The following is a 57,671-nucleotide window of genomic DNA, read 5'->3' as shown; positions in this document are numbered from 1 at the left end:
TATCCTACTAACTTAGTAGAAGAGTTAATATCTTATCACCATTTAAATGGTGGTTTGTCAAGATTTCATAAAATAAAATATTTTTATAATGAATGTTTAAAACAAGAAATAAGTGATGAAAAAATAGAAGCTTATGCTTCTATTTTTTCAAAGATTATGAAGCAAGAACTAATTAATAAAAAATATTTAATATCACAAACAGTTGATTTTATAGAGAGATACCATAAAAAATTGATTTTTCATATTGTTTCTGGCTCAGAACAAAAAGAGTTGAGATTTTTGTGCGAACAATTAGGTATTAGTAAATATTTTGAATCAATTGAAGGTTCACCTACTCATAAGAATGATTTAGTAAAGAATATAATTTTGACTAAAAATTATGATAAAAATGAAGCTATTTTAATTGGTGATAGTATTAATGATTATAATGCTGCATCTGTAAATAAAATTGGATTTTTTGGTTTTAATAATGAAGAGTTGAAATCTAAAGATAAATATTTAGAAAATTTTGAACAATTGGAGAAAATACTGTGCGATTAAAGTTATATAATAAAAATGTCAATTGGTTTAATCTTTATATATATTTTTATTTATTTGTTACACCGTGGCATTTTTCTAAGTCTCAGCTTTCTGTTTTAACAACAATTTTATTAATTTGGTCTATTGTAAAATATAAAGATATTTATTTAGAAAAATTGAAAAAAGTAGGAAGTTTTTTACCTATGGTTTTTTTATTGATTTTTATTGTTTATTCTTATGTAAGTACTTTATGGAGTGAACCAATTTCGCAAGGTTTGGAGCATGTAAATACATTTTATAAATACTATTTTCTTATAATTCCTGCTATTTTAATATCTATGAATAAAGAAGAATCAGTAATAGGTATAAAAGTTTTAGTTTTAAGTTTTGGGTGTTATGCATTATATTCTATTTTGATTTATCTAGGTTTTTTTAATAGTAGCGAATATGGATTTCAACCTGAAAATCCCACTGGTCATTTAAGATATCTTATTGCAACTCAATATATGTTGATAGCTTTTTTCTTAGGAAGCTTTTTTGTTTATTTTTCACATATTAAAAAAGAAAAGATACTATTTTTAATAATTGCAATATTATCTTTTTTTGCACTTTTTATAAACAATAGTAGAACATCTCAACTTGCTTTTTTTATCATTCTTTTAATATTAACAGTTTTAATTTTAAGAAAATATATTTTTAACTTTAAAGCAATTGTTTTATTTCTTATAATATCTTTTTCAAGTATCTATTTTTTATATAAAAATGATAAATTTGATAGATTTGTTATTGCTTATAATGAAACAAAAAAAGTATTAGAAAATAATACTTATAGTGGTAGTGTGGGATTGAGAATTTATTTTAATAAAGTAGGTTTTGAGATTTTTAAAGATAATTTATTTTTTGGAACAGGTCCTAAAGATAATAGAATCCTACTTCAAGAAAAACAAAAATTAGATACTAATTATAATGCAAGAATAATTAATCATTTTCATAGTGAACATATGGATACTTTAACAGCATATGGTTTAATAGGATATAGTCTATTGTTTTTAAGTATAGTGATTTTAATTTATAATTTACGAAAAATCCCATTATATTATTATATGAGTTTAACTGTTTTTTTATCATTGTTTTTTAATTCCTTTGCAAATAAAACATTGTCTGTTAAACCTTTAAATTATGTTTATATAATATTTTTCTTACTTTTTGTTATTATTGCATTTAACGAAAAAAATAAAAAAGAGAGTGAATTGAGTTGAAAATAACAGCAAATATAATAACACTTAATGAAGAAAAAAATATAAAAGAAGTTATAAAATCAGTACAAACAGTATGTGATGAAGTTTTGGTTATTGATTCTTTAAGTAGTGATAAAACATGTGAAATAGCAGAGAGTTTAGGTGCAAAAGTTATAAAGCAAGAGTATTTAGGTGATGGTCCACAAAAGGCATTTGGAGCTCCATTTGCAAAGAATGATTGGGTTTTAAGTATAGATGCAGATGAAAGATTAGATTTAAATGCAATAAAAGAGATTAAGAAACTTGATTTAGAAAATACTACTTTTGATGCTTTTTCTTTTGCAAGAAAAACTTATGTAGGAGATAACTTTATAAAGCTTTGGTATCCAGATAGAGTTACAAGATTATATAATAGACGAAAATGTGCTTACTCAACTGCAAAAGGTCATGCAAAAGTTGAGACAGAAAATATTTGTGATTTAGAAGCTGATATGTTACATTATTCATATGAAGATTATATTCATATGATAAGAACAACTGAAAAGTTTATTAAAAGAGGTGCAGTTTTAGCATATGAAGATGGCAAGCGTGCAAATGTTTTTGATCCTTTTATTCATGGAGTTGGAGCACTTTTTAAAACATTGATTTTAAAAGGTGGCGCGTTTCATGGTATTAATGGTTGGAATGTTGCTATTGTATCTGCTTTTAGTTCTTATATGAAATATGCAATTATGTTAGAAATGCAAAAAAATGAAAAATAAGAATATCTTAGAAGTTTGTTTATCTCCTGACTTAGGAGGCTTGGAACTTTATATGAGTAATTGTTCAAAGTATTTATCAAAAGAGTTTAATGTATATAATGCAATTTCAAAAAATTCAAAGCTTGAAAACTATTTTAAAAATGAAAAAAATATTTTCATATTAAAAAGGAAAAATAGTTTTTCTTTTTTTTTAGCTTTCAAATTAGCAAAAGTCATTGATGAAAAAAGAATTGATATTGTTCATCTTCATTGGACAAAAGATATTCCAATTGTAGTATTTTCAAAAAAATTATCAAAAAGAAAACCAAAAATTATACAAACAAGACATATGACAATGACAAGATTTAAAAGTGATTTTTATCATAAGTTTTTGTATAAAAATATTGATACAATTATTTGTGTAACAAAAGCCTTACAAGAGCAAGTTAATAAATTTATTCCTAAAAATATTAGACCTAAAACAGAAGTTATATATCTTGGTGCTAAAACATCTGAAAAGTTAAAAGAGAATGAAATACTAAAGTTTAAAAATAGTTTGAAAGTAAATGACTCTTTTATGCTAGGACTTATTGGAAGAATAAATGAGTTTAAAGGACAATATTTACTTATTGAAGCTATTAACTTGCTAAAAGAAAAAGAGTTAGATATCAAAGCTTATATCATAGGACATGCTATGAGTGAAGAGTATTTAGAAAAGCTAAAACAAAAAGTTATAAAATATGAGTTAGAAGAGCAAGTTTTATTTGTAGGTTTTACAAATGAACCTTCAAAATTCATGCAAGCTTGTGATGTAGTTTTAATGACTTCTAAAAATGAAACTTTTGGATTAGTTACAATTGAAGCTATGCGAAATGGTACAGCTGTTATTGCTTCAAATTCTGGTGGAGTTTTAGAAATAATTGATGATGAAAAAACTGGATTTCTATTTGAAAATCAAAATTATGAAGATTTGGCTTTAAAGATAGAAAAATTATATAAAGATGATATTTTAAGACAAAAACTAGCTTGCGCAGGACAAAAAAAAGCAAAAATACAATTTGATTATGATAAGCAGTTTGAAAAAGTAATTGAATTGTTTGGTAGATTTTAAAGTATCATATTTTATAAATCAAATTTTTGATAAAATAAGAAAAATAGAGTTTAGGAAAATTTATTGAATTTAATAAAATTAGATGAAAGTTTGTATTTAGGAAAGGGAAGAGAACGTAAATGTTATATTCATCCTCATGACTTTCAAAAAGTGATTAAAATTGTATATAGAAAAGACCAAGGGCTAAATCAAAATGAAATGGAATATAGTTATATTCAATATTTAAAGAAAAATAAAAAAGAATTTTCTCATATTACAAATTGTTATGGTTTAGTGAATACAAATATTGGAAAAGGTTTTGTTTTTGATAGAGTATTAGATTTTGATAATACACAATCAAAATCATTTAAGGAATTAGTCTTAAACTCTTTTTTCAGTAAAGATGAAGAACTAAAATTAATAGAAGATTTAAAACAGTATATTTTTAAAAATAATATAATTTTTGTAGATATTGCTTTAAGTAATATTTTATGCAAAAAAATTGATGAAAATAGTTATAAACTAATACTTACTGATGGAATTGGTGGGAAAAGATATGGCTTAAAATCAAAACTATATCAGTATTCAAAAGTTTTTACAAAATATAAAGTTATAAAACAATGGAAAAAGTTTTTAAAAAGATATGAAAAAGTTTCTTCTATGAAAAAATTAAATAAGTAGGTAATATTGAGTTTTAAATATGAAATAAATGATAGATTTAAAAATATAAAAGAGTTTTTATTAAATATAAAAGAGTTTTTTGAAGAAAACTCAAATACTATTCATAAAGCTAGAAATGAATTAAAAGTTATTGAGTATAAAGGTATAAAAACAGTTGTTAAAGGTTTTAAAATACCTAATATAATAAATCAAGTAGTCTATGCTTACTTTAGAGATTCAAAAGCAAAAAAGTCATATGAAAATGCAGTGAGACTAAGAAATTTAGGTTTAAATACTCCAGAACCAATTGGCTATATAGAGTTTTATAAAAGCTTCTTATTTAAAGAGAGTTTTTTTATAGCAAAAAAATATGAGTATGATTTTACTATTAGAGAACCATTAAGAAACAAACAACTTAAAAATAGAGAAGAAATTATAAAAAAATTTGTTGAATTTACTTTTAATTTACATGAAAATAGTGTTTATCATAAAGACTTTTCAGCTGGGAATACACTAGTATCTATCAATGATAACAGTTATGAATTTTCAGTTGTAGATATAAATAGAATGGAGTTTAAAACAGTTGATTTAAATACTGGACTTGATAATTTTGCAAAACTTTGGTTAGATGAAGATGATATAATTTTAATAGCTACAACATATGCAAATTTAGCAAATGCAGATAAAAATGAAGCTATAAAACTACTAAAAATATCAGATAGAAAATTAAAAGAGTTTGTAGAGTTTAAAAGAAAAATCAGAGGTAAGAAATAGTGAATTTACTTATTACTAGACATGATAAAATTGGTGATTTTGTTGTGACTTTACCTTTATTTAAAGCTATAAAAGAGCAATATCCAAATACAAAATTAACAGCACTAGTTGGTAAAATTAATTTTGATTTTGCAAAAAAGATTCCTTTCATTGATGATGTAATTTTATTTGATAAAGAAAATTTAGACACTACTTTAAAACAAATAAAAGAGAAAAGATTTGATGCAAGTATTTCTTGTTTTATTGATACTACTTTGGGAAAACTTCTTTTTAAAAGCGCTATTAAAATAAGAGTTGCCCCTGCAACAAAAATAGCTCAAATTTTTTTTAATAAAAGAATAAAACAACGAAGAAGTAAAGTAGAAAAAACGGAATGGCAATATAATTTAGATTTAGCAAAATTACTTTTTCCTAATATAAAATTAGATTTTACAAAACCTTTATTAAGTTTTGATGTAAAAAAAGAGAATAGAGTGGTTTTTCATCCTGGCTTTGGTGGAAGTAGCGATGGAAATTTATCTTTAGACGATTATATCTCTCTAGCAAAAAAGGTAAGTCAAACTTCAAAAAAAGCAGTTTTTACTTTTGGACCAGATGATGCTATGTCAAAAGATTACATCTGTTCTAAAGTTGATTTTGAAGTAGAAATCTTTGATTCAAAGATGACGTTGTTTGAGTTTACTAAATATATAGCTTCTTCATATATTTTCATTAGTACTTCAACAGGACCTATGCATTTAGCTGGAGCTACAAATACTAAAACAATTTCTTTTTTTGGAGATTCATTATTTGCTAGTTCTAAAAGATGGGCAACAATAAGTGAAGAAAAAAATCAAAATAATTTTATGTTATCAAGTGATTATTCAAAAGAAGAGTATAAGAAAATAGAAAATTGTTTAATGGAACTTTTAAATGAATAAAAAAGTAGTTTTAAGTAGTAAATACTTTTTAGCAAAAGGTGGAGAAAGAGATTGTTATATTCATCCAAATGATGAAAATAAAGTTATTAAAGTTGTTCATAGAAATGAAAAACATAATGAGCAAAATAAATTAGAATATAAATATTATAAATATTTAAAAAAGAGTGATAAACCTCAAACTCATTTAACTGAATGTTTTGGGTTTATAGATACAAACTTAGGTCTAGGATTAGTTTATGAAAGGCTTAAAGATTATAATAATAAGTCTTCAAAATCTTTTAAAAATTATTTAGAAGAAAAGTTCTTTACTAAAGAGGAAGAAGAAAATTTAGTTTATGAATTAAAAGAATATCTATTTAAAAATGATATTTTATTTATCGATGTAGATTTAAGTAATGTTTTTTGTCAAGAAATTTTCCAAAATGTTTATAAACTTATAATTATAGATGGGTTAGGTGCCAGAAGACTAAATTGGAGATTTTATGTCTATCTTTATTCAAAAGTTTATACTAGATATAAAATAAGTAAACAATGGAAAAAATTCTATAATAATTATTTAAAATATAGTACTTATTTATAAGAGGAATAAAATTTGAGTTTTGTAAATTTAAAAAAAGATTATTACTTAGGTAAAGGTAGAGAAAGAGCTTGTTATTTGCATCCTTTTGATGATTCAAAAGTAATTAAGATTGTGTATAAGCCATTTGAAAATTTAAATCAAAATAAGTTAGAGTATGATTATTTAAATTTTTTAACTAAAAGGAGTGTTTCTTTTTCTCATTTGTCAAAATGTTATGGAAAAATTAAAACTAATTTGGGTGAAGGCTATATATTTCAAAGAATAAAAGATTATAATGGCAAAACATCTTTATCTTTCAAAAATGTAGTTATGAATGGACTTTTAACAAAGCAACAAGAGATGGAATTACTAAAAGAATTAAAAGAATATTTACTTAAAAATAACATTATTTTTATTGATGTTGCTTTAAGTAATATTTTTTGCCAAGAATTTTCACAAAATAATTTTAAATTGATTCTGACAGATGGAATTGGAGGCAAAAGAACAGGTATAAAATCAAAGCTTTATTTATATTCAAAATTATATACTAGATATAAAGTAAAAAAACAACTTAAAAAGCTAGAGTTAAGATACAAAAAAGTAATAGCTCAAGGTATTGACGCAAAAACAAGGCTAAGAAAAGATGAATAGCCAGCAATTCTTTTGGGATAAATACTCAGATCAGCCAAGTGTTATAAAAGATAAAGCTTATAAAAAATCTATGAGAAAAAAGTATATTTTTGATTATGTAAAAATGCTTTTTTCTTCACTTTTAATCTTACCTTTTGCAATTTTACTTATGAAACTATTTAAAGGAAAGAATAACTTTTCAAATAAAGAGTTTATTGGTCTTGGAGTAAACTTAGATAAAGATGATGGGGAAAATACACAGCAAAAACTTATTGAAGAGCTTAGTATTAAAAATCTTATTATTAGAGTACCTCTTTGGGATATAAAAAATATTGATTCTTATGTAACTTTTGCTAAAAGTTTTAATGAAAAATCTTCTAAAAATATTTTAATAAATATCATGCAAGATAGAGCTCATATAGAAAATTATGAACTTTTAAAAAAAGATTTAGATATTGTTTTTTCAAACTTTAACTCTTTTGTAAGTGAGTATCAAATAGGTACAACTATAAATAGAGCAAAATGGGGATTTTTTGCAGTAAAAGAGTATCTTGAATTTTTTAAAATAGCTCAAGATTTAAGAGATGAAAAATATAAAGATTTAAAGTTAATAGGTCCAAGTACAATAGATTTTGAGTATTATTATAATGCAAGGGCTATGTTTAATTTTTATAATATAAGATATGATAAGATAAGTACTCTTTTATATGTAGATAGAAGAGGATCTCCTTGTAATACTCAGTATGTTTTTTTTGATACAAAAAATAAAATTGATTTACTTTACTCTTTGTGTAAACTTTCACCTAAATCAAATGATAAGATTTATATTACAGAAGTAAATTGGCCTTTATCAAACACTGCTCCATATGCTCCAACAAGTGAAAAAGAGTGTGTTAGTAATGAAAAGTACTCAAAGTACATGCTTAAGTACTTAAGCATTGCAAAGAAAAGTAAAAAGATACAAAAAGTTTTTTGGCACCAACTAATAGCTCCTGGTTATGGTTTAGTTGATAATAGAGATGGTAAAATAGTGAAATTACCACAATTTTATGCATTAAAAGAAGTTTTAAATGAAAGATGAAATGAAGATTGAAAAAATATTTATAGAAATTCCAACTTGGCTTGGTGATGCAATTATGACAACGCCTGCTATTGAAAATATTATAAAAACATATCCAAAGGCAAAGATAATTCTTCTTGGCTCATATGTTTCAACACAAGCTTTGGGTAATTTTAAAAATATAGAAAAAGTAATTGTCGATAACACAAAAAAAGAGGGTAATCGATATATTAATCTTTATTCTTTAGCTAAAAAAATAGGAAAAGTTGATTTGGCTCTTTCTTTTAGAAGAAGTTTTTCTTCAAAGTTTATGATGTTTTTTATTGATTCACAAAAAAAATATAATTACAAAAGGCTTCAAAAAGAGCAAATTCATCAAGTACTAAGATACAATGATTTTGTAAATCATGAATTGAATTTACAAAATAAAGCAGGTGATTTAAAATTGTATTTCAAACCATTTTCTTATGGTAAAGCAACCCTTGGAATAAATCCAGGAGCTACTTATGGAAGTGCAAAAAGATGGTATCCAAATGAGTTTGCAAAAGTAGCAATTGCCATGTCAAAAACCCATGATATTGTAATCTTTGGAGGTCCCAGTGAAACAGATATTGCAAAAGATATAGAAGATGAACTTATAGCAAATAAAGTTTCAAATTATCAAAACTTAGCAGGAAAAACTACAATTCCTGAACTTATAGAAAAGATAGCAGGTCTTGATATTTTTATTACAAATGATTCAGGACCTATGCATGTAGCAGCTGCATATAAAGTAAAAACAGCAGCTATTTTTGGGCCAACAAGATTTAAAGAAACAAATCAATGGAATAATCCAAGTGAAAATGTTATAACAAAAAATTTAGAGTGTGCTCCATGTATGAAAAGAGTTTGTCCTTTAAAACATCATAACTGCATGAAACTTATTACAGCAAATGATGTTTTAAGGGTAGTTGATAATTAATTAACTAAAATTATTATCAATAATTTGACAAATAGTGTGTCCAAAAAGAATGTGCATTTCTTGAATTCTTGGAGTGTCATTTGATGGAACTACTAAGTTTACATCACAAATTTCATTCATAGCTCCTCCATCTTTTCCTGTTAGTCCGATAGTTTTACAACCAAGCTCTTTGGCTAGGTTTAATGCATTTATTACATTTTTACTATTACCACTTGTGCTAAGTCCGATAATCAAGTCTCCTTTTGAAGCTAAAGCTTCAACTTGTCTATCAAAAACCCTATCATATCCATAATCATTTCCAATAGCAGTTAAAGCACTTGTATCTGTTGTAAGAGCAATTCCTGGAAGTCCTTTTCTTTCAGTTTTATATCTTCCTGTAAGCTCAGCTGCAATATGTTGCGCATCAGCAGCGCTTCCTCCATTGCCACAAAGAAGAATTTTATTCCCATTTTTTAAAGTTTCAACTGCAATTTGTGATGCAGTTTCTAATTTATCTTGCATAGTTTTAATTGTATTATTTATTGTTTCAAGGTGAGCTTGAAACTCATCTGCTATCACTTGTTTCATTATGTTTAATATCCTTTAAATTAGTTAAACATATTTTATCATAAGAATATTTTAAAGTAATTAAATGGTATTTTATAGTCATTTTAATTAATTTGGTTAAAATTATGTATTTTAATATTAAACTTGGAAAAATTATATGAAAAACATAACAATAGATTTTAAAGTAAAAACGAAAATTATAAATAGACTTTTGGAAAAAGAGAATATAAAAAAAGTAAAGAAAAGAACCTTTTTAGATAAATTAACTTTTGCAAAAAAAGAGTTTGCAGATGTATATTTCCATACTGGCAGTATTAAAAAAGAGGATATTGAAAAAATTGAAAATGCAAAAAAGATTATTGTAAACTCAAATAAGCAAAAAAGTGAATTAATAAAACAACAAGTAGATAAAAGTAAAATTGAAATTATTTATCCAAGTATTGATGCTGAGTATAAAAAACCAAAAGAAGTAAAAAAACAATTTTGTGAAGAGTTCAATTTGGATACAAATACTATGTTTGTTTTTTTTACTGCACAAAACTTTAAAAATTCTGGTTCAAAAGAGTTTATTAATATTGTAAATAACTTAAATTTTAAAAACTTAAAAGCAATAGTAGCAGGAGATAAAAAAGAAATTTCAGGATTGAGATTTCAGTTATCAAAAGAAGGTTTAGATGAAAAGATCTTATTTTTTACAGATTATAATGATTTAAATAGACTATTTTTAGTAGCAGATATTTTTGTATTACCAACACATACAAAAGCTTTTGCAAAAAATATTTTAAGAGCAATGTTTTTTAAATGTGCAGTTTTTGTTCCCTCAACTTGCGCTTCAAGTGAAATTGTTGATGTATTTGCTACTATGATGATGCCAAGTGATGGTAGTACTGCATTTAAAATTGATGCACTATTAGGAAGAAAAGAAGATTTAAAGCATATAAAAAAGCAAAATAGAATTACTGCACAAGAGTTTACAATAGATAAAAATTTAGAAAAAATAGAATTAATTTTACAAAGTGTATAAACAAGATATCATTTTAACTAAATGTTAAGAATATTAAGATACAATACGCGAATATTTTTCACTAAAATAAATAAGGAAATCAATATGGCAAGAAGATGTTTAATCTCAGGAAAAGGCGTTATGGTTGGAAACAACGTAAGTCACGCTAAAAACAGAACTAGAAGAAGATTTTTACCAAACTTAAGAACTGTAAGAGTAACACTAGAAGATGGTACTACTAAAAAAATCAGAATTTCTGCTAAAGAGTTAAGAACTCTTAAAAAACACTCATAAGAAGGCGCTTAGAAAAGTGCTTTCATGAGCTTCTTAAAAAGAATTAAAAAAGCACTAGGCTGGGAAATTAGGTCTAATAAACCTGAATATGACTTAAACCCGCTTATATACTCACAATTAAGACCATTTAGACTACCATTAATACTTATTCAGATTATTTTAATGACTGGTGCATTAGGATATGTATATATTGAAGATTATCCTATTATGAAAGCAATCTTTCAATCTGCATATACTTTTACTACAACTGGATTTGGTGCTTTAAATGAAGCAAATTTCAGTAATCAAGGTATAATTTTTACAGTAACTTTGATGTTATCAGGTTTTGCAGTACTTACATTTTCTGTGGGTATTTTAATCAATACTATATCAAATGGTACACTTTTTAAACTTCTTAAGGAAAGAAAAATGTTATATAAAATTGCAAGGCTTAGAAGACATTTTGTTATATTTTATCATAATGAATATACTGCACAACTAGCAAGACAATTTAGAGAAAATCATGTTCCCTTTGTGGTAGTTGACCCAAGAGATGATATAGAAGAGATTGCAAAAGAGTATGGGTATCCTTATATAGTAAATGAAGAACCTTATAAAGAGGTTGCATTTTTCAAATCTCATTTAAGTTCAGCTAAGGGTGCTATTTCATTGTCAAAAAATATATCTGATAATATTACACTTATAGCTTCAGTTAGATTATATGAAAAAGAGCTTGGTCGAAGTCCTTTTTTAATTATTTCAAATGCAGAAACACAAAATGATAAAGTAAGACTTAAAAAGCTTGGTGCAGATAAAGTTGTAGCTCCTCCATCACTTATGGCAAAAAGAGTAAGTGCAATGGCAATAAGACCAGATATGGAAAATGTACTTGAAGAGTTTTTATACAAAAAAGACACTCCTATTGATATGGAAGAAGCATTTGTAGGAGAAGAGTCTTGGGCTGTTGATAAACAAATACAAGATTTACATTTAAGAGATAGAATGAAGGTCTCAATTATTGGTATTACAGAAGCAACTGGAAAATTTATTCAAATGCCAAAAGGAAATACTGTTATTAGAGCAAACTGCAAACTTTTACTTGTAGGAAGCCATAGAGGTATTTCAAAATCAAAAAGAATACTTTCTTATTCTCAAAAACCAAAGGATATATAAAATGTTTACTATTTTGCCTATAAAAGGTATGATTGATCAAATAGATGGATTTTATTGTGATGGAATAAGTGCAGGGCTTAAAGCAAATAATGCACTTGATTTAGGTTTTATATATAGTGATACATTATGTGATGTTGAAGCTGTTTTTACAGAAAACAGATTTCAAGCAGCTCCACTTAAACATTACTTGATGTATAAAAAAGATTTTCAAACAAATTTTGTATTAATCAATTCTAAAAATGCGAATGCAATGACAGGAAAAAAAGGAATTGAAGATATTAATTCAATTTTTTCATCACTAAATCATGAATTTACAAATCCTATCATGAGCAGTACTGGTGTAATTGGAAATCCTTTGCCTATTCAAAAGATAGTAGAAGGTGCAAAATCTTTTGATTTGAAAACAAAAAATGCACAAAACTTATCAAAAGCTATTATGACAACTGATTCTTATGCAAAAACTACTATGTATGAAGTTAAGCTTGAAGATGGAAGTAGTTTTAAAATTGGAGCAGTTTCAAAAGGTGCTGGGATGATAAATCCAAATTTAGCAACTATGCTTTGTTTTATTTGTACAGATGCCAATGTTCCTAAAGAAGATATGAAAGAAGCACTTAAAGTAAATAGTGAAACTACTTTTAATGCTATTTCAGTTGATGGTGATACTTCTACAAATGATACGGTTTTACTTTTAACAAATAAAAAATCTAATGCATATAATAAAGAAGCATTCTTTGAAGTTTTAAGATTAGTAATGCATGATATGGCAATGCTAATGGTAGCAGATGGTGAGGGTGCAAAAAAAGCTGTTGCTTTTGAAGTTAAAAATGCTGCAACTTATGAAGATGCACAAAAAGCAGCAAAAGCCTTATCAAACTCTCTTTTAGTAAAAACAGCACTATTTGGTGAAGATCCAAACTTTGGAAGAATTGCTTCTACTATAGGTGCAAGTAAGATTGCGTGTGATGAAGAAAAGCTTGTTGTTTCATATAATAATGTAATTGTATATAATAAGGGTGAACTTATATTTAATGATGAAATTGAACAAGAAGCCTTTAAAGTACTTCAAAATGATAAATTTAAGATTGTTTGTGATATTGGATTAGGAAAAGAGAGCTTTACTGCATATGGTTGTGATTTAGGTTACAAGTATGTTGAAATAAATGCTGATTACAGAACTTAAGAAGCAATTTAGCTTCTTAATTACACACTTTATATAAAAAATCATTTTATAATAAATATACAAGCTACATAATCTATTCTAAGAATTTAATTGTTATAATTATACTAACTCAACTAAAAGGATTAAATATGTTTCACGAACACAGAGATGTAATTACAAAGTTAAAGCAGGAAAATGCTCATTTTCATAAGCTTTTTGATAAACACAATGAGTTAGATGAAGAGATAATTGAGTTAGAAAAAAATTTTGGCGATCAGCTAGAAATTGATAAAAAGAAAAAAGAAAAACTGAAATTAAAAGATGAAGTTTTCAATCTAATTATGGAATATGAAAAATCATAATAAATATAAATTTAAGTAAAAAGAGATTAATTTTTTTAATCTCTTTTTTTATTTCTTGCTTAAATTACTATATTAACTAATACTAAGCCCCATTTAGCTAAAATAATAACAAATATAAAAAATAAAGGCGTTTTTTTATGGAAAACCTTTTCGAAGATCAAGATATAATAGATATTAATATAGAAGATAGTGTAAAAGCTTCTTATTTAGATTACTCAATGAGTGTAATTATTGGACGGGCACTTCCTGATGCAAAAGATGGATTAAAGCCAGTACATAGAAGAATTTTGTATGCAATGCATGATCTAAACATGACTGCAAGATCTCCTTATAAAAAATCTGCAAGGATTGTAGGGGATGTTATTGGTAAATATCACCCTCATGGTGATAGTTCAGTTTATGATGCATTGGTAAGACTGGCACAAAATTTTTCAATGAGAGCACCTCTTGTTGATGGACAAGGTAACTTTGGTTCGGTTGATGGTGATAATGCAGCTGCTATGAGATATACAGAAGCAAGAATGACTAAAATTTCAGAAGAGATTTTAAAAGATCTTGATAAAGATACTGTAAATTTTGTTCAAAATTACGATGACACTTTAAAAGAACCTGCTGTATTACCTACAAGGGTTCCTACCTTATTATTAAATGGTAGTGAAGGTATTGCTGTTGGTATGGCAACAAAAATTCCACCTCATAACTTAAAAGAGTTACTTGAAGCTGTTCTTTATACTATTGATAATCAAGAAGCAACTGCTGAAGATTTAATGCAGTTTATTCAAGGTCCAGATTTTCCAACAGGTGGTACTATTTTTGGAAGACGTGGAATTATTGATGCGTATAAAACAGGTCGAGGAAGAGTTAAGATAAGAGCTAAGCATCATATTGAAACTAAAGGTAAAAAAGAGGTTATTGTACTTGATGAACTTCCTTACCAAGTAAATAAATCTAGACTTATTGAACAAATTGCTATTTTAGCAAAAGAAAAAAATGTAGAAGGTATTTCAGAAGTTAGAGATGAATCTGATAGAGAAGGTATTAGAGTTGTAATTGAACTTAAAAAAGATGCAATGAGTGAAATTGTATTAAATAATCTTTATAAATCAACTCCAATGGAGACTACTTTTGGGATTATTTTACTTGCAGTTCATAATAAAGAACCAAAAGTATTTAATCTTCCAGAACTTTTAAGACTATTCTTATCACATAGAAAAACAGTTATTATTAGAAGAACTATTTTTGATTTAGAAAAAGCAAAAGCAAGAGCTCATATTTTAGAGGGTTTAAAAATTGCAGTTGATAATATTGATGAAGTTGTAAAAATTATTAGATCATCATCAAATGATGCAGATGCTAAAGAGAAACTTCAAGAAAGATTTGAGTTATCACTTATTCAATCACAAGCTATTTTAGATATGAGACTTGGAAGATTAACAGGTCTTCAAAGAGATAAACTTGAAGCTGAATATCAAGAGCTATTAAGATTAATTGCTGAACTTGAAGCCATATTAAAATCAGAAGAAAAATTAAATGAAATTATTAAAGAAGAAATTCAAGAAATAAAAGAGAAATATTCAGATGAAAGAAGAACTGAAATTGAAGACTCATATGATGAGATTGATATTGAAGACTTGATTCCAAATGAGCCAATGGTTGTTACTATTACTCACAATGGATATGTAAAAAGAGTTCCAATTAAATCATATGAAAAACAAAGAAGAGGTGGTAAAGGTAAAGTTGCAGTTACTACACATGATGATGACTTTATTGAAAGATTCTTTGTGACAAATACTCATGATACATTGATGTTTATTACAAATATGGGTCAGTTATACTGGTTAAAAGTATATAAAATCCCAGAAGGAAGTAGAACAGCAAAAGGAAAAGCAGTTGTTAACTTAATCAACTTAAGAGCAGATGAGAAGATCATGGCTATTATTCCAACTACTGATTTTGATGAGAGCAAATCATTGGCATTCTTTACAAGAAATGGTATTGTAAAAAGAACATCTTTAGCTGAATTTAGTAATATAAGAAGCAATGGTGTAAGAGCAATTGTTCTTGATGATGCGGATGAGGTAGTAACTGCTAAAATTACTATTCCAGGCTCGCAATACTTTATGATATTTACAAGTTTAGGTCAATGTATTAGATTTGAAATAGATAAAACAAGAGAACAAGGAAGAAGCACAAGAGGTGTAAGAGGTATTAAGTTTAAACTTGATTCTGACTTTGTTGTTGATGCTGATGTAATTATAAGTGAAGAACAAGAGCTATTAACTGTATCTGAAAAAGGTATTGGAAAAAGAACAACAGTAGATGAATATAGACTTACAAATAGAGCTGGTTCTGGTGTTATTTCTATGAAATTACATCAAAAAACTGGAAATGTAATTGGTTCTGTTTTAGTTGATGAAACACAAGATTTAATGGCTTTAACATCTATTGGTAAGATGATTAGAGTAGATATGAATACTATTAGAAAAGCAGGAAGAAATACTTCTGGAGTAATTATTGTTAACGTTGATAAAGGGGATAAAGTAGTTTCAATTGCTAAGTGCCCTAAAGAAGAAGACGATGAACTTGATATTGAATCTGCAACTGATTTAGCAGGTATTATTGAAGATACGAATTTAGTTGATAATGATGATTCAAATAATCAAAATAGTTAATTAGATTAAGTCTATATACAATAAATGAAGAGGAAGAAATATGAGAAAATTTAATGTTGCTGTTGTAGGAGCAACTGGTGCTGTTGGAGAAGAGCTTTTAAGAGTAATGGATGCATATGATTTTCCAATTAATAATATAATTCCATTAGCAAGTGCTAAAAGTGCTGGATCTACAGTTGAGTATAAAAACAAAGAATATACAGTTTTAGAACTTACTGAAACTGCATTTGAAGAAAATGATGTAGAAATTGCTTTTTTTAGTGCAGGTGGAAGTATCTCTGCAAAGTTTGCAAAATTTGCAGTTGAAGCAGGTGCTGTTGTTATTGATAATACAAGTCATTTTAGAATGGAGCCAAATATTCCATTGGTAGTTCCAGAAGTTAATCCAGATGATATTTCAAAATGGAAAGAAACAGGAATTATTGCAAATCCAAATTGTTCAACTATTCAAATGGTATTATCTTTAAAACCACTTGATGAATTATATGGAATTAAAAGAGTGGATGTATCAACTTACCAAGCGGTAAGTGGTGCAGGAAAAGCTGGTATGGAAGAGCTTGTAAAACAGATGCAAGCATTTTTTGCTTTTAAATTAGATGAAACTAAAAAAGAGGCTTTTGCTCATCAAATAGCACTTAATGTAATTCCACAAATTGACGTAGCTCAATCAAATGGATTTACAAAAGAAGAGATGAAAATGATCAATGAGACTCAAAAGATTTTACATAAACAAATGCAAATTGCAGCTACTTGTGTAAGAGTTCCTGTATTAAGAAGTCATAGTGAGTCAATTACTGTTACATTTGATGATGATGTTGAAGTTGATATTGATAAAGTAAAAGAAGTTTTAGGTAATTTTGATAATGTAGATGTTATTGATGATTTAGAAAATAATCAATATCCAATGCCAATTATTTCAACAGATACAGATACAACATTTGTAGGAAGAATCAGAAAAGATGCTTATGCAGATAATATTATTCATTATTTTAATGTTGCAGATCAAGTAAGAGTTGGAGCTGCAACTAACTCAGTTAGAATAGCATTGAAGTGGATTGAAATGGAGAATGATATCTAATGATAGAGAAGCTTTTTGAAAAAGCTATGTGGCAGACAAGATTTTTAGTAATCTTGGCTGTTGTATTTGGACTACTTGGAGCTATAGTTTTATTTGTAGTTGCAAGTTTAGATATTTGGAATGTTACTAAATATACATTTGATACAATCATAACAAATGCACATCCAAAGAATTTTCATGAAGATATAGTAAGTGGTATTATTGGTGCAGTTGATTTGTATTTAATTGCAGTTGTTATGTTGATTTTTTCTTTTGGAGTTTATGAACTATTTATCTCTCCAATTGATCATATTGAATCAGCAAAAGAAGACTCAAAAATACTGTCAATAACATCATTAGATCAATTAAAAGATAAAATTGCAAAAGTTATAATTATGGTTTTAGTTGTAAACTTTTTTCAAAGGGTATTACATACTAATTATACTTCTGCTTTAGAGATGTTATATTTTGCGCTAGCAGTTACAGCCTTAGCTGTAGGATTGTATTTCTTAGGGAAGATAGGAAAAAAATAAATAAAAGGTTATATAAATGTCAAAAATTTTTGTAGATGCTTGTTTTGGTAAGGAAACTCCTTATACTCCTGTATGGATGATGAGACAAGCCGGAAGATACTTACCTGAGTATATGAAAGTAAGAGCAGAAGCTGGAAGTTTTTTAAATCTTTGTCATGACCCTAAAAAGGCATGTGAAGTTACTATTCAACCTCTTGATATCGTAGGAGTTGATGCAGCAATTTTATTTAGTGATATTTTAGTTATTCCACATGAGATGGGAATGGATTTAGAGTTTATTAAAGGTGAGGGACCAGTATTTCATAAACCTTTAAAAGATGAAGCTGATGTTGATGCTTTATTAGGTGGTGAAGAAGCAGCAAATAAATTAACATATGTTTATGACACATTAAAATTATTAAAAGAAGAACTACCAGAAGATAAAGCACTTATTGGATTTACTGGTGCTCCTTGGACTCTTGCTACTTATATGATTGAGGGAAAAGGAACTAAAACATATAACTTATGTAAAAAACTAATTTATACTAATCCTGAACTTATGCATAAACTTCTTGCAAAAGTTACACAAGTAGTTAAGTATTATATGGAAAAACAAATACTTGCAGGTGCAGATGTTGTTCAGATTTTTGATTCATGGGCAGCGGCATTGGAAAAACAAGCATATTTTGAATTTTCATGGAAATATATGGTTGAAATTGCTGAATATTTAAAAGAGAAATATCCACATATTCCTGTTATTATGTTCCCTAAAGGTATTGGACAATACTTAGATGATATTTATGGAAACTTTGATGTATTTGGTGTTGATTGGTCAACTCCAATGGCATTAGCAAAAGAAAAACTTGGTGATAAATATGTTCTTCAAGGTAATATGGAACCATGTAGATTATACTCAAAAGAAAAAACAACAGCTTGTGTTGAAAAAATTCAAGAAGTAATGGGTGGAAAAAGACATATTTTTAATCTAGGTCATGGAATATTACCAGATGTACCTGTAGAAAATGCAAAACATTTTGTAAGTGAGTGTCACAGAGTTTCAAAAAAGGCGTAAAACGTTAAGAAAAAGTAAACTATTTTACTTTTTTAGTTTGTAGCGATTATTATAAAAGAGAGGCTTTTTAAGCTTCTCTTTTTTTATTTAAAGGAATAAAATGTCATATTCAAACTCTATAATATTTGGTCCAATTCCATCAAGAAGATTTGGAATTTCTTTAGGGATTGATTTATCACCTAGCACAAAACAATGTAATTTTGATTGTTTATATTGTGAATTAGAACCTGCAAAAACGATGGATTCTATGAGTGATTATCCAAGTGTTAGTGAAGTTATAAAAGAAGTTAAAAAAAGTTTTGAAAATCATCCTAAAATTGATGTTATAACACTAACAGCAAATGGAGAACCTACTTTATACCCATTTCTTGATGAATTAATAGATGAATTAAATAAGATAAAAAAAGATGCAAAAACATTGATTTTATCAAATGGAAGTACTATTTATAAACAAGAGATTTTTGATGCACTCTTAAAACTTGATACTGTTAAATTATCACTTGATTGTGTAAGTGAAAAATGTTTTAAAAAACTTGATAGAGTTCATAATAATATTGAAATTGAAAAAATCATTCCTTCAATGATAGAGTTTTCAAATAAATTTAATAATAATTTTGTTTTAGAAATACTTTTTGTTAAAGATTTAAATGATAAAAAAGAAGAGATTGAGCTACTTTATGAGGCTATTCAAAGAATTAACCCTAAACGAGTTGATATTGGTACAATTGATAGACCACCTGCTTATAAGGTTAAACCTGTAAGCTTTGAAGTTTTAGAAAGTGTTGCAAATACTTTTAATGGAATAAATGTAAATATTGCTTATAAAAATAGACCAAATCAAATTCAAAAATTTAGTGAAAATGAAATAATATCTATGTTAAAAAGAAGACCATTAACAAGTGAAGATATTGAAAATATGTTTGATAATTCTTCAAAAATAATTTTGGAAAAATTACTAAAAGAGCAAGTAGTTTCTATAATTGATAGTAGTGGCTTGAAATTTTATAAAATTTTATAATTTTATTCGATATTACTTGACAAAAGAGTAAATTTTTACTATAATTCCAGCCCATTAAAGGAACACGCATTCCGGATTAGCTCAGCGGTAGAGTAGGTGACTGTTAATCACTTGGCCACTGGTTCGAATCCAGTATCCGGAGCCATAACTTTAATGAAACTTTATATTAGATATATTCCGGATTAGCTCAGCGGTAGAGTAGGTGACTGTTAATCACTTGGCCACTGGTTCGAATCCAGTATCCGGAGCCATAATCTAATAAAACTTATCATATGTTCCGGATTAGCTCAGCGGTAGAGTAGGTGACTGTTAATCACTTGGCCACTGGTTCGAATCCAGTATCCGGAGCCATAACTTTAATCAAACAACTATTTCATTTTAACTATAAAAAACAAAGTAAAAATATGATATCTTAATTTATCTTTTTAATAAGGTTTATTTTGGATTTAGATTTTTTTATAGTTGCATCTATTGTGCTTATTATAGCTGCTTTTGTACATGGTAGTATAGGTTTTGGTTTTGCTTTAATACCTACTCCTATAATAGCAATTTTTACTGATATTCAAACTGCAATTTTACTTACACTTATTCCTACTTTAGTAGTTAATCTAGTTAGTTTTCTAAGTGAGGGTAATATACTTGATGGTTTTAAAAAACATATGCCCCTAGCCTTGCTTACAATGCTTGGAAGTGCAATAGGTACTCAGCTATTAATTATGAGTAATTCTGAGCTTTTTAAGCTTCTATTGGCTTTTATAATACTTATTTATCTTTTTGTAAATAAAGTTAACATGTCAATCTCTATTTTTAAAACTTATCCAAAAAGCTCTTTTGTTATTTATTCACTATTTACAGGAGTTGTAGGTGGACTTACTAATGTAATGGGACCTTTACTTATGATATATGGAATTGAACTTAAGTATTCAAAAGCAGAACTTATTCAAGCTATGAATATCTCTTTTTTATTTGGTAAAATCATTCAAATAGTGGTTTTTTTAATAAATGGAAGTTTTACAAGTGAGCATTTGTCATTTTCTTTTATGGCAATTTTTATAATCTCATTTTCACTATATTTAGGAATTAAGTTAAAAAAGAGAATGGATACCAAAGTTTATTTAAAAGTAATTAGAGCTGTATTATTTATTATTTCATTGATTTTAATCGCACAAGTGATAATATAAAGTATCAAATTAATTTTTTAACTTGATACTGTTTATTTTTTAAGTTTTGTTTTTTCATCTTTTTTTATACCGCAACTTTTTTTACCACAATTACAACCTTTATTTTTAGAGATTGAATGATAGATATAATAAACTGCAAAAAGTGTTATTACTATTAATAATATTTTATCCATATAATTTTCCTTTTAAGTATGAGCTTTTGCTCATACTTATTATTTCATAGGTTTAGCTTCAACCCAAATAACCGCATCTTGACTTAATTCTTTACCTTTATACTCTTTATCTGGTCCTACACCAAGTGCGCAAAATCCCCATTGACCAGCTTTTGGAATGGCAAATGTAAACTCACCATCTTTATTTGCTTTTATTGTCATTGTTACAAATGAGTCTTGTGGTGCAGTAACTCTATCTTTACCCATTTTATTATTTTTTGTATCTACATCTCTATTTAGATATTCAACTTCAATTTCAGCATAAGGAACAACTTTTCCTTTTGATTTTACAATCCCTGTAAAACTTCCACCTTCCCAAATAGCATAAGGCTTTGTCAATGGAACAATTTCAGCTTTTAATCCAAGCTCGCTATCCCAATCAGTTGGTGTACCTGCAACATTTATTATTGTTTTAGTAATTTGTTGAATATATGCATCTTCATTTTTTTCATAATATGGTTTTGGCTTTAATACTAAAATATGGTCACCCATTCTTCTAGCTTTATATTTTGATTCATATGCTTTTGCTTTATTATGATTTCCTTGAAAAGTAATAGAATTTAGACTTTTCATTAAATCTTTTTTCTTGCCTTTATTTATTACATAAAACTCTTCAACTCCTGCCATATCCATTGTATGTTCATCTGCAAATGGGTGTGTAAATACTTGAGTTAATTCAACTGTTTTTCCTTTAGGAAGTGCCATATTATCAGTGTAAAGCATTTGAAAGTGTGCAAATGCACTTGTTGATAAAACTGTTGCTGCAATACTGCTAATTAAAATTTTCTTCATTTTATTTTCCCTTTTTATATATTAATATTTATAGTCATTATCAATTAATTATTGGCTTTATCTTCAATAAAGAAGATAAAGTTTTATTTTATTCTGTTATATCAGAACTTTTTATTTTTACTTGATGTCCTTCACCTGCATCAAAGATTGCAGTATAATCTCCACTTGGTTTTTTGAAATTAACTTCACTGTATTCATTCATTTTAGTGTTGAATACAATTTTTCCATCTTTTTCAACTTTAAATTTTACTCCTGTGGCACTACTTCCATCACTAAAACCACCTTCACAAGTGATTGTTCCATCTGCGTTATCAAAACAACTCATTATTGCACTATGTGCAAACATTGAACTTATCATAAAGCTTAATGCTAATACTATTTTTTTCATTATATTTCCTTTCTTTTTATTAAATTGTATTTTGTTAAATTAGACTTTATTTAGTCCTCCTTTCCAGTTTATACTTTTACTTGGATAAAAAGCCAAAATAAGAGTAATAAAAACTATTGCAAAATAGAATGCTGCCATTGCTTCTACTCCACTTAAGGAGAAAATATTTCCAACTGTAAAAGTTAAAGAAGACATTGCAATACCTAAAAACACAGGGAAAAATATTGCAAATACCATCCATTTGTAACTATTTGTTTGCATTTTTACTACAATCATAGTTGCAATACAAGGTGGAGTAAGAATCATGAAAATTATAATTGCAGCTGCATGTAATGGAGTATAACCACTATTCTCAGCCATTGCTTCTTCTGCTCTTTTAGAATCGGCTTTGTTATTTTCATAAATACTTCCAAGAGTTGCAACTGCACTCTCCCTTGCTGCAAAAGAGCTTAAAAATGCTACGTTTATTTTCCAATCAAACCCAGCGTATTGAGTAATTGGTTCTAAAGATCTTCCAGTCATTCCAAGTATTGAATTTTCAATTTTTTCATTTTTCATCTCTCTTAAAACTTTTTTTCTATCTCTTGAAAGTTTTCTAATAGCTCTGTTTATTTTTTTTGCTTCTTTATTTTTTCTTGGTTTTAAGAATGTATAATAATCTGCATTTATAAGTTTGAATTTTTTATCAAGTTGTTTTGCATCTTCTTTTGAAGTAGCTGCCATTCTTTTTGCTCTATATCTATCATAATAATTTAATAAATCAGATACCTCATTTTTTGTATCTACTAATTGATAATATTTATTATTTTTAATTTGTTTATCAAATTTCGCTAAGTATATTTCTGATTGTTTTTCATACTTTAAAATTGAGTCTTCACTTAATCCTGGAAACTCTAACATTGCAAATAGTATAACTGCTACTGCTAAGACAATAGTTACAACTTTTTTAATATATATCCACACCTTTTGAAAAGATCTTATAAAAACACCTTTAATTGTTGGAACATGATAAGGTGGTAATTCCATTACAAAAGGAGCTGTTTGTCTTGTTTTTAAAACTGTTGTTGTTAAAAGTTTTGCAATTAATAATGCAATAAAAATAGTAATTGTTGAAATGAAAAACATCATAAGTGCCATTTCTGGTTTGAAAAAAGCTCCTAATAAAAGTGTATAAAAAGGCACTTTTGCAAGACAATTCATATATGGAACTGTTAATATTGTAGCCATTCTTGCTCTTTCATCACTAATTCCTTTTGTTGACATAACACCAGGAACTGCACAACCACCTACCATTGCTCCACCTAATACTAAAGGAAGAGTAGATTGTCCATGTAAACCAAATTTTTTAAAGATTTTATCAAGAATAAAAGCCATTCTTGGCATATAGCCTACATCTTCCATAATAGCAATCAATGCAAATAGAATAAAAAATATTGGGATATAGTTTAATAATGCAATTGAACTATTTGTCATCCAGATAAAAAAATCTGTTATCATAGGAACTTTTGTAAAGTCAGCCATTGGCAATATATCAATAATAAAATTTTTCATTGAGGCTAATATTGGCCATGTGTAATCTGTAAGTTTATATCCATAAACAATTGATATTTCGTAAACTAAAAATATTATAAATAATAAAATTGGTATTGCAAATATTCTATTTAATACTATTTTGTCAATTTTATCTGTTAAGGTTTCTTTATTTATATTATTATTTTTTACACACTCATGATATATTACATCAGCAGAGTCATATCTAAATGTTGCTAGAAAAGAGATGGTATCTTTATCATGAAGTGTATGAAAACTCTCTATTTCTTTATCTATTTCCTCTTTTTTTATATTTGAGCCAACATGTTCTAAAATAGTTGGATCTTCTTCAAGTAGTTTGATTGCAAGCCATCTTTTACTTAGGTGGCTTTTACTATTTTCTAAAAGTTTTTCAATCTTTTGAATATGAACTTCTAACTCTTCATAGTTTATTTTAAACTCTTCATATTTAGTCTTTTTTTCAAAAGTATTTGTAATAGTTTGCATAAGCTCTTTTCCACCAATACTTTTTGAACCACTTGTTTCAACAACTGGGCAAGAAAGCATTTTAGAAATCTTTTTAGAATCTATTTCTAATCCTCTGTTTTTTGCTATATCAATCATATTTAATACAACAATAACAGGAATACCAATTTCTAAAAGTTGAAATGTTAGGTAAAGATTTCTTTTTAAGTTTGAAGAATCAATTACATTTACAATAATATCAATACTTTTTTCTTTTGAATTAGGATTACTCTCATCAATTATAAACTTTTTTGCAACTTTTTCTTCTTGTGAAAATGAGCTAAAAGAGTATGTTCCAGGTAAATCTACCATTTCAACTTTGTAATCTTCATATTTGAAAAATCCAACTTTTTTATCTACTGTTACCCCTGGATAGTTTGCAATGTGTTGTTCAATTCCACTTACAAGGTTGAAAATTGTAGATTTACCACAATTTGGTTGACCTGCAAGACCTACTTTTATTTGTTTCATATTTTAACCTCAATTAAAGAAGCTTCACTTTTTCTAATACTTATGTAATAATTTTGTATTTTTAATTCCATTGGATCAAATAAAGGCGCTTCTCTAATAACTTCAATCTCACTATTCATAACAAAGCCCATGTCTAATAATCTTCTTAAAAGTTTTCCATCTGTTCTTATTTTTTTTATTTTTGCTTTTTGACCTTTTGATAAAGTATCAAGCATAATCATTTTTTTATTCAAAATATAACCTTTAGTAATTATGATAATCGTTATTGAAATATTAAGATATTAAAACTTAAAATATTATAATATATACTTAAAAAAATGAAATTTCTTTTTTTAGAGATTACCGTAAAAAGGTTGTTTGTTATTAAAATGTCACAAAAATTGAAAAACTAGATTGGAGATTATTATAAGAAAAAATTATAATTTTAAGAAAATAGGTCATAGAACTACCCCTGAAACTCTTAAGATGTAAAATTCGCAATAAACATCTGAAGATAAAAAATCAAGAAACAAAAAGGGACAATAAAAATGTTCCAGAGGCAGTTTTATGACCTAAGTATGCACTCCAAAAGGAGCGCATAAATTTAGAAACTATATACTAATGTAGCGTTTAATTGATTCATATCAGAACCAACCCAACCATTTACATCATCTGTATTAAAGTATGTGTATCCAACATTTGCTTTGATATTATCAGATACTTTGTATCCTAACCATAAAGTTGTTTCTTCAGCATCATACTCTTCTTGTGAGTCTGTCTTATAGTCGTTAAAGATTCCATAAATTAAAGTAGCATTTAAATCACCAAATGATTTGCTTAAGCTTGCATAGTAAGTCTCTGCATTTCTATAATAAAAAGCATCACCTTCTTCAAATGGACTTAAAGACTCTCCAGCTGCTCCATATCCAATAAATGGGTCTTTGTCATCTCCAACTTTTGCATAACCAATAGCTGCATTAACTCCAAGGATTTTTGTACTAGCTTTTAAGTGAAAAAAGTCTGTATCATCTTTATTTAAATCATCATCCATTTTTTGTTGAACATAATCTGCTCTAATAGAGAATTTATCATAATCAAGATTTAATCTTCCACCTAATTTGTAGTGATTATCTGGTAAATATACATCATAAACAGTTGCTTTGATATTATCATTGAATTTATGAGTAATACCTAATTTATATGCACCTTTACTATCATTGATATTTTCCATAGGTCTATAATCTCTTGCATAAACTCTACCAATTTTTTTAGACCAGATTGCTTCAACTGCTGTATCACCAAATACTGCATCAAGTTTAACTGCATCATGTGTTTTTGCAAACCAATCAGAAACAATAAATTGTCTACCAGCTTTAAGTGTGAAATTATCATATTGGTATTTTACAAAGAACTCTTCAGCGTCAATGTCTTTTTCATCACCATTTTCATAAAATCTCTCACTAGCATCACCACTACCTTTCCAAGTTTCAAGGCTATCATTATCTTCAAATAGAGTTTTATATGCTCTAAATTTAGTAGTTAAACTAAGATTATTCCAAACGCCTGTCTCATACTTTAATGCAAATGAACCAACACTATAAGCAGTGTCTTGATAATAGTTTCCTACTTTTTCATCAACATTTCTTGTTTCATAAGTAACTGCAACTTCTCCACTTACTTTTCCATTTGTTAAAGCTTCTTGTAAACTATTTGCACTCGCGAATGTACATGCACTTAAAGCTAATGAAGCAATTAAGCTTAATTTGATACTTTTCATTGTTTTCCTTTTTCCAAAGTGTTTAAACTTTATTTTTACAGTAATTGGTAAAATTAAGTTTATTTTCAAATTATAATTAATCAGTGGGTCTAAAAAGTAAATTTTTTGTGTATTAAGTAAAAACTTTTAAATAGAGCATAGAACTACCTCTGAAGGAGATTATGAAGTTAAATTCGCTAAAAACTTCTTATAGTAAGGGAAACTAATAAAAATTATATAATTTTTTCAGAGGCAGTTCTATACTCTTAATATACTCCTTGGAAGGAGTATATAATTAAAATGAGTAAACTAAAGTTGCATTTAATTGATTTAAATCAGTAGTGTTTGCATCTTTATTATCTTCATTAGTTAGTGCATATCCTACATTTAGTTTAAAGTTTTTGTTAAATTGATATGTTGCCCATAAGTTAAACTCATCTTTATCAAAATCTTTTTCATAATCAGTAATTCCATACAAGGCTGTTAAACTTAAATTTCCAAAAGATTTACTTAACATTGCATAAGTAGTTTTTGCATCTTTTAAGAACATTTGATCACCTTCTTCAAAAGGAATGATAGTCTCTCCTGCAATATGGTTAAATGCAGCATCTTCATCAATTTGTACATATCCAAGTGTTGCTGTGTATCCATTAATTGTAGCAAATGTTTTTAATTCTAAAATATTACTATCTTGTAAATTAGTATCATCTTCATCTAAGTCTGCATAGTGTGCCATTGCGCCAAACTTAATATTGTTTATACTATATTTATAGTTGATTTTTCCACCATAAATATCTTTTAATGATGGTGCTGTTACTCCATAAGCTTTTATAGAAAATGAATCACTTAATTTTTGTGTAACACCTAATTTATATACACCACCATTTTCTTTGTTGATATGAGTCATAGGTCTATAATCTCTTGCATAAACCCTACCATGTCTACTTGACCAGATTGCTTCAATACTTGTATTATTGATATCATAATATAAGCTTATTGCATCTTGAGTTTTATTAATCCATTCAGTAGAGATAAATTGTCTACCTGCTTTAATATGTAAGTTATTTAAATCATATGCTAAAAATAACTCTTCTGCATCAATGTCTTTTTCGCTTCCAGTTTTATAAAATCTTTCACTAGCATCACCTTTACCTGTACTAGTTATAGATTTATCATCATCTTCAAATAGAGTTTTATAAGCTCTAAATTTAGCTGTTAGACTAAGATTATTCCATTTTGCTGTTTCATATTTTAATGCAAAAGAACCTACACTATAAGCAGTGTCTTGATAATAATTAGAGATTTCTTTATTTTGATCTCTTGTTTCATATGTTACGGCAAACTCTCCACTTACTTTTCCACTTGTTAATGCTTCTTGTAAACTATTGGCACTAGCTGTATTACATACAGTTGTTGCTAAAGCAGTAATTAGACTTAACTTAATAGATTTCATATCATTTCCTTTGTGTATAATTAAATAAAACTAAATATTTATAAGTAGTTTTATTTTTTATGTTTGGGAAGTATAAATAAAAAATGTAGAAAAAAAATCGAAAATATTAATTTACGGGATATTTACTTTGAAAATTCATTTTTTAGTTATATAATGATAAAAATTAGAATAAAGGATAATATATGACATATACATATCATAACCCAACATTAATAGAGTTTGGAAAAGAAAAAATCAAATCAATTTTTAATTATATTCCTAAAGATGCAAAAGTTTTATTTGTTTATGGTGGAGGATCTATTAAGAAAAATGGTGTTTATGAACAAGTTGTAAAAGCTTTGGAAAAATATGAATCTTTTGAATTTAGTGGAGTTGAACCAAATCCTACGGTTGAGACTATGAATAAAGCAGTAAAAATAGTAAAAGAAAAAAATATCAATTTTATATTAGCTGTTGGAGGAGGCTCTGTTATTGATGGATGTAAATATTTAGCAGCAGCTTCATTATATGAGGGTGATGCTTGGGACTTTTTAGATGGAACTACACAACCTACAGAAGCTTTACCTTTAGGTGTGGTTTTAACTTTGCCTGCAACTGGAAGTGAATCTAACTGTGGTTCAGTAGTTTCAAGAAAAACAACAAATGAAAAAAGATTTTTCTTTTCACCTAAAGTTTTTCCTATGTTTGCAGTTTTAGACCCAAGTGTTATGATAACACTTGATGATAGACAATTATCAAATGGATTAATAGATGCTTTTGTTCATACATGTGAACAGTATCTTACATATCCAAATGACTCTTTACTTCATGATGGATATAGTGAAACTATTTTAAAAGGTTTAATTACTCTTGCAAATAATTGGAATAAAAGAGATACTTACCATTGGCAAGAGAATCTAATGCTTTTAGCAAATCAAGCTTTAAATGGATTTATTGGTTCAGGAGTACCACAAGATTGGGCAACTCATATGATAGGACATGAACTAACAGCATTTTATGGTCTTGACCATGCAAGAAGTTTAGCAGTAGTTCAACCTCAACTTTTAAGAGTAATGTTTGAAGATAAAAAAGAGAAACTTTTACAAATGGGACAAAATGTTTTTAATATAGATGATGCACAAAAGACAATAGAAAAAATAGAAGAGTTATATCACTCTTTAGAAGTTTCAACAAATCTAAATGATTATGAAATAGATGATAAAGTTGTATCAAATATTACAAATGCTTTAGAAAAACATGAAATGACAGCAATTGGTGAAAAACAAAATATCACACTTGATAAGATAGAACAAATACTTACACTAACTATGAAATAAATCTAAAGAGGAAATATCCTCTTTAGATAAATATCAACTACTATTTAATCTTCATAATACTTATTATATATAAGTAAAACTACCTTTTATAATAAATTAAAAAAAGAATATTTTTTCGATTTTTTTTCGATTTTTTATTGATATGATTTCAATATAAATGAAAAAAAGGATACCCCATGAACAATTCAAGAAGAGATTTTCTTAAAGTTGGTGCTGCTACATCTGCAGCTGTTGTAGGAAGTGGTACAGTAACAGGAGCATTTGCAAATGAGTTTGCAAAAAGAACTACAAAGATACCAAGTGCTTCACACTTTGGTGCTTTTTATGCACATGTAAGAGATAATAAAATTGTAGATATTACATCACAGTTAGATTCAGATGCTAACCCAACAGTTATGGTAAAAGCACTTGCAGATAGAAATAGTTCAAACTCAAGAGTTAAATATCCAGTAGTTAGAAAAAGTTACCTTGAAGGTAAAGGAAGAGGTGACTTAAGAGGAAAAGAGGAATTTGTTAGAGTTTCTTGGGATACAGCAATTGATTTAGTTGCAAAAGCAATTAAAAAAGCACAAGATAAAGGTGGAAACGAAGCACTTTATAATGCATCTTATGGTGGTTGGGCTCATCCTGGTGCATTTAAACCAAATGCATTAGCAGGAAGATTTTTTAATCAAATTGGTGGAGCTGTTAGAACATCAGGTGAGTATTCAAATGGCGCAGCAGGTCAAGTAAATCCATCAGTTGTTGGAGATATGGAAGTTTATTCTATTCAAACAGCACATGAACAAATTATTGAAAATACAGAAGTGATGGTTTTATGGGGAGCTGATTTATATAAAACAAATAGAGCAGGTTACTCTGTACATAATCACAGATGTTTTGATGCTTATGAAGAGTATAAAAAAGCAGGTATTAAAGTAATCTCAATCGACCCAATCTATACAACATCAGCACAAGAGTTCAAAGCTGATTGGATTAAAATTAGACCAGGTAGTGATGTTGCTTTAATGTTAGGAATGATGAACTACTTATATAAAACTGGTAAATATGACAAAAAATTTATTGAGAAATATACTTATGGTTTCGATAAATTTTTACCATATCTTTTAGGAAAAGAAGATGGTATTGAAAAAACACCACAGTGGGCAGAAAAATTAACAGAAATTCCAGCTAAGACAATTGAAAAATTAGCAGATATTATGGTTTCAAAAAGAACATTTATTGCTGGAAATTGGGCTATGCAAAGAGCACATCATGGAGAACAAGTAGATTGGTCAATTATTACTTTAGCTTCTATGATTGGACAAGTTGGACTTCCAGGTGGTGGTTTTGGATTTTCTATGCACTATGAAGGTGGAGGAGATGCAAACTCTGGTAAAAATACAATTGGTGGTATGAGTCAAGGTGGTGGAGATAAAGTAAGAATTGCTATTCCAGCATCAAGAATGAGTGATTTAATTAACAAACCAGGTGAGAATGTAACTTACAAAGGTAAAGTGATTAAATATCCAAAAGTAGAATTTATGTTAAGTGCAGGTGGTTCTCCAATTGGACACCAACCTAATGTAAATGAACTAATTGAAGCAATGAGAAAACTAGATACTGTAGTAGTTGTTGAACCTTGGTGGACACCAACTGCAAAAATGGCAGATATTGTTTTACCTGCAACTACAACTATGGAAAGAGATGATGTGGCAGGAGCTATGTCTTACTCAGCAGATAGAATCTATGCAATGAAAAAGATTGTAGATCCAAGATATGAGTCAAAAGATGATTATGAAATCTTTACAATGCTTGCAGATAAATTTGGAAAAGCAAGAAGATATTCAAGAGGAAGAACTGTAAAACAATGGTTAGAGAGACTTTATAAAAGATCTACTGCAAAAAGAGATATGGGAATTTCATTTGACAAATTCTGGGATATGGGAGTTATCAAATATGATATTCCTACAAGTGCAAGAAAATTTGTTAGACATGAGGCTTTTAGAAAAGACCCTGTAAACAATGCACTTAAAACAGAAACTGGAAAAATTCAAATTTTTTCTGAGAAGTTTGCATCTTATGGATATGAAGACTTTAAAGGTCATGTTATGTGGTTTGAACCAGCAGAGTGGTTAGGAAATGAAGAGTTAGTGAAAAAATATCCATTACACCTAGTTTCTCCTCATCCAACATATAGAATTCACTCACAATTAGATAATACTTGGGTGCAAAATGTACATAAAGTACAAGGACGAGAGCCTATTAGAATATCTCCTAATGATGCGAAAAAATTTGGAGTAAAAGATGGTGAGATTGTAGAAGTTTTCAATGATAGAGGAAGTTTACTTGCAGGTGTTGTTGTGACAAATACAATTAGAGATGGTGTTGTAGCTATTGAAGAGGGTGCATGGTATTCTCCTGAAGATGCCCAAGCTGGTGAGTCTATATTTGGTGGAAATGATCAAAGAAAAGTAAGATGTAACTCTGGTCAAGTAAATGTTCTAACATCATCAAGACCAACATCAGCAATGGCACAAGCAACTACAGCAAATACTGTACTTGTAAGTATTAAAAAAGCTGGAACTGTAAGTCCAAATGTAGCTTACAATCCACCAAAAATTATAGGAGCATAAAATGAAAACAATTATAAGAAATACAATAATATTATTAGCTTTACTTGGAAGTTTATTCCAAGTAAATGCATCACAAAACTTTATCTATCAAGATTCAGTTTTAAAAGGTGATAATGGAAAAACTGCAAAAATTTTTGTAGGAGTTCCTGTAACAATCAAAAAAGAGATGGGAAAAAATGTAAAAGTTTCAATTAAAGGTTATATGTTTGGTGATGAGGTTTACTCTTCTAAAACAAAAGAGCTTTTAGTTGCAAAAGTGCAAAAAGGTTTTAATGTAAATAAAACAGAAAAAAATGAAGTTGAATTAATTGGTACCTTATCAAAAGAGTTAACTTCTTCTGATTTATTAGATGTGTGGGGTGAACATGAAGAGTTTTATTTTGAAATGTGTACTCAATGTCATGCAGGACCTGAAGTAAATCATCATACAATGATGGAGTGGGAAGCAGTTTTTGGAACAATGAGAGGTTTTGCAAAACTTGATGAAGAAGAGGCTAGTTATTTATTAAGATATTTAAAAGCAAATGCTTCAGATGGTTTTATTAAAGTAAAACATTAAAAACTTGTTATAATTATTATATTAAAAAGGAGTCTTCATGCAAAAAGAGTTTTTAGAAAAATTACAAGGTTTAACTATTCTTTATGCAGAAGATGAAGTAGGAATTAGAGAAAATATTGCTGATAGTTTGAGCTACTATGTAAAAGAAGTTTATGAAGCTTGTAATGGAGCAGAGGCTTTTGAAATTTTTGAAACTAAAAAGCCTGATATTATATTAAGTGATATTCATATGCCTGTTTTAAATGGAATAGATTTTGTTAAAAAAGTACGAGAAGTAAATAGAACTATTCCTATTGTTATGATTACAGCACATACAGATAAAAAGTATTTGCTTGAAGCAGTTGAATTACATATGGAAAAATATATTGTAAAACCAATAGAACTTGAGGCTTTATTTGAAATTTTAGAAAAATGTGTTGAACTTCTTACTATAAATAAAAAAATATTTTTAAAAGTTGATGAAAATTATAGCTATGATTATGATAGAAAAGAGTTAAAATATAAAGATGAAGCTATAATTTTAAATAAAAAAGAGATGAACTTTTTTGAAGTTCTTATCTCTAATCAAAATCGTGTTGTAACTTATGAAGAGTTGCAAGAAAAAGTTTGGGGTGATGATATTATGACTGATAGTGCGTTAAGATCTTTAGTTAGAAATTTAAGAAAAAAACTTCCAACCGATATTATTTTTAATCTATCAGGGGTAGGGTATCGACTTGTTTAGATTACTGTTTTTAATCTTAATACTTTTTAATAATTTATTTGCAACTTCTATTATAGTACCTGCATTTGAATTTCGTGAAGATGATTCTAAAAATAGAGTAGCAAAGAATCTTCACCCTAAATCTCATATAAATATTTTTCTTCCTTCAATTCCTTATTCTTATATTGCAAAATCAACAAATGCAGGACTTATTCGCTCATATGACAATAAAAAAGGTTGGGTTTATGACCTTGCAAAATCTCATAAAAGAGTGGATGATTATACATATATATTTACTTTAAGAGATAATCTAAAATTTCAAAATGGAAAGAATTTTACGATGGATGATGTTTTATATAATTTAGAATTTTTTAAGAAAAATCCATTTTTATATACAAATATTGACAAAGTTGATTTTGATATTATAAAGCTTGATGAAAGAAGATTCAAAATTGTTTTAAAACAAAAATATGAGATGTTCTTAACTGATTTAGCTAGGGTTTATTTTTATACAAAAGAGTATATACAAAAGTTCAAACCAGTAGGAAAAGAGACAGGAACTGCAAATAAGATTGCAGGTGCTTTTGGAATGGGACCTTATATTTTAAAAGAAGGTTTTGCAATAGGAGATGAACAAACAGAGAAGTTAGAGCTTGTGGCAAATCCATACTATTGGAATAAAGATTTTCCTAAGGTTAAAAGAATTACTGTATATACTCAACTTGATATTAATGATGCAGTTGATATGATTACAAAAAAAGAAGGCAAGCTTGATTTGATGCCTATTCCTTTTAATAAAAAACTTGAAGTTTTACTCTCAAAATACTCTAAATTAATTATTTCAAAATCAACTGATAATTTTGTTATTTTTTTTAATTTGATAAATGGTAATAAAAAACTAAAAAATAAAAAAGTTAGACAAGCTTTAAATCAAGCTCTAAATCAAGAAAACCTATTAAATTTTGTTTATAAAAAAGAGGGAAAAGTATCTGATTTTACAGCTTCTATTAATTATGATATTGTAAATAAAATTTCAAATAAATATAAATTAAATGATTTGAAGTTAAAAAAAGAAGAACTTCATAAACTTTTAGATGGATTAGAGTTAAAAGTCTTTACACAAGATAGATTTATGTTTTTATTTAAAGGAATAGAATTTCAATTAAAAAAGTATGGAGTTAAACTAATTTATGATATCACGACAAGTGAAAAAGATATATATAAACAACTTTTAAATACTAATACAAATAAAAATACAAAACCATGGGATTTATTAATTTGGGGTGATGATGACTGGTATTATCAAAATCCTTGGACAGTATTTTTTATTTATGAAACAAATGGTGCTTGGTCTACAATAAATAAAGATGAAAAAATGCAAGAGTATATAAAAGAGTTTTTTATTACAAAAAAAGGTACTTTAGAATATGAGCAAATAGTAAGAAAAATACTTTTTCGAGCAAGAGATATGGCATATACTTTAAGAGTACCATCATTAAATAAAGTTTTTGCAGTAAATAAAGAGGTTATTTTTAAACCATATGAAGGTGGAATTATTCCTTTATGGGAGATTGAAATAACAAAAGAGCATTGGTCTATAAGAGCTGATAAAGAGTATAAAAGTCATCTAAAAAAAGCCATAAAACCAAAAAGAGTAAATAATGAGATTAATAAATAGCTTGAATATCAAATTTAAACTTGCAATACTGTTTTTTATTTTATGTACCTCAATAGCAGTTTTAGGGTACAAATCTATAAATATTAGTGAACAAAATAAACAGACTTTAAAAGTAGTTCATAGTAAGTCTCAAACTGTACTTAGTTTACAAAATAGAATAATTACACCTTTATATAGATTAAGAGAGATAACTCAATCTTTAGTTATGGCACCAAATAAAGAAATAAGAGCAGGAATTGAAAAAAATCTTGATGAATTAGTAAAGAGCTTAGATATTCAGTTCAAAAGATTAAGCGATTCACAAATTAAAGTAAAGCAGATGTGGAAAAATTATAAATATCTAATTGAAACTATTAAAGGCTATTTACATGAAGAGTTTGAAGAGGGCGCTTATGTAAATGTTACTACTTCAAGTAGAAAGCAGTTTCATTTACTTACAAATGAACTTTTAAGTATACAAAGTAGATATTTAAATAATGCAACAGTTGCATATAGTCAAGCAGTTTTAAAATCAAAAGAGATTAAAGTAGAGATATTAACATCTATTATTGTTATTTTACTTTTTGCAACAGTTGTTGGTTGGCTTGTTTCAAGTAATATTATACAATCAATTTACAAAGTACAAAATGGCTTAAAAGAGTTTTTTAACTACTTAAATCATAAAAAAAGTGGAGTTAAAAAAATTGAAATTGATACAAGAGATGAGTTTTATCAAATGGCAACAATTATTAATCAAAATGTATCAAATATTCAAAATAATATTGAACAAAATGAAGCACTAATTAAAAATGCAACAAAAGTTTTAGAAAATATTAAATTAGGTAATTTAGGAACTCGACTTAGTCAAGAAACAAATAGTAATGCTTTAAATGAATTAAAGAAAATGATTAATGATATGATTGATAATCTTGAAATAAAGATTCAAAATGAAATTGATAAGAGAGTTGAACAAGAACAAATTTTAATTCAACAAAGTAAATTAGCCGCAATGGGTGAAATGATAGGAAATATTGCCCACCAATGGAGGCAACCATTAGCTCAAATCTCTGCAATACATATGAATATGAAAGTTACATATGATTTTAATAAATTTACAAAAGATTATTTAAATAATAAAATAAAAGAAGCAAATAAGTTAACTTCTTATATGTCTCAAACTATTAGTGATTTTCAAAACTTTTTTAAGCCTCAAGGAGAAAAAGAGGAGTTTAGTGTAGAAAAAGCTTGTAAAGAAGCTTATTTTATAATTGAATCATCTTTAAAATATCATGGAATAGAGCTTAGTTTTGATGTAAAAGAAGATGGTAAAGTCTATGGGTATAAAAATGAGTATTCACAAGTTATATTAAATGTTTTAAGTAATGCAAAAGATATCTTAATTGAAAGAGGAATTAAACAACCAGCTATTAATATAGAAATAAAAAGTGGTGATAATTATGAAATTGTAAAAATAGAAGATAATGCAGGTGGAATAAAAGATAGCATAATAGATAAAATCTTTGATCCATACTTTACTACAAGACATAAAACTTTAGGTACAGGAATAGGTCTTTATATGTCAAAAAATATAATAGAAAGAAATATGAGTGGTCATATAAATGTAAGAAATATAAATAATGGTGCTTTATTTACAATAAAAGTTGAAAAATTCAATGTATAAAATCTTAATATTTTTTAAAATAACTTAGTATATTAGAAAATATACTAAGTTAAGAGTTATTAAAACTTATAATTAAGTCTTAAAGTTGCTGATCTTGATGCTCCTGGCATTGTACTTGATCTCCAATAATCTTTATCAAATAGATTTAAAATACCAAGTGTAATATTTACATCTTTATATTTCCACCCTAGTAATGAATCTACTCTATTGAAACTATCTAAAGTACTTTCATTTCCACTTCTATCATAGAAGTATCTTTTTCCTACATGTGTAACTCCAAGTTCTGTATAGAAGTTTTTTGATGAAGGTGCATATCTTACAAAAATATTTCCATTGATATTTGCAGTATTACTTAAGTAATTACCTTCATTATCAGGATTTGATTTATCTTTTATAACTTTTGCTTGCATTGCCCCTATAGAAGCTCTTAGATAAAAGTCTTCATAAACTTGACCAATTATACTTAGTTCTGCTCCTCTTGATCTCTCTTTCCCTCTTTGGTACCATTTTGTTAAATCAGTTTCCCAATCAGGTCTATATCTAATATTAAAATGTTCAATTTGATATAAAGAAAAAGTACTACTTAGTTTGTTATCAAACCAATCACTTTTAATTCCTACTTCATACTGTTCATTATATTCTGGTTCATCATTAAAAGTACTAGAATCTTTACTTGCACTTACTCCTAAATAGTTATTTCCTCCATATGGTGAAAAGCTTTTATTATATGAAGTATAAATAGTGTGATTTTGATTAATATCATAAACAACTCCTACTCTTGGACTAAATGAATCACCATCATATGAACTATTATTATTTGAAATATCAGAAGAATTAAAAGAGTATTTATCAAACCTTCCACCTAAAACTAGTTTTAAAGAAGCAGTTAAAGAGATAACATCTTCTAAGAAAATACCTTTTGAAATTCCCTCATGCTCATTTTTTATAAGTGCATCTTTTTTTTGAGTTCTTGTCCATGAAGAAGAGTCAAAAGGATCAAAAAATTGGTTTCTTGTATAGTATAACTCTGGGTTTCTTTTTTCTTTACTATAATCAACTCCAAAAGTTAGGTTATGTAAAATATTACCTGTTCTTACTTCACCATTAAGTGTTAATGTATTTGAAATAGTTTTGTTTTCTGTGTTTTGCCATGCATAGCTTTGATTTAAAAGTTTAGTAGAAGGGTCATAGCTACCTAAATAGTAATGGTCAAAATTTTGTTCTGCTTTTCTATATGCAGCTGCCCAGTTTAAACTCCATTTATCATTTATTTGATAATCTAAACTTGATCTTAATATTTGTAATCTATCTTTTACATAATCTCCATCATGAGCAAAAGCTTTATCATAAGAGATATCCATTAAGTCATATTGTGCTTTATTAGGACCTCTATCAGGTGTTCTTTTTGCATAATCATAAGTATATTGAGCTGTCCATTTCAAATTATCATTGTTTGAAATAGTAATACTTGGAGAGAACATTTTACTTTCATTTTCAATATCTTTTTGAATACTATTTCTAAATGTTTCACCTTTTGTCACATCACTTACAATTCTAATTGCAACATTTTCATTTACTACTTGATTTACATCTAGGTTTGCTCCTTTATTTTTCCAAGAACCTATTGAAACACCAACATTACTAGAATTATCAAAGTTTGCATATTTACTTACCATATTAATAACTCCTCCACCATTACTTCTTCCATAAAGCAATGAAGCAGGTCCTTTTAGTATCTCAACCCTTTCAATATTAGCAGTGCTTCTTCTTACTTGTCCACTTTCTCTAATACCATCTCTATAAATATCATTTGTATCAGCTCTAAAACCTCTAATAAAAATATTATCACTTCTCATATCATATGTAGTATCAATACCAGCATTTCCTTCTAATATTGAACTTAAGTCATTTGTTCCATAGTTTTTGTTTTTTTGAATATTTAAAGTATCAATAGTCATAGGAGTTTGTTTAATACTCATCTTATTTCTTGTAACTGAAGCATTTTCGTAATTTACATATCCTTTTGTTATATCGTCTTCTTTCATAGCTTCAATATAAACAGTTGGAAGGACTGCGTTAAACTTCTCTTTTTTTTCATTGTTACTTTTTTTGTTTTCAAGGGATTTTGCATTAAGTAAGCTTTGTGCAGTTGTTAAGCTTAGCATTACTACAAAAGATGAAGTAACTAATTTTTTCATAAATTTCCTTTGTGTATGTATATAATATTAATAATAATTATCAATAATATTTTAGGGCGCGGATTATTACATAGGAAAGCTTAAAAAATTCTAATACACTTTAAAATTATTTAAATATTGAGAAGAGTTAAAGAAATATAAAAACTAAAGGGTGTATCCCTTTAGTTTTTTGTTGAGCAACAATTTGTGTCTGAGCAACAAGCATCTTTTTGTGTAGCACTAAAGTTTGTTATTTTTTGTTTTTTTTCCATATCACAACTATCATCTTGACAAGTTGATTGTTTTGGTTTATCTTTTATTGTTTTTAAAATTCTCATAGAGTTAAATATAGCAAGTAAAGCTACTCCAACATCAGCAAAAATTGCTTCTTTCATACTAATCATAGCACCAGCACCTAAAGCAAGAAATGCAACTTTAATTGCCATAATAAAAATAATATTTTGATATACAATAACTTTTGTTTTTTTAGCAATTTTAATAGCATCACTTATTGATTTAATATTATCATTTAAAATAACAACATCAGCAGATTTAACTGCTAAATCACTTCCAACACCACCCATTGCAAATCCTACATCTGAATTTGCTAGTGTTGGTGCGTCGTTTATTCCATCCCCCACAAAAGCTGTAATTTTATTTGTTTGTTTTTTTATGGCTTGGAAATTTGTTAACTTTTCTTGTGGTAAAAGTTCATATTTTACTTCATCAATTCCCAATTGATTTGCAACATTTAAAGCAACCTCTTTTTTATCACCTGTTAACATATATGTTTTATGAATATTTAAACTTTTTAGCTCACTAATTACTTCTTTTGCTTCTACTTTTATAATATCACTTACTACAATATACCCGGCAAATTTAGAATCTATAGCTATAAATACAACATTTAAATCTTCTTTTATTTCATCATAAGCAACTTTAAAATTATCTAGAAGTTTTTTATTTCCTACTAAAATTTCTTTATTGTCAATTGTTGCTTTTACTCCAAGACCACTTAACTCTTCATGTTCAGTTATTAGTTTAGAATCTACTGTTTTATCAAAAGCTTTTACAATTGATTTTGCTATTGGATGAGTTGAAAAACTCTCTGCATAAGCAGCAAATTTTAAAAGTTCATCTTTTGAAATATTTTTACTATCAATATTTGTAACTTCAAATACACCATGTGTTAGTGTACCTGTTTTATCAAAAATTATATTTTGAATCTCAGTTAATTTTTCTATATAATTAGCACCTTTTACAAGTACTCCTCTTTTTGATACTGCACCAATTGCACTAAAAAATGATAATGGAATAGATACAACTAAGGCACAAGGACAAGAAATAACCAAGAAAATAAGAGCTCTTTCTACCCAATCTGCAAACTGTGCATCTTCAATTAATAGTGGAGGCAGTATTGCTAAAAGTGCAGCTAATACAACAACTATTGGAGTATAAATAGTTGCAAATTTTGTTATAAATTTTTCTGCTTTTGCTTTTTTTGATGAAGCATTTTCTATAAGTTCTATGATTTTAGCAACAGTTGAATCTTTGTATAGTGAAGTTACTTTTATATAGCAAGCTTTTGAAGTATTTATAAATCCACTTAAAACTTCTTGTTCTTCTTTGATATTTTTAGGTTTAAACTCTCCTGTTATTGCACTTGTATCAAAAGAGTTATTATTTGATAATAATACTCCATCAACAGGAACTTTTTCTCCTACTTTAACTAAAATAGTATCACCAATTTTAACCTCTTCAGGTGCTTTTTGAACAATCTCTTCACCATCTTTTACATTTGCAAATTCAGGTTTTATATCAAGTAAGGAATTAATACTATCCCTTGAGTTATTAACAGCAACTGCTTGGAACATTTCACCCACTTGATAAAATATCATAACAGCAATACCCTCAACATACTCACCCAAGGCAAAAGCACCAATTGTTGCTATTCCCATCAAAAAATGCTCATCAAAAAGTTTTCCATTTGTTAAGTTTTTAACAGCTTTATATAAAACATCCCAACCAACTAAAAAGTATGCTAATAAATATATTGCAAGTTGAAGTGTTTCATTTTGTATATAATTATATGAAATATATGTTAAAACAAGTGAAACAATAGTTATACCTAAAAGTTTTTTATCAAGAAGTTGCCAAAAACTTCTTTGTTGTTGTTTAATATTATCTTTTACAATAACTACTTCTCTTTCAATTTTTTGAATCTCTTTTTCAATTTTTTCAAGTAAATTTTCTTCTACTGTTTGTTCAAAACTTAATGTTGAAGTTGAAAAGTTTAATTTAACATTATTTAGTTCATCTAATTCATTTAATCGTTTTTCAATTTTTCCTGCGCAGTTTGCACAATCAAGATTTTGTAATTTAACTTTTTGCATAATTATCCTTTTATTATATGCTCTAATCCCATATCGTATATTTTTTTAATATGTTCATCATCTAGTGAATAAAACATTTGCTTTCCAACTCTTCTTGGTTTTACAATTTTTGAGTTTTTCAATACTCTTAATTGATGTGAAACAGCAGATTGACTTACATTTATAAGTTCACTTATTGCTCCAACACATAACTCTTCTTCTTTTAAAATAGCAATTATTTTTATTCTAGTTGTATCAGCAAAAGCTTTAAATAACTCTGCAACATCATATAAAGTTTCATCACATATTAAAACTTTTTTTACTTTTTCTACTTCCTTTGAGTGATCACAACATTCTGTTGACATTTCATTCCTTTTATTATATGTACATATGAATATGTAATCATATGATAACGATTCTTAAAAATAGATTAGATTTTTAAAATCAAATTAAGTAAAATCAAATATAATTATTTATCTTTTAATCATATGAAATAATTAAATTATATTAATAAAGTGGTCTATTTTATGAAAAATAATAAAAATATTAAATTATCAATTCTTTTTGTTTGCAATGATGATGATTGTATTTCTCAATCATTGAAGTTTTTAAAACAAGAATATGATATGGATGATATTGTTATTTGTAAATCAAAAGAAGAGGCTTATACTTTATATTTACAAGGTAACTTTGACATTGTTTTAACTAACTTTTTACTCTCTGATGAAGATGGAAAAAAGATGGTAAAAAAAATAAGAAAAATTAATGAAGACCAAATTTTTATATTAATCTCAAAATTTAACAAGAAAAAAGATTTAATAAAAGCTATAAAACTTCGTATTAGATACTATATTCAATACCCAATAAAGAAAAAAGAGTTAAAAGAGGTTTTTGATTCTTGTATTAAAAGACTCTCTCATAGATATGAAATAAAATATGTTAATTCTATTTTACAACATTATAAACTAGCGGTTGATAACTCTACTATTCTTTCAAAAGCTGATAAAAAAGGAAGAATTACATATGCAAACGAGGAGTTTTGCAGAATCTCAAAATATAACTTAAATGAACTACTTGGAAAACAACATAATATCTTAAGGCATGAAGATATGCCAAAAGAGACTTTTAGACAAATGTGGGAAACAATTAAGCAAGAAAAAAAGACATGGAAAGGTATTGTAAAAAATAAAGCAAAAGATGGAAGCTTTTATATCGTAGATGCTACTATTATTCCTGTTTTAAATCAAGACGATGAAGTTGTGGAGTATTTAGGAATTAGGCATGATATTACAGAAATAGAAAGTTATAAAAATTTATTAAAAGATAAGCTTGATACAACTTCAAAAGGTTTAAGTGAAAAGGTACATTTAATAAAAGAGTTTGAAAAAGCAATTGATGTTAGTACTTCTTTTACAAGAACAGATACAAAAGGTGTGATAACTTATGTAAATGACAAGTTTTGTGAAGTGTCAGGTTTTAGTGAAGATGAGTTATTAGGAAGTACTTTTAAATGTGTAAGAGATGATGAAGTTTCTACAAGAGTTTATAAAAATATGTGGGAACAATTAAATTCAAAAAATATTTGGAGAGGCATACTTAAAAATAGAACAAAAGATAAGAAAGCTTACTATATGGATACTACTATTATCCCAATAGTAAATATAAATGATGAGATTATTGAGTATATAAGTATAAAACACAATGTTAGTGAGATTATATATTTAAATAAAGAGATTATTGATACACAAAAAGAGGTTCTTTATACTATGGGAACTATTTGTGAGGGCAGATCAAATGAAACTGGAAATCATGTAAAAAGAGTTGCAGAATACTCATTTTTGATGGCTAAAAAGTGTGGCTTACCAAGAAAAGAGTGTGAACTTTTAAAGCTTGCTTCTCCTGTGCATGATATTGGAAAAATAGCTATTGAAGATGGAATTTTAAAAAAGCCTGCAAAACTAACTGATGAAGAGTACACAAAAATGAAAGAGCATGCTAGACTAGGTTATGAAATGCTAAAAAATTCAAATAGAGAAATACTTAAAGCAGCTGCAACAATTGCTTATGAACACCATGAAAGATGGGATGGTAAAGGTTATCCAAGAGGTTTAAAAAAAGATGAAACACATATTTATGGAAGAATAACAGCAATTTGTGATGTTTTTGATGCATTAGCTAGTAAAAGATGCTATAAAGAAGCTTGGCCATTAGAAAAGATACTTAAACTTTTTAAAGAAGAAAGAGCAAAACAGTTTGATCCAAATTTAGTAGATATTTTTCTTAATAATTTAGATGAATTTTTAATTATTCAAAAAAATTATGAAGATGAGTTTTAATATACTACTTTTATGGGAAGATAAAAAGTTAAATCAAAATTTTCATTTTCATTTAGAAAATGATTTTTATGATAATGCACAAATGATGGCAAAGTTGTAGCCTCATATCCAGACTTTGGAAGCCAAAAGTGATAAACATATCTCAAAAAGACTAATACATCTCCATATACTCCTTTTAAATGAAAAGATGCACATAAGGTTTGGGGTATTTGCATAGTTGAAATTTCAAAGCTTAACTCTTTTGGAACTTCAATTGCTGCAACATAACTGCACTCATTTAAAGGTGTTATTGTAGGATTATCATGTAACAGTGCAAGTTGTGCATAGTTTGTAAGTTTATATTCATATGCTAGTGCTTTTAACTTTTGCCATATTTTACTAATTGATTTATCATAACCTTTATGTCTTATGTATACACAATATCTTTTTGGAACTAATTCAATTTGCATATTAATATCTTTAAAAGTTTTATTCTCTTTGATTAAAAATTTTGAGTATTCAATATGCCCTGATTTTCTCCATGAAGTAGGAGTATATGAAAATTTATGTTTAAAGGCTTTTATAAATGAAGAGTGTGAAGAGTATCCACATGTATTTGCAATTTCACTAATAGTTGAATGGGTATTTGTAATAAGTAAATTTGCCGCTTTTTGTAATCTTGTTGATGTTATAAAATCAAATAGATTTTGATTTGTTTCTTCTTTGAAGATTCTATGAAAATGGTATTTTGAAACACTATTTAGTTTTGCTAAATCATCTAGTGTTATATTTGAATCAATATTTTTATAAATATAAAATAGCGTTTTGTTTACTATATTTGCTCTTTGTATTTTCGTATCTTTTTTCATAAAGCTATTATATCAAAAAAAGCAATATAGAACAAAAAAATTGCAATTTAAGATAAAGAAATGGAATCAAAAATTATATATAATTTCATCGTAATAAAAATTGAGGGAAAAAAATGAAAAGGTCTTATATTAGAAAAATTTTAGATGCAATAGATAAAGATACAATCTCATTTGCAGGGGGATTACCAAATGAGGATTTGTTCCCTTTAAAACAAATTAGTAAAGCCTCTAAAAAAGTTCTTAAAGACAAAAGTTCTTTGCAGTATAGTAAGTCTCAAGGAATTGATAGCCTAAGAGAAAAGATAGCCAACTTTTATACTAAGGTTTATAATCTAAAGACGACAAAAGATGAGATTTTAATAACAACTGGAAGCCAACAAGCTTTTGATATTATATTAAAAAGTTTAAGTGTAAATAATTTAATTGTGGAGAGCCCTTCTTATATTGGAGCATTATCTGCATTTAGAATATTGAAAAAAAATATAAAAGATTTTAAAACATTTGAACAATTAAATAATATATTAAAAAAAGATGAGGTTTTATATAGTATAAGTGATTATCAAAATCCATCAACTTATACATATACTAAAAAGCAAAGAAAAGAAGTAGCAAATATATTAAAAGAAAAAGATGCCTATTTGATAGAAGATGCAGCATATAGCTTGCTTAACTTTGAGGGTAAAATAAAAAAGCCAATCTGTACATTTTACAAAGATAAGTCTTATCATTTAGGTACTTTTTCAAAAATTGTTGCGCCAGGACTTAGAGTTGGGTGGATTAGAGCAAATAAAGAATTAATTGAAAAGATAATTGTGGTAAAAGAGTCTTTAGATTTGCATACATCAACTTTTAATCAAATGATTTTAGATAAATATTTAGAAGATAATAATATTTTTAAACATATTGAAAAAAATGCAAAGAATTATAAAAAAAGAATGAATTATATGGCTGATTGCATGGAGAAATATCTTCCAAACTTTGAGTTTAAAAGACCAAAAGGTGGAATGTTTATTTATGGAAAATTCAATAATATAAATGATAGTATGGACTTAGCAACAAAAGCCTTGGAAAAAAAAGTTGCATTTGTTCCAGCACAAGTTTTTTATTTTGATGAACAAAAAAGTAATGAAGCAAGATTTAATTTTACAAATTGCAACTTCAAAGAGACTAAAAAGGGAATAAAAATCTTAGCTGAGCTTACAAAGTAAGTCTTAGCCCCTTTTTAGTATTAAATCTGCTAAATTTTTTGAAACTTTGTTTGCTACAACTTCACATTTAACTTTAAATAAAAAGAATATTCTATTATCATTATAACTTTCTAAACACTCAAAATTACCCATTCCTTTTGCTAAAATTAATGGTGCATTTTCAAATATTTGTAAAAACTCTTTTGATGCTTGTGACTTTTCCATCCCTGGAGTGTCAACACCTGTGCTTATTACTTTACAATGCTTATGAATACCTATTTGAATAGCTTCTTTTGTAGTAATATCATTTATAATAGGTTTACCTCTTGTTGCATATGTAATTTGTAAATTTGGATATAGTAAGTTTAATACTTTTATTAACTCTTTATCAAATACATTCTCACCTGCATTATCAGACAAAATAAGAAGTTCATTGTGTTTTTCTAACTCTTCTTTAAATATTTTGTAGTGATTAATTGAAAAAGGTGTATGAAAAACTGTTTTTATCTCATCTTCTAAGCTAAACTCTTTTGTTACAGCAAAATCTATTACATTTCCTGCAACTGCTGCTTTTATTGCTGTAAAAAGTTTATCCTCACTATTTTGTATTTGCTTTTTTATAATCGGAAGATAAGATATTGCATTTTTTATTGAATTTTGTTTTAACAAATATAAAGGGTCTTTTAAATTACTTTTTATTGAAAGTAGTTCATATACTTCTTTTGCAACAAAAGGTGGAGTTCTTGAAAAATCGAATTTTTTTGCTTTTTTATTTACTTCATCCATAAGTTCTTTGCTTGATTTATCATCAAAATCTAACAATTTTGTAGCTTTTTGTATTTGATTTATAATGCATTCAACACATGTATTTGTTATATTCATAATTTTTTTTACCTCTGTAAAGTTGTATGTTAGGGTGTTTTACTATTTTTTTAGTTATTATTAGCTTAATTTTTACTTTAGTTTATATACTATTTACGAAAACTTTAGTATAATTTCGCCTTTATTTTAAAACTTAAGGATTTGGTTATGAACCTCTTCAAACTCAAAGAGCATAACACAAATGTCAAAACAGAGTTTACTGCTGGATTTACTACTTTTTTGACAATGATGTATATAGTTCCTGTAAATGGTTTTATTCTTGCTGATGCAGGTTTACCTATGGACGCAGTTGTTACTGCTACTGCTCTTATTACTATTTTAGCTACAATTTTTTCTGGTCTTTGGGCTAACACTCCAATTGCAATGAGTGTTGGTATGGGATTAAATGCGTATTTTTCTTATGGACTTGTTTTAGGGATGAATATTCCTTGGCAAACTGCACTAGGTATCGTATTTTTATCAGGTGTACTTTTTGTACTTTTGTCATTTACAAACTTTAGAGTTTGGATTATGACCTCAATTCCTATGAATTTAAGACGAGCAATATCTGCTGGTATTGGTACTTTTATTGCTTTTATTGGTTTAAAACAAATGGCAATGATTGTTCCTGATAAAGTTACTTATGTAAAACTTGGTGATTTTTCTGAACCAAATGTTTTAATCGGTGCTCTTGGTTTGATTCTTGCTTTTATTTTCTACGCATATAGATTAAAAGGTGCCTTTATCTTTTCTATTGGTATTACTTCAATTGTTGCATGGTTTTTAGAAATAAATCCAATGCCTACAAGCTTTTTATCTGCTCCTGCGTCTATTTCTCCAATATTTATGCAACTTGACGTTGTAAGTGCTTTATCTTTATCTTTATTGCCTGTTATTATTACTTTTTTAATTACTGATATGTTTGATACACTTGGAACACTAACAGGAATTGGAGCTAGAGCAAATATGTTTCAAAGTGGAAATAAAGATGATAAGTCTTTACAAAAAACTTTAGAAGCAGATGCTATATCAACAGCTGCTGGAAGTATGATAGGTGTTTCTACTACAACTGCTTTTGTTGAAAGTTCAACTGGAGTAGAAGAGGGTGGAAGAACAGGTCTTACAGCAATATTTACAGCAATGTTTTTTATAACAACACTATTTATGTTACCACTTTTTAAATCAATTCCATCAAATGCAATTTATCCTGTATTAGTTGTTGTTGGAGTGCTAATGTTTACTGAACTTGGTAAAATAAACTTTGAACAAGTTGATTTAGCTACAAGTGCAGGGGCATTTTTTATTGTTACTTTAATGCCTTTAACTTTTTCTATTACAAATGGTATCGCAGCAGGTTTTTTAGCATATACGATTATTAAACTTACAAAAAGAGAGTTTAGTGATTTAAATATTGGAATCTTAACAATTACATTAATAAGTCTATTAGTATTTATATTACAAGGTTAAATTTTGGAAAAATTTTATTACAGTTACGAAGAATTTAAAAAGGATACTCAAAAGCTAGTAAATAGTTGTAGGGAGTATGAACCTGATATTTTATTAGCAGTTGCAAGGGGTGGTTTAACATTATCTCATCTTATGGCACAAGCTATGGATATGAGAAATTTGTATGCATTAAACTCAATTCATTATGAAGGTGAATTGAAATTAGATACATTTAATATTTTTAATATTCCAGATGTATCACATGCAAAAAGAGTTTTAGTTGTTGATGATATTGTTGATTCTGGGGAAACAATGGAAGAGATTCTAAAAGTTTTAAAAGAGAAGTTTCCTAATGTTGAATTTAAATTAGCAACAATTTTTTATAAAAAATCTGCTGTATTACAACCTGATTATACAGTAAGAGAAGCAAAAGAATGGATTGACTTTTTTTGGGAAGTTGATGTAATATAACTCCATATTTTAGGGTATTTTACCCTAAAATATAAAGCATTTTTTAATCTATATTTTATAACTTTTATATATAAATAATTATCTTTTACTTTAGTTTTAATTTATTCTTAGTATAATACTTTTAAATTAAAACAGGGAATAAGAATGACATTTATAGAATTCAAAAAATTACTACTTGATGCAGAACTAACAATTCCAAAATTTACAGCACTAATCAAAGTAAGTGAAAAAAATATTCAAGCTTACAAAAAGAAAAAAGAAGTACCAAATGCAATTGCAACTGTTGCTGCTTGTTTTGCAAAAATGAACCAAGAAGGAATTGATTTTAGAAATTTAATCAATGATTTGGATTTAAAGAAAAAAGAGAAAAAAGGTGCAGGCTTTTCTAAGAAAAAAGAAGAAAAATAAAAAAGTTAATTAAGACTTTTACTTAAACAGTTATTAACAATTTTTTGCTAAACTTCCCAAAAAAAATAGGGACTAAAATATGAAAATTGATGATAATGTAAAGCTATTCTTAGCTATTGCTTCTTTTATGATGGCCTTAGCTGTTGCAATAGGTGCTTTTGGAGCACATGGATTAAAAGCAATAGTTGAACCTTCTATGCTTGCTACTTATAATACAGGAGTTGAGTATCATTTTTATAATACTCTTGGATTATTTGTTATTTCTTTTATAATATATCTTAAACCAAATTGTAAAAAACTTATTCTTTCTGCATGGCTAGTGTTAATTGGAACTTTAATTTTTAGTTTTTCATTATATTTTTTAGTTGTGTTAAATATGCCATTTTTAGGTGCTATTACACCAATTGGTGGAACATTATTAATTATAGCTTGGTTACTGACATCTTATAGTATATATAAAAATTAGGAGAGTTTAATTGATCGAAAAGATTGAACAAATAAGAGATGCAAGGTGGTTTTCAAACCTTACAACTTTTATTATTATAGCTTATGCTTCTGTTTTAGGCTTTAAAACAATTGGTGATGTAGAAACAAACTATTCTTTGTTTTTGCAGTTTGCTGATGCTTTTGTAACTATTTATTTTGTTTTTGAAATAGCTATTAAAATGGTTGCAGAAAAGAAATTTGTTAATTTTTTCAAAAGTGGATGGAATCTGTTTGATTTTACAATTGTAGTTATTACTTTATTACCTTTAGAATCAAGTGGATACGCAGCAGTTGCAAGACTTTTAAGAATATTTAGAGTTCTTCGATTATTTACTGCACGACCAGAATTAAAAGCAATAATAGATATGTTAATAAAAGCAATACCTGCAATAATTGATATTGTTATATTAATGTTTATTATTTTTTATATTTATGCAATTGTTGGAAACTTTTTCTTTGAAAAACTTCCATCAGGTTTATGGTCTGATTTCTTAGTTTCAATGTTGACTCTATTTAGAGTACTTACATTTGAAGATTGGACGGATGTAATGTATGAAGCAATGGAAGTTTATCCTTGGGCTTGGGCATATTTTGTATCTTTTGTAATTATTGCAGCATTTGTATTTTTTAATTTATTTGTGGCTGTTATTATTGGAGAAATGCAAAAATTAAATGAAGCTGATATGAAACAAGAAATACATGAAGATAGTAAAAAGTTAGATATTTTATTAAGTGAAGTAAAATATTTAAGACAAGAATTAAACCAAATAAAAAAAAGTAAGGATTAACTCCTTACTTTGTATTAAAAGCTCTATCCCCTGCATCTCCAAGACCAGGTCTAATATAGTTGTTTTCATCTAATCTTTCATCAATTTGAGCAATATAAATATCTACATCAGGATGTACTTCTTGAACTTTTTGTATTCCATATGGTGAACCTAAAATATTTAAACTAATGATTCTTTTTGCGCCTATACCTTTTAAATAGTCAATGCCATCAATTAATGAACCACCTGTTGCAATCATTGGGTCAAGTAATAAAACAGTTTTATCTTCTAAGTTATCTGGGATATTTTCATAAAATAGTTTACTTAATGAAGTCTCTTCATCTCTTTTCATAGCTAAAAAACCACTTCTTGCATATGGTAAAGTTTGTAAAATTCCTGTAAGCATTGGTTCCCCAGCTCTTAAAATTGGAACTAAAACTATTTTTTGAACCTCTAACATTTCTACATCAAGAGGTCCTTGCCATGTATTAATATTTGTTGTTATTGTTGGAAAATCTGCTAAAGCCTCAGCAACTATCATTCTTGAAATTTCTTCAATTGTAAGTCTAAATTCATTTGAAGCTGTTCTTACATCTCTTAGTCTATTTATAAGATGTTTTACAACAGCGTTTGTACTCTCTTTATACATTAATATGTCCTAAAATTTTATTTAAAAGCTTAATTGTATCTAAAAAAAACTTATATAATTTACTAATTATTAATTGAAATTTTGCTACTATTTTCAAATTTTACATGCAAGAGGCTACATGAACAAACCTACAGATTATAAGTTTAGAGTTAAAGATTCAATTTTAGGTGTGCAATTTTTATTTGTTGCATTTGGTGCATTGGTTTTAGTTCCTATTTTAACAGGTCTTAATCCAAATGTTGCATTTTTTACTGCAGGTGTTGGAACTTTAGTTTTCCAATTTATTACAAAAGGAAATATTCCTCCAATCTTTCTTGCATCTTCATTTGCTTTTATTGCTCCTATTTCTCATGGGGTTAAAACATGGGGAATTGCTGCAACTATGTCTGGGCTTTTTGCAGCTGGACTTTTATATGTGCTATTGAGTTTTTTGGTTAGATTAAAAGGTGATAATTTTTTACATAAACTTTTACCTCCTATTGTTGTTGGACCTGTTATTATGGCAATTGGTTTGATTTTATCTCCTGCTGCTGTACATATGGCAATGGGAAGAACAGGTGATGGGGCTGTTCAAGTTATACCTGTTGAACAAGCAATGATAATATCTATGATAGCATTACTTGTGACAGTTTTTATTTCATTACTTGGAAAAGGTATTTTTAAATTAATACCTATTTTAGGTGGAATTATTATAGGTTATGCTGTTTCTTTATATTATGGAATTGTTGATTTTTCACCAGTTAAGCAAGCTGCATGGTTTATTATTCCAGAATTCACAGCACCTGAGTTTAATTGGCAAGCAATTTTATTTATTTTACCAATAGCTATTGCTCCTGCAATTGAGCATATTGGAGATATGTTAGCAATTTCAAAGGTAACAAAAGAAGATTATTTAAAAAAGCCAGGACTTAAGAATACTCTTTTAGGAGATGGTTTAGCAACTTCTGTTGCATCACTTTTTGGAGGACCACCAAATACAACTTATTCAGAGGTTACAGGTGCTGTAACTGTTACAAAAGCATATAATCCTGCTATTATGACTTGGACTGCCATTGCTGCAATTATTTTAGCTTTTGTTGGAAAACTTGGTGGATTACTTGCAACGATTCCACTTCCTGTTATGGGTGGTATTATGCTTTTATTATTTGGTATTATTGCATCAATTGGTATTTCTACACTAATTAAAGCAAATACAGATTTATCTTGCCCTAGAAATATGGCAATTGTTGCTATGATTTTAGTTTTTTCAATTGGTGGAATGACATTTAATTTTGGAGGAGTTGCTTTTTCTGGAATAGGTCTTGGTGCAATTGTAGGAATTTTCTTAAATCTAATTTTACCACAACCAAGAGAAAGTTAATCTTGAAAACTATTTCTATTTTAGGTTGTGGTTGGTTAGGTTTAGAAGTTGCAAGAACTTTTTTAAAAGAGGGTTTTAAAGTCAATGCTTCAACTACAAATAGTTCTAAAATAGATAGTTTAAAAAAAGAAGGTTTCTCTTCTTTTTTAATTGATACAAACTATTCAAATAACAATTTAGAAAGCTTTTTTAAATGCGATATTTTACTTATATCAATTCCTTCTAGTGTAGATAATTTTCTGAATTTTTTAGAAACAATTTATACAAAAATAGATTTAGCAAATACACATGTTATCCTTATAAGTTCAAGTTCTATTTATCCAAATGAAAATAATAGCTTTGATGAATCATATAAACTTAATGAAAAAAATTGTGGTAAAAAAAATGTTTATTTAATAGAACAATCTTGTAAAGATAAGTTCTCTAAACTGACTATTTTAAGATGTGCAGGGCTTATGGGATATGATAGATTTGCAGCAAAATATTTTGAAAACAAAACAGTAAAAGATGCAAATAAAAAAGTAAATTTTGTACATAGAGATGATGTAATTAATGCAATAAATGAAGTTATTAAATTTAAAAGCTATGACACTTTTAATTTATGTTCAAAGGAGCATCCCAATAAAAAAGAGTTATACTCATTTCAAGCAAAAAATAAACAAATAAAGATTTTAAACTTTGAATATACTGAAAATTATAATAATCGTATAATTTTAGGTAACAAAATAACAAATAAGCTAAACTTTAAATACAAATTTGATAATCCATTTACTTACTTTTTAGTATAATTACCCAATTTATCATTGGGAATTACTATGAAAAATATAACTATTAAAGCTAAACTAATTCTTCTTTTTATTCTTATTAAAGTAATACCTCTTTTATTACTTGCTTATATTGCATATGAAGGTGTAATAAAATTAGATGAGTATTTAAGAAATAGTACAAAATACCTTTTTAATCAAAGTAAAGAAATTATATTAAATACTGCAAATGCTTCAATAGATGATAGTGTTAAAAATCTTGATAAAAAATCCCAATTAGCAATAGAACGATTGTCTTTTGAAATTGCAAAGAATGTAGCTAATTTTTTATATGAAAGAGATAAAGATATACTTTTTTTATCAAATATACCTTTAAATAAAAATATTTTAAAAGAGTTTTATAAAAGTAAACAAAGAGAGATAATAGTACATGGAGAATACTATTATGATGAGAAAAGTAAAAGATGGAAATCAAGTAAGAGAATAAAAAGTATAAAAAGACAGCAAAGAAAAGCCCAATTAAAAGATAATGAAAAAGAGTTTAATTATACAGACCCAAAAGAGTTAAAAAGAGTAAAAATACCAATCTATAAAGAAGTTAGCTACTTTGATATAAATGGAAAAGAGATATATAAAATATCACAAATAAATAAACAGTTGTTAGATATATCAAAAAAGAAAAATACATATGTAAACTCAGAAGAGTATTTTAAAAAAATAGAAGAGTTAAAAAAAGGGCAAATATATGTAAGTGATGTAATAGGGCAAAGTGTAAAAACAAATATAATAGGAACCTTTACAAAAAAGAAAGCAAAAGATGCAAATATATCATTTGAACCTCAAAATCATGGATATGCAGGGAAAGAGAATCCAAAAGGGAAGAAGTTTGAGGGAATAATAAGGTTTGTAACACCAGTATATAAAAAAGATAAAAAAGTAGGATATGTAAGTTTAGCATTAGATCATGAACATATAATGCAATTTACAGATACAGTAAATCCAGTGGATAAAAATCCAATACAAGATATAGCAGATGCAAGTGTAGGGAATTATGCATTCATGTGGGATTATGAGGGGAAAAATATTTCTCATCCAAGGGATTATTCAATAGTAGGATATAATCCAAGGACAGGACAAAGAACAATGCCATGGTTAAGTGAAGATGTGGCAAAGAAATATTATGCATCAAAAAAAGATATAAATGAATTTTTAAAAGATTATCCAAAGTTTGAAGAACAAAGTTTAAATAAAAAACCAAATATGAAGCAGTTAATAAAAGATGGTAATGTAGGATTAGATTGTAAATACTTAAATTTTGCACCACAATGTCAAGGTTGGATGCAGTTAACACAAAATGGAGGATATGGATCATTTATAATACATTGGAGTAATATATGGAAACTATCAACAGCAGCAACAATACCTTACTATACAGGTAAGTATGCCAATAGTAAAAGAGGATTTGGTTTTGTAAGTATTGGTGCAAATGTTAATGAATTTCATGCAGCTGCAAATAAAACAAAAAGAGATGTTCGAAAAATACTGCAAGAACAAACAATTAATATGAAAGAGATTGTAGATGAGAATAATTTTGAAATAAAATCTTTTATTAAATCACTTATAAATGAACTTACAGTTATTACTTTTATAATGGTAGTTTTAGTTATAGCAATAGCAATTTGGATGTCAAATTACATTCTTTCAAAAATTGAGAAACTATTAACAGGAACTAAGAAATTTGCAAATAATGAGTTAGATTATAGGATTAAAGAGACATCAAGTGATGAAATAGGAAAATTAGAAAAATCATTTAATAAGATGGCTTCAAAAATCAAAAATCTAATTGTTGAGCAAAATGAATTAAATGAACATCTTGAAGAAAAAGTAAAAGAAAAAACAAAAGAACTTACTATTATAAATGCTGAGCTTGAAAATAGAGTAAAACAAGAAGTTTCAAACAATAGACAAAAAGATATGCATTTAGTACAACAAAGTAAAATGGCAAATATTGGTGAGATGGTATCTATGATTATTCATCAATGGAAGCAACCTTTAAATGCTATTAGCATGATAAATTCTGGAATTGAATTGAGGTTGAATTTAAAACAAAATGATGATGAATCATTAAGTAAAGATAATCAATCAATTAAAAAACAAATAAATCTTATGTCCAATACTATGAATGATTTTAGAGATTTCTTTAAACAAAAAGATAAAACTATTTATAAACTTGATGAAGTGATTCATAAAACTATTAATCTAATAAATGATATATATAGATCTCTTGGAGTTAAAATTAATTATAATACTACAAATAAAGAGTTAAAAACAGTTGGATATGAAAATGAACTTATTCAAGTATTGTTAAATGTATTAAATAATGCAAGAGATATAATAAAAGAAAAAAATTGTGAAATAAAAAGAATAGATATTGAAATTATATCTATGGGTGATGATATAATAATACAAGTAAAAGATTATGCAGGTGGAATTCCAAAAACTATAATTGAGAATATTTTTGAACCATACTTTACAACAAAATCTGATGAAAAAGGTACAGGTCTTGGACTTTATATGTGTAAATCTATTTTAAATAAAGTTAATGCAGAAATAAATGTAGAAAATTTTTCAGAAACTTTTGATGATAAAGAGTATTTTGGAGCAAATTTCAAAATAATTATACAAAATTATAAAGGTTAGAATATAATTAAGAGATTTTTTTACTTAAATTGTTAAAATATCTAATAAACTTTAAAAAGGACAATAATGGCAAAAGCAAAAGAACATCATTTTGATATTTCAGCAAAACTTGATATGCAAGAGATGAAAAATGCAGTTATTCAAGCTCAAAAAGAGGTTGATAATAGATATGATTTTAAAGGTTTAAAAAAAGAGATAGATTTAAATCAAACTACAAAAACTCTATCATTAGTAAGTGCAAGTGATAATAAAGTTGATGCAATTAAAGATATATTAATTTCAAAAATGAATAAAAGAGATATTTCTATTAATTCTCTTGAAGAGTTAAAAGCAGAAGATGCAAGTGGTGGAAATAGAAAAATTACATTTAAAATTATTGATACAATAGAAAAAGAAGAAGCAAAAACAATTCAAACTGAAATAAAAAAACTGAAATTAAAAGTAACAGCAGTTAATCAAGGCGAAGAGATAAGAGTAACTGGAAAAAGTATCGATGATTTACAAACAATAATGAAACACTTAAAAAGCTTAGAACTTAAAGCACCTTTAGTATTTGATAACTTTAGATAGTAGAAAGTTTTTTCTACTATTTATATAAACTTTAATTTAAATTAACTTTTAAGTGGTATGATATCTGCTTATTTTCTTACAAGTAGAGACAATGGAACTTCTAATTATAAAAGCAGTAACTGCTGTAGTAATCGTAATAACACTTTCAATTATCGCTGAAAAAGTTAGCGCAAAATTATCTGGAATTTTATCAGGACTTCCTTTAGGAACAATGGTAGTTTTGATTTTTTTTGCAATTGAACATGGAATAAACTATTCTGTTGAAGCATCTTTATACAATATTCATGGCTTACTTGCTTTATTGTCTTTTATAATAGGATATTATATTAGTACCTTTTATAAAAGAAAATTTGATATATTTGTAAGTATTATTGTATCTTTTGTTTTTTATTTAGTAGCTGCATTTATCCTAGCTCATGTGCCAATTCATGTTGTTTTTACACCAATTGCAGTAATTACAATAATTACATTAGTAACAATTTATTTTGCAAAAATACCTGATAATGCAAAAAAAATAAATACAAAAATCACATTTAAAGATTTGGTTTTAAGAACTATTTTAACAGTTGTTATATTTTTACTTGTAACATCAATACCAAAAATTGCTCCTGTTAATATTGCAGGTATTTTTTCAGCATTTCCAAGTATGATGTTTCCTTTACTTTTAATAGTTCATTTTAACCATAGTGGTAATCAAGCAAGAACAATACTTAAAAATACACCATCTGGTTTAAGTAGTATAGTTATATTTTGTGTAAGTGTACATTTTACATATCCAATGCTTGGAGTATTTTTAGGTACACTTGTCTCTTTTATAACTTGTATTATTTATATTGTAATTCAGTTAAAACTTCTTGATTATTTTGGAGTTAATGTAAATGCAAAACAAAAAAAGAGTGATTTTAAAACTTCTTAAAACATTTTTTGATGTATGAAGTAAACTCTAAAAAGAGTTTACTTTTATATTTATTTTTATGATAAATCATATAAAGCTCTCTATCAAATTTTAGATTTTTTGTTTTTATTTCAAAAAGTTGTTTTTTTTCTAACTCTTTTTTTACTGCTAGTTTTGAAATACATGTAAGTGTATCTTTGTGTTGAAGTAATATATCTTTTATCTCTTCAAAATTTGATATTTCCATTGTGATTTTAAATTCATCAAGATATTTCAATTTACTTAAAAACACTTCTCTTGTGCCAGAACCTTTTTCTCTTAAAATCCATTTTTTACTATATAATTGGTCTATATAGTACTCTTTTTTTGAAAGAGTTTCATCACTTGTTACTATTATTAAAGAATCACTTGCAATTCTTTCTTTTATGATATTTGAATCATCAAACTCTTTTTCAATAAAACCTAAATCAATAGTTGAATCTAAAACTTCATCAATTATCTCTTTTGTATTTTGAGAATATTTTGTAATACTTACTTCATGGTTTGAAATAAAAT

55 protein-coding genes and 3 tRNA genes (2 of these 58 only partly in view) are annotated in these 57,671 nt (G+C 27.1%); 43 read left to right on the top strand and 15 right to left on the bottom strand.

The genetic code is table 11. From position 1 onward, the window contains the following. The 11 genes from AMRN_RS09535 to AMRN_RS09485 form a co-directional block, all read left to right on the top strand. Positions 1-540, top strand: the 3' portion of a protein-coding gene (locus tag AMRN_RS09535) for an HAD family hydrolase (RefSeq protein ID WP_337460035.1). It extends 99 nt beyond the left edge of the window; only the last 540 of its 639 coding nucleotides appear in the window; the start codon falls outside the window, past its left edge; its stop codon occupies positions 538-540. Then, positions 531-1,778, top strand: coding sequence for an O-antigen ligase family protein (locus AMRN_RS09530; RefSeq protein WP_099312349.1), 1,248 nt, complete (start codon positions 531-533; stop codon positions 1,776-1,778). The genes AMRN_RS09535 and AMRN_RS09530 overlap by 10 nt, the downstream gene beginning before the upstream one ends. Continuing rightward, positions 1,775-2,518 (top strand): glycosyltransferase family 2 protein, encoded by a 744-nt coding sequence (locus AMRN_RS09525; protein WP_191282117.1) that lies wholly within the window; start codon positions 1,775-1,777, stop codon positions 2,516-2,518. The genes AMRN_RS09530 and AMRN_RS09525 overlap by 4 nt, the downstream gene beginning before the upstream one ends. Then, positions 2,508-3,608 carry a glycosyltransferase family 4 protein gene (locus tag AMRN_RS09520; protein WP_099312353.1) on the top strand — a complete coding sequence of 367 codons (1,101 nt, stop codon included), beginning with the start codon at positions 2,508-2,510 and terminating at the stop codon, positions 3,606-3,608. The genes AMRN_RS09525 and AMRN_RS09520 overlap by 11 nt, the downstream gene beginning before the upstream one ends. A 63-nt stretch (positions 3,609-3,671) precedes the next feature. Next, complete coding sequence (locus AMRN_RS09515; protein WP_099312355.1) at positions 3,672-4,268, top strand: YrbL family protein; 597 nt, start codon at positions 3,672-3,674, stop codon at positions 4,266-4,268. A gap of 6 nt (positions 4,269-4,274) precedes the next feature. Then, positions 4,275-5,021, top strand: coding sequence for a lipopolysaccharide kinase InaA family protein (locus AMRN_RS09510; protein ID WP_099312357.1), 747 nt, complete (start codon positions 4,275-4,277; stop codon positions 5,019-5,021). Next, positions 5,021-5,941, top strand: a complete 921-nt coding sequence (locus AMRN_RS09505; RefSeq protein WP_099312359.1) for a glycosyltransferase family 9 protein — start codon at positions 5,021-5,023, stop codon at positions 5,939-5,941. Before AMRN_RS09510 ends, AMRN_RS09505 begins: the two co-directional genes overlap by 1 nt. Next, positions 5,934-6,521, top strand: a complete 588-nt coding sequence (locus AMRN_RS09500; protein WP_099312361.1) for a YrbL family protein — start codon at positions 5,934-5,936, stop codon at positions 6,519-6,521. Before AMRN_RS09505 ends, AMRN_RS09500 begins: the two co-directional genes overlap by 8 nt. Positions 6,522-6,533: 12 nt before the next feature. Further along, on the top strand, positions 6,534-7,151 hold the full coding sequence (locus tag AMRN_RS09495; protein WP_099312363.1) for a YrbL family protein: 618 nt from the start codon (positions 6,534-6,536) through the stop codon (positions 7,149-7,151). Next, positions 7,144-8,211: a hypothetical protein gene (locus AMRN_RS09490; RefSeq protein WP_099312365.1), complete on the top strand. Its 1,068-nt coding sequence runs from the start codon at positions 7,144-7,146 to the stop codon at positions 8,209-8,211. The genes AMRN_RS09495 and AMRN_RS09490 overlap by 8 nt, the downstream gene beginning before the upstream one ends. After that, complete coding sequence (locus AMRN_RS09485) at positions 8,201-9,151, top strand: glycosyltransferase family 9 protein (protein WP_228150852.1); 951 nt, start codon at positions 8,201-8,203, stop codon at positions 9,149-9,151. The genes AMRN_RS09490 and AMRN_RS09485 overlap by 11 nt, the downstream gene beginning before the upstream one ends. Here the strand turns inward: AMRN_RS09485 and gmhA are convergent, their stop codons facing one another. After that, the gene (gene gmhA, locus AMRN_RS09480) at positions 9,152-9,718 is read right to left on the bottom strand and encodes a D-sedoheptulose 7-phosphate isomerase (protein WP_099312367.1); all 567 of its coding nucleotides are present in this window, start codon (positions 9,716-9,718) and stop codon (positions 9,152-9,154) included. A 136-nt stretch (positions 9,719-9,854) separates the two neighbouring features. Between gmhA and AMRN_RS09475 the strand changes: the two genes are divergently transcribed. The 14 genes from AMRN_RS09475 to AMRN_RS09410 all read left to right on the top strand — a co-directional run bounded on the left by AMRN_RS09475 (position 9,855) and on the right by AMRN_RS09410 (position 21,182). After that, entirely contained in the window at positions 9,855-10,721 is an 867-nt protein-coding gene (locus AMRN_RS09475) for a glycosyltransferase (RefSeq protein ID WP_099312369.1), read from the top strand. 84 nt (positions 10,722-10,805) lie between these two features. Beyond that, entirely contained in the window at positions 10,806-10,994 is a 189-nt protein-coding gene (gene rpmB / locus AMRN_RS09470) for a 50S ribosomal protein L28 (protein WP_079580070.1), read from the top strand. A gap of 24 nt (positions 10,995-11,018) precedes the next feature. After that, positions 11,019-12,146 carry a potassium channel family protein gene (locus AMRN_RS09465; RefSeq protein ID WP_099312371.1) on the top strand — a complete coding sequence of 376 codons (1,128 nt, stop codon included), beginning with the start codon at positions 11,019-11,021 and terminating at the stop codon, positions 12,144-12,146. Between the two features lies 1 nt (position 12,147). Beyond that, positions 12,148-13,329, top strand: a complete 1,182-nt coding sequence (argJ, locus tag AMRN_RS09460; RefSeq protein ID WP_099312373.1) for a bifunctional glutamate N-acetyltransferase/amino-acid acetyltransferase ArgJ — start codon at positions 12,148-12,150, stop codon at positions 13,327-13,329. A 128-nt stretch (positions 13,330-13,457) separates the two neighbouring features. Beyond that, the gene (locus tag AMRN_RS09455) at positions 13,458-13,670 is read left to right on the top strand and encodes an HP1242/YdcH family protein (protein WP_099312375.1); all 213 of its coding nucleotides are present in this window, start codon (positions 13,458-13,460) and stop codon (positions 13,668-13,670) included. A gap of 137 nt (positions 13,671-13,807) precedes the next feature. Beyond that, positions 13,808-16,342: a DNA gyrase subunit A gene (gyrA, locus tag AMRN_RS09450; RefSeq protein ID WP_099312377.1), complete on the top strand. Its 2,535-nt coding sequence runs from the start codon at positions 13,808-13,810 to the stop codon at positions 16,340-16,342. Between the two features lie 40 nt (positions 16,343-16,382). Further along, positions 16,383-17,420: an aspartate-semialdehyde dehydrogenase gene (locus tag AMRN_RS09445; RefSeq protein WP_099312378.1), complete on the top strand. Its 1,038-nt coding sequence runs from the start codon at positions 16,383-16,385 to the stop codon at positions 17,418-17,420. After that, complete coding sequence (locus AMRN_RS09440; RefSeq protein WP_191282115.1) at positions 17,420-17,932, top strand: YqhA family protein; 513 nt, start codon at positions 17,420-17,422, stop codon at positions 17,930-17,932. Before AMRN_RS09445 ends, AMRN_RS09440 begins: the two co-directional genes overlap by 1 nt. Positions 17,933-17,948: 16 nt before the next feature. Continuing rightward, the gene (hemE, locus tag AMRN_RS09435) at positions 17,949-18,983 is read left to right on the top strand and encodes a uroporphyrinogen decarboxylase (protein ID WP_099312380.1); all 1,035 of its coding nucleotides are present in this window, start codon (positions 17,949-17,951) and stop codon (positions 18,981-18,983) included. A gap of 100 nt (positions 18,984-19,083) precedes the next feature. Beyond that, positions 19,084-20,001, top strand: a complete 918-nt coding sequence (locus tag AMRN_RS09430; protein WP_099312382.1) for a radical SAM protein — start codon at positions 19,084-19,086, stop codon at positions 19,999-20,001. 70 nt (positions 20,002-20,071) lie between these two features. After that, positions 20,072-20,146, top strand: a tRNA-Asn gene (locus AMRN_RS09425). A 31-nt stretch (positions 20,147-20,177) separates the two neighbouring features. After that, a tRNA-Asn gene (locus AMRN_RS09420) sits at positions 20,178-20,252 on the top strand. Between the two features lie 25 nt (positions 20,253-20,277). Further along, positions 20,278-20,352 (top strand) — tRNA-Asn (locus tag AMRN_RS09415). 89 nt (positions 20,353-20,441) lie between these two features. After that, positions 20,442-21,182 carry a sulfite exporter TauE/SafE family protein gene (locus AMRN_RS09410; RefSeq protein ID WP_165772866.1) on the top strand — a complete coding sequence of 247 codons (741 nt, stop codon included), beginning with the start codon at positions 20,442-20,444 and terminating at the stop codon, positions 21,180-21,182. 32 nt (positions 21,183-21,214) lie between these two features. On the opposite strand, the gene AMRN_RS09405 is transcribed toward AMRN_RS09410, so the two are convergent. From AMRN_RS09405 to AMRN_RS09375, 7 genes are all read right to left on the bottom strand, one after another. Beyond that, on the bottom strand, positions 21,215-21,355 hold the full coding sequence (locus tag AMRN_RS09405) for a FeoB-associated Cys-rich membrane protein (protein WP_099312386.1): 141 nt from the start codon (positions 21,353-21,355) through the stop codon (positions 21,215-21,217). A gap of 39 nt (positions 21,356-21,394) precedes the next feature. Further along, on the bottom strand, positions 21,395-22,186 hold the full coding sequence (locus AMRN_RS09400; protein ID WP_099312388.1) for a DUF4198 domain-containing protein: 792 nt from the start codon (positions 22,184-22,186) through the stop codon (positions 21,395-21,397). Positions 22,187-22,274: 88 nt separating this feature from the next. Next, positions 22,275-22,577 carry a hypothetical protein gene (locus AMRN_RS09395; RefSeq protein ID WP_099312390.1) on the bottom strand — a complete coding sequence of 101 codons (303 nt, stop codon included), beginning with the start codon at positions 22,575-22,577 and terminating at the stop codon, positions 22,275-22,277. Positions 22,578-22,613: 36 nt separating this feature from the next. Further along, entirely contained in the window at positions 22,614-25,100 is a 2,487-nt protein-coding gene (feoB, locus tag AMRN_RS09390; RefSeq protein ID WP_099312392.1) for a ferrous iron transport protein B, read from the bottom strand. Then, positions 25,097-25,333: a FeoA family protein gene (locus AMRN_RS09385; protein ID WP_322862122.1), complete on the bottom strand. Its 237-nt coding sequence runs from the start codon at positions 25,331-25,333 to the stop codon at positions 25,097-25,099. Before AMRN_RS09385 ends, feoB begins: the two co-directional genes overlap by 4 nt. 350 nt (positions 25,334-25,683) lie before the next feature. After that, positions 25,684-26,856 (bottom strand): Opr family porin, encoded by a 1,173-nt coding sequence (locus AMRN_RS09380; protein ID WP_099312394.1) that lies wholly within the window; start codon positions 26,854-26,856, stop codon positions 25,684-25,686. Between the two features lie 274 nt (positions 26,857-27,130). Next, complete coding sequence (locus tag AMRN_RS09375) at positions 27,131-28,288, bottom strand: Opr family porin (protein WP_099312396.1); 1,158 nt, start codon at positions 28,286-28,288, stop codon at positions 27,131-27,133. A 182-nt stretch (positions 28,289-28,470) separates the two neighbouring features. Between AMRN_RS09375 and AMRN_RS09370 the strand changes: the two genes are divergently transcribed. From AMRN_RS09370 to AMRN_RS09345, 6 genes are all read left to right on the top strand, one after another. Further along, positions 28,471-29,604, top strand: a complete 1,134-nt coding sequence (locus AMRN_RS09370) for an iron-containing alcohol dehydrogenase (RefSeq protein ID WP_099312398.1) — start codon at positions 28,471-28,473, stop codon at positions 29,602-29,604. Between the two features lie 176 nt (positions 29,605-29,780). Beyond that, the gene (locus AMRN_RS09365; protein WP_099312399.1) at positions 29,781-32,219 is read left to right on the top strand and encodes a molybdopterin-dependent oxidoreductase; all 2,439 of its coding nucleotides are present in this window, start codon (positions 29,781-29,783) and stop codon (positions 32,217-32,219) included. A 1-nt stretch (position 32,220) separates the two neighbouring features. Further along, the gene (locus tag AMRN_RS09360; RefSeq protein WP_099312401.1) at positions 32,221-32,778 is read left to right on the top strand and encodes a hypothetical protein; all 558 of its coding nucleotides are present in this window, start codon (positions 32,221-32,223) and stop codon (positions 32,776-32,778) included. Between the two features lie 37 nt (positions 32,779-32,815). Further along, positions 32,816-33,502: a response regulator transcription factor gene (locus AMRN_RS09355; protein WP_099312403.1), complete on the top strand. Its 687-nt coding sequence runs from the start codon at positions 32,816-32,818 to the stop codon at positions 33,500-33,502. After that, on the top strand, positions 33,495-35,159 hold the full coding sequence (locus AMRN_RS09350) for an ABC transporter substrate-binding protein (RefSeq protein ID WP_165772867.1): 1,665 nt from the start codon (positions 33,495-33,497) through the stop codon (positions 35,157-35,159). Before AMRN_RS09355 ends, AMRN_RS09350 begins: the two co-directional genes overlap by 8 nt. Continuing rightward, positions 35,143-36,819 (top strand): HAMP domain-containing sensor histidine kinase, encoded by a 1,677-nt coding sequence (locus AMRN_RS09345; RefSeq protein ID WP_099312407.1) that lies wholly within the window; start codon positions 35,143-35,145, stop codon positions 36,817-36,819. The genes AMRN_RS09350 and AMRN_RS09345 overlap by 17 nt, the downstream gene beginning before the upstream one ends. Positions 36,820-36,878: 59 nt before the next feature. Here AMRN_RS09345 and AMRN_RS09340 read toward each other — a convergent pair whose 3' ends face one another. The 3 genes from AMRN_RS09340 to AMRN_RS09330 form a co-directional block, all read right to left on the bottom strand. Next, entirely contained in the window at positions 36,879-39,017 is a 2,139-nt protein-coding gene (locus AMRN_RS09340) for a TonB-dependent receptor (protein WP_191282111.1), read from the bottom strand. A gap of 161 nt (positions 39,018-39,178) precedes the next feature. Continuing rightward, a complete protein-coding gene (locus AMRN_RS09335) occupies positions 39,179-41,389 on the bottom strand; it encodes a heavy metal translocating P-type ATPase (protein WP_099312409.1) in 2,211 nt (736 codons plus the stop codon). A 2-nt stretch (positions 41,390-41,391) separates the two neighbouring features. After that, positions 41,392-41,733, bottom strand: coding sequence for an ArsR/SmtB family transcription factor (locus AMRN_RS09330; RefSeq protein WP_099312411.1), 342 nt, complete (start codon positions 41,731-41,733; stop codon positions 41,392-41,394). A 162-nt stretch (positions 41,734-41,895) separates the two neighbouring features. On the opposite strand from AMRN_RS09330, the gene AMRN_RS09325 reads away from it, so the two are divergent. Then, positions 41,896-43,704, top strand: coding sequence for an HD domain-containing phosphohydrolase (locus AMRN_RS09325; RefSeq protein WP_099312413.1), 1,809 nt, complete (start codon positions 41,896-41,898; stop codon positions 43,702-43,704). Here the strand turns inward: AMRN_RS09325 and AMRN_RS09320 are convergent. Then, on the bottom strand, positions 43,701-44,552 hold the full coding sequence (locus tag AMRN_RS09320) for an AraC family transcriptional regulator (protein ID WP_099312415.1): 852 nt from the start codon (positions 44,550-44,552) through the stop codon (positions 43,701-43,703). The genes AMRN_RS09325 and AMRN_RS09320 overlap by 4 nt on opposite strands. 113 nt (positions 44,553-44,665) lie before the next feature. Here AMRN_RS09320 and AMRN_RS09315 point away from each other — a divergent pair, with 113 nt between their 5' ends. Continuing rightward, positions 44,666-45,760 carry an aminotransferase-like domain-containing protein gene (locus AMRN_RS09315; protein WP_099312417.1) on the top strand — a complete coding sequence of 365 codons (1,095 nt, stop codon included), beginning with the start codon at positions 44,666-44,668 and terminating at the stop codon, positions 45,758-45,760. A 3-nt stretch (positions 45,761-45,763) separates the two neighbouring features. On the opposite strand, the gene AMRN_RS09310 is transcribed toward AMRN_RS09315, so the two are convergent. Continuing rightward, positions 45,764-46,621, bottom strand: coding sequence for a damage-control phosphatase ARMT1 family protein (locus AMRN_RS09310; RefSeq protein WP_099312419.1), 858 nt, complete (start codon positions 46,619-46,621; stop codon positions 45,764-45,766). 147 nt (positions 46,622-46,768) lie between these two features. Between AMRN_RS09310 and AMRN_RS09305 the strand changes: the two genes are divergently transcribed. The 5 genes from AMRN_RS09305 to AMRN_RS09285 all read left to right on the top strand — a co-directional run bounded on the left by AMRN_RS09305 (position 46,769) and on the right by AMRN_RS09285 (position 50,199). Further along, positions 46,769-48,067 (top strand): NCS2 family permease, encoded by a 1,299-nt coding sequence (locus AMRN_RS09305; RefSeq protein ID WP_099312421.1) that lies wholly within the window; start codon positions 46,769-46,771, stop codon positions 48,065-48,067. Positions 48,068-48,070: 3 nt separating this feature from the next. Then, on the top strand, positions 48,071-48,517 hold the full coding sequence (locus AMRN_RS09300) for a phosphoribosyltransferase (protein ID WP_099312423.1): 447 nt from the start codon (positions 48,071-48,073) through the stop codon (positions 48,515-48,517). Between the two features lie 144 nt (positions 48,518-48,661). Beyond that, on the top strand, positions 48,662-48,925 hold the full coding sequence (locus AMRN_RS09295) for a hypothetical protein (protein WP_079580285.1): 264 nt from the start codon (positions 48,662-48,664) through the stop codon (positions 48,923-48,925). A 79-nt stretch (positions 48,926-49,004) separates the two neighbouring features. Beyond that, positions 49,005-49,391: a DUF423 domain-containing protein gene (locus tag AMRN_RS09290; RefSeq protein ID WP_099312425.1), complete on the top strand. Its 387-nt coding sequence runs from the start codon at positions 49,005-49,007 to the stop codon at positions 49,389-49,391. Positions 49,392-49,401: 10 nt separating this feature from the next. Beyond that, positions 49,402-50,199, top strand: coding sequence for an ion transporter (locus AMRN_RS09285; RefSeq protein WP_099312427.1), 798 nt, complete (start codon positions 49,402-49,404; stop codon positions 50,197-50,199). Positions 50,200-50,203: 4 nt separating this feature from the next. Here AMRN_RS09285 and upp read toward each other — a convergent pair whose 3' ends face one another. Next, complete coding sequence (gene upp, locus AMRN_RS09280) at positions 50,204-50,827, bottom strand: uracil phosphoribosyltransferase (protein ID WP_099312429.1); 624 nt, start codon at positions 50,825-50,827, stop codon at positions 50,204-50,206. 118 nt (positions 50,828-50,945) lie between these two features. On the opposite strand from upp, the gene AMRN_RS09275 reads away from it, so the two are divergent. From AMRN_RS09275 to AMRN_RS09255, 5 genes are all read left to right on the top strand, one after another. Then, a complete protein-coding gene (locus AMRN_RS09275) occupies positions 50,946-52,187 on the top strand; it encodes a uracil-xanthine permease family protein (RefSeq protein WP_099312431.1) in 1,242 nt (413 codons plus the stop codon). 2 nt (positions 52,188-52,189) lie between these two features. After that, positions 52,190-52,975, top strand: a complete 786-nt coding sequence (locus tag AMRN_RS09270) for an NAD(P)-binding domain-containing protein (RefSeq protein WP_099312433.1) — start codon at positions 52,190-52,192, stop codon at positions 52,973-52,975. 27 nt (positions 52,976-53,002) lie between these two features. Further along, positions 53,003-55,651, top strand: a complete 2,649-nt coding sequence (locus tag AMRN_RS09265) for a sensor histidine kinase (RefSeq protein WP_118897421.1) — start codon at positions 53,003-53,005, stop codon at positions 55,649-55,651. A 66-nt stretch (positions 55,652-55,717) separates the two neighbouring features. After that, positions 55,718-56,221, top strand: coding sequence for a YajQ family cyclic di-GMP-binding protein (locus tag AMRN_RS09260; RefSeq protein ID WP_099312008.1), 504 nt, complete (start codon positions 55,718-55,720; stop codon positions 56,219-56,221). Positions 56,222-56,312: 91 nt separating this feature from the next. Then, entirely contained in the window at positions 56,313-57,137 is an 825-nt protein-coding gene (locus AMRN_RS09255) for a hypothetical protein (RefSeq protein WP_228150848.1), read from the top strand. On the opposite strand, the gene AMRN_RS09250 is transcribed toward AMRN_RS09255, so the two are convergent. After that, positions 57,124-57,671, bottom strand: partial view of a LysR substrate-binding domain-containing protein gene (locus tag AMRN_RS09250; protein WP_099312010.1) — the 3' portion only. It continues 331 nt past the right edge of the window; the window shows 548 of its 879 coding nt (coding positions 332-879); its start codon lies off the right edge, out of view — the gene reads right to left on this strand; the stop codon is at positions 57,124-57,126. The genes AMRN_RS09255 and AMRN_RS09250 overlap by 14 nt on opposite strands.

It is taken from the genome of Malaciobacter marinus, assembly GCF_003544855.1.
GTDB lineage: Bacteria > Campylobacterota > Campylobacteria > Campylobacterales > Arcobacteraceae > Malaciobacter > Malaciobacter marinus.
This window is presented reverse-complemented; position numbering and strand designations above follow the sequence as displayed.

Bases quoted from the DNA above. Each gene is read 5' to 3' on its own strand.
- AMRN_RS09485 (WP_228150852.1), top strand. From the start codon at position 8,201: ATGAAAGATGAAATGAAGATTGAAAAAATATTTATAGAAATTCCAACT.
- AMRN_RS09445 (WP_099312378.1), top strand. From the start codon at position 16,383: ATGAGAAAATTTAATGTTGCTGTTGTAGGAGCAACTGGTGCTGTTGGA.
- AMRN_RS09315 (WP_099312417.1), top strand. From the start codon at position 44,666: ATGAAAAGGTCTTATATTAGAAAAATTTTAGATGCAATAGATAAAGAT.
- AMRN_RS09305 (WP_099312421.1), top strand. From the start codon at position 46,769: ATGAACCTCTTCAAACTCAAAGAGCATAACACAAATGTCAAAACAGAG.
- AMRN_RS09365 (WP_099312399.1), top strand. From the start codon at position 29,781: ATGAACAATTCAAGAAGAGATTTTCTTAAAGTTGGTGCTGCTACATCT.
- AMRN_RS09290 (WP_099312425.1), top strand. From the start codon at position 49,005: ATGAAAATTGATGATAATGTAAAGCTATTCTTAGCTATTGCTTCTTTT.
- AMRN_RS09275 (WP_099312431.1), top strand. From the start codon at position 50,946: ATGAACAAACCTACAGATTATAAGTTTAGAGTTAAAGATTCAATTTTA.
- AMRN_RS09325 (WP_099312413.1), top strand. From the start codon at position 41,896: ATGAAAAATAATAAAAATATTAAATTATCAATTCTTTTTGTTTGCAAT.
- AMRN_RS09355 (WP_099312403.1), top strand. From the start codon at position 32,816: ATGCAAAAAGAGTTTTTAGAAAAATTACAAGGTTTAACTATTCTTTAT.
- argJ (WP_099312373.1), top strand. From the start codon at position 12,148: ATGTTTACTATTTTGCCTATAAAAGGTATGATTGATCAAATAGATGGA.
- AMRN_RS09465 (WP_099312371.1), top strand. From the start codon at position 11,019: ATGAGCTTCTTAAAAAGAATTAAAAAAGCACTAGGCTGGGAAATTAGG.
- gyrA (WP_099312377.1), top strand. From the start codon at position 13,808: ATGGAAAACCTTTTCGAAGATCAAGATATAATAGATATTAATATAGAA.
- AMRN_RS09295 (WP_079580285.1), top strand. From the start codon at position 48,662: ATGACATTTATAGAATTCAAAAAATTACTACTTGATGCAGAACTAACA.
- AMRN_RS09520 (WP_099312353.1), top strand. From the start codon at position 2,508: ATGAAAAATAAGAATATCTTAGAAGTTTGTTTATCTCCTGACTTAGGA.
- feoB (WP_099312392.1), bottom strand. From the start codon at position 25,100: ATGAAACAAATAAAAGTAGGTCTTGCAGGTCAACCAAATTGTGGTAAA.
- AMRN_RS09400 (WP_099312388.1), bottom strand. From the start codon at position 22,186: ATGAAGAAAATTTTAATTAGCAGTATTGCAGCAACAGTTTTATCAACA.
- AMRN_RS09455 (WP_099312375.1), top strand. From the start codon at position 13,458: ATGTTTCACGAACACAGAGATGTAATTACAAAGTTAAAGCAGGAAAAT.
- hemE (WP_099312380.1), top strand. From the start codon at position 17,949: ATGTCAAAAATTTTTGTAGATGCTTGTTTTGGTAAGGAAACTCCTTAT.
- AMRN_RS09335 (WP_099312409.1), bottom strand. From the start codon at position 41,389: ATGCAAAAAGTTAAATTACAAAATCTTGATTGTGCAAACTGCGCAGGA.
- AMRN_RS09375 (WP_099312396.1), bottom strand. From the start codon at position 28,288: ATGAAATCTATTAAGTTAAGTCTAATTACTGCTTTAGCAACAACTGTA.
- AMRN_RS09265 (WP_118897421.1), top strand. From the start codon at position 53,003: ATGAAAAATATAACTATTAAAGCTAAACTAATTCTTCTTTTTATTCTT.
- AMRN_RS09490 (WP_099312365.1), top strand. From the start codon at position 7,144: ATGAATAGCCAGCAATTCTTTTGGGATAAATACTCAGATCAGCCAAGT.
- upp (WP_099312429.1), bottom strand. From the start codon at position 50,827: ATGTATAAAGAGAGTACAAACGCTGTTGTAAAACATCTTATAAATAGA.
- rpmB (WP_079580070.1), top strand. From the start codon at position 10,806: ATGGCAAGAAGATGTTTAATCTCAGGAAAAGGCGTTATGGTTGGAAAC.
- AMRN_RS09430 (WP_099312382.1), top strand. From the start codon at position 19,084: ATGTCATATTCAAACTCTATAATATTTGGTCCAATTCCATCAAGAAGA.
- AMRN_RS09330 (WP_099312411.1), bottom strand. From the start codon at position 41,733: ATGTCAACAGAATGTTGTGATCACTCAAAGGAAGTAGAAAAAGTAAAA.
- AMRN_RS09440 (WP_191282115.1), top strand. From the start codon at position 17,420: ATGATAGAGAAGCTTTTTGAAAAAGCTATGTGGCAGACAAGATTTTTA.
- AMRN_RS09255 (WP_228150848.1), top strand. From the start codon at position 56,313: ATGGAACTTCTAATTATAAAAGCAGTAACTGCTGTAGTAATCGTAATA.
- AMRN_RS09405 (WP_099312386.1), bottom strand. From the start codon at position 21,355: ATGGATAAAATATTATTAATAGTAATAACACTTTTTGCAGTTTATTAT.
- AMRN_RS09260 (WP_099312008.1), top strand. From the start codon at position 55,718: ATGGCAAAAGCAAAAGAACATCATTTTGATATTTCAGCAAAACTTGAT.
- AMRN_RS09370 (WP_099312398.1), top strand. From the start codon at position 28,471: ATGACATATACATATCATAACCCAACATTAATAGAGTTTGGAAAAGAA.
- AMRN_RS09320 (WP_099312415.1), bottom strand. From the start codon at position 44,552: ATGAAAAAAGATACGAAAATACAAAGAGCAAATATAGTAAACAAAACG.
- AMRN_RS09345 (WP_099312407.1), top strand. From the start codon at position 35,143: ATGAGATTAATAAATAGCTTGAATATCAAATTTAAACTTGCAATACTG.
- AMRN_RS09310 (WP_099312419.1), bottom strand. From the start codon at position 46,621: ATGAATATAACAAATACATGTGTTGAATGCATTATAAATCAAATACAA.
- AMRN_RS09500 (WP_099312361.1), top strand. From the start codon at position 5,934: ATGAATAAAAAAGTAGTTTTAAGTAGTAAATACTTTTTAGCAAAAGGT.
- AMRN_RS09360 (WP_099312401.1), top strand. From the start codon at position 32,221: ATGAAAACAATTATAAGAAATACAATAATATTATTAGCTTTACTTGGA.
- AMRN_RS09340 (WP_191282111.1), bottom strand. From the start codon at position 39,017: ATGAAAAAATTAGTTACTTCATCTTTTGTAGTAATGCTAAGCTTAACA.
- AMRN_RS09475 (WP_099312369.1), top strand. From the start codon at position 9,855: ATGAAAAACATAACAATAGATTTTAAAGTAAAAACGAAAATTATAAAT.
- AMRN_RS09380 (WP_099312394.1), bottom strand. From the start codon at position 26,856: ATGAAAAGTATCAAATTAAGCTTAATTGCTTCATTAGCTTTAAGTGCA.
- gmhA (WP_099312367.1), bottom strand. From the start codon at position 9,718: ATGAAACAAGTGATAGCAGATGAGTTTCAAGCTCACCTTGAAACAATA.